The sequence below is a fragment of the Hyphococcus formosus genome, from assembly GCF_046736345.1.
Lineage (GTDB): Bacteria > Pseudomonadota > Alphaproteobacteria > Caulobacterales > Parvularculaceae > Hyphococcus > Hyphococcus formosus.
The window spans coordinates 889036-946706 of the sequence record NZ_CP157210.1; the positions used below are offsets into that span (position 1 = coordinate 889036).

Annotated in this window: 55 protein-coding genes and 1 tRNA gene (1 of these 56 running past the window's edge); 31 read left to right on the forward strand and 25 right to left on the reverse strand. The window is 52.7% G+C overall.

What is annotated here, in order from left to right; translation table 11 throughout:
* Positions 1-55: 55 nt before the first annotated feature.
* The 5 genes from ABFZ83_RS04125 to gltX all read right to left on the reverse strand — a co-directional run bounded on the left by ABFZ83_RS04125 (position 56) and on the right by gltX (position 4979).
* The gene (locus ABFZ83_RS04125) at positions 56-481 is read right to left on the reverse strand and encodes a DUF983 domain-containing protein (RefSeq protein ID WP_411818161.1); all 426 of its coding nucleotides are present in this window, start codon (positions 479-481) and stop codon (positions 56-58) included.
* 149 nt (positions 482-630) lie between these two features.
* Complete coding sequence (purB, locus tag ABFZ83_RS04130; RefSeq protein ID WP_411818162.1) at positions 631-1935, reverse strand: adenylosuccinate lyase; 1305 nt, start codon at positions 1933-1935, stop codon at positions 631-633.
* Complete coding sequence (locus tag ABFZ83_RS04135; protein WP_411818163.1) at positions 1936-2139, reverse strand: hypothetical protein; 204 nt, start codon at positions 2137-2139, stop codon at positions 1936-1938.
* 33 nt (positions 2140-2172) lie between these two features.
* The gene (gltA, locus tag ABFZ83_RS04140) at positions 2173-3477 is read right to left on the reverse strand and encodes a citrate synthase (protein WP_411818164.1); all 1305 of its coding nucleotides are present in this window, start codon (positions 3475-3477) and stop codon (positions 2173-2175) included.
* An 83-nt stretch (positions 3478-3560) separates the two neighbouring features.
* Positions 3561-4979 (reverse strand): glutamate--tRNA ligase, encoded by a 1419-nt coding sequence (gene gltX, locus ABFZ83_RS04145; RefSeq protein WP_411818165.1) that lies wholly within the window; start codon positions 4977-4979, stop codon positions 3561-3563.
* Positions 4980-5091: 112 nt separating this feature from the next.
* On the opposite strand from gltX, the gene ABFZ83_RS04150 reads away from it, so the two are divergent.
* Positions 5092-7260, forward strand: a complete 2169-nt coding sequence (locus ABFZ83_RS04150; protein WP_411818166.1) for a ComEC/Rec2 family competence protein — start codon at positions 5092-5094, stop codon at positions 7258-7260.
* 55 nt (positions 7261-7315) lie between these two features.
* On the opposite strand, the gene lexA is transcribed toward ABFZ83_RS04150, so the two are convergent.
* Positions 7316-8050 carry a transcriptional repressor LexA gene (lexA, locus tag ABFZ83_RS04155; protein ID WP_411818167.1) on the reverse strand — a complete coding sequence of 245 codons (735 nt, stop codon included), beginning with the start codon at positions 8048-8050 and terminating at the stop codon, positions 7316-7318.
* A gap of 198 nt (positions 8051-8248) precedes the next feature.
* Positions 8249-9142, reverse strand: a complete 894-nt coding sequence (locus ABFZ83_RS04160) for a LysR family transcriptional regulator (protein WP_411818168.1) — start codon at positions 9140-9142, stop codon at positions 8249-8251.
* 103 nt (positions 9143-9245) lie between these two features.
* Between ABFZ83_RS04160 and ABFZ83_RS04165 the strand changes: the two genes are divergently transcribed.
* Positions 9246-9743 carry a lactoylglutathione lyase family protein gene (locus ABFZ83_RS04165; protein ID WP_411818169.1) on the forward strand — a complete coding sequence of 166 codons (498 nt, stop codon included), beginning with the start codon at positions 9246-9248 and terminating at the stop codon, positions 9741-9743.
* Positions 9744-9801: 58 nt separating this feature from the next.
* Here ABFZ83_RS04165 and trpC read toward each other — a convergent pair whose 3' ends face one another.
* The 3 genes from trpC to ABFZ83_RS04180 are packed head-to-tail and all read right to left on the reverse strand — an operon-like array spanning position 9802 to position 12193.
* Complete coding sequence (gene trpC / locus ABFZ83_RS04170; protein ID WP_411818170.1) at positions 9802-10599, reverse strand: indole-3-glycerol phosphate synthase TrpC; 798 nt, start codon at positions 10597-10599, stop codon at positions 9802-9804.
* On the reverse strand, positions 10596-11615 hold the full coding sequence (trpD, locus tag ABFZ83_RS04175; RefSeq protein ID WP_411818171.1) for an anthranilate phosphoribosyltransferase: 1020 nt from the start codon (positions 11613-11615) through the stop codon (positions 10596-10598). Before trpD ends, trpC begins: the two co-directional genes overlap by 4 nt.
* Positions 11612-12193: an anthranilate synthase component II gene (locus ABFZ83_RS04180; RefSeq protein ID WP_411818172.1), complete on the reverse strand. Its 582-nt coding sequence runs from the start codon at positions 12191-12193 to the stop codon at positions 11612-11614. Before ABFZ83_RS04180 ends, trpD begins: the two co-directional genes overlap by 4 nt.
* 133 nt (positions 12194-12326) lie before the next feature.
* Between ABFZ83_RS04180 and ABFZ83_RS04185 the strand changes: the two genes are divergently transcribed.
* On the forward strand, positions 12327-13337 hold the full coding sequence (locus tag ABFZ83_RS04185) for a divergent polysaccharide deacetylase family protein (RefSeq protein WP_411818173.1): 1011 nt from the start codon (positions 12327-12329) through the stop codon (positions 13335-13337).
* 6 nt (positions 13338-13343) lie between these two features.
* Here the strand turns inward: ABFZ83_RS04185 and trpE are convergent, their stop codons facing one another.
* Together trpE and ABFZ83_RS04195 are read right to left on the reverse strand one after the other, a co-directional pair.
* The gene (gene trpE, locus ABFZ83_RS04190) at positions 13344-14846 is read right to left on the reverse strand and encodes an anthranilate synthase component I (protein ID WP_411818174.1); all 1503 of its coding nucleotides are present in this window, start codon (positions 14844-14846) and stop codon (positions 13344-13346) included.
* 6 nt (positions 14847-14852) lie between these two features.
* The gene (locus ABFZ83_RS04195; protein ID WP_411818175.1) at positions 14853-16742 is read right to left on the reverse strand and encodes a SurA N-terminal domain-containing protein; all 1890 of its coding nucleotides are present in this window, start codon (positions 16740-16742) and stop codon (positions 14853-14855) included.
* A 226-nt stretch (positions 16743-16968) separates the two neighbouring features.
* On the opposite strand from ABFZ83_RS04195, the gene tpiA reads away from it, so the two are divergent.
* From tpiA to mfd, 4 genes are all read left to right on the forward strand, one after another.
* Positions 16969-17697, forward strand: a complete 729-nt coding sequence (gene tpiA / locus ABFZ83_RS04200) for a triose-phosphate isomerase (RefSeq protein WP_411818176.1) — start codon at positions 16969-16971, stop codon at positions 17695-17697.
* 22 nt (positions 17698-17719) lie between these two features.
* Positions 17720-18655: an alpha/beta fold hydrolase gene (locus tag ABFZ83_RS04205; protein WP_411818177.1), complete on the forward strand. Its 936-nt coding sequence runs from the start codon at positions 17720-17722 to the stop codon at positions 18653-18655.
* An 8-nt stretch (positions 18656-18663) separates the two neighbouring features.
* On the forward strand, positions 18664-18933 hold the full coding sequence (locus ABFZ83_RS04210; protein ID WP_411818178.1) for a succinate dehydrogenase assembly factor 2: 270 nt from the start codon (positions 18664-18666) through the stop codon (positions 18931-18933).
* Between the two features lie 109 nt (positions 18934-19042).
* Positions 19043-22564: a transcription-repair coupling factor gene (gene mfd / locus ABFZ83_RS04215; RefSeq protein WP_411818179.1), complete on the forward strand. Its 3522-nt coding sequence runs from the start codon at positions 19043-19045 to the stop codon at positions 22562-22564.
* On the opposite strand, the gene ABFZ83_RS04220 is transcribed toward mfd, so the two are convergent.
* The gene (locus ABFZ83_RS04220; protein ID WP_411818180.1) at positions 22561-23901 is read right to left on the reverse strand and encodes a diguanylate cyclase domain-containing protein; all 1341 of its coding nucleotides are present in this window, start codon (positions 23899-23901) and stop codon (positions 22561-22563) included. The two genes, mfd and ABFZ83_RS04220, sit on opposite strands and share 4 nt — an antisense overlap.
* A 41-nt stretch (positions 23902-23942) precedes the next feature.
* Positions 23943-25766 (reverse strand): D-alanyl-D-alanine carboxypeptidase family protein, encoded by a 1824-nt coding sequence (locus tag ABFZ83_RS04225; RefSeq protein WP_411818181.1) that lies wholly within the window; start codon positions 25764-25766, stop codon positions 23943-23945.
* A 141-nt stretch (positions 25767-25907) separates the two neighbouring features.
* On the opposite strand from ABFZ83_RS04225, the gene ABFZ83_RS04230 reads away from it, so the two are divergent.
* Both ABFZ83_RS04230 and ABFZ83_RS04235 read left to right on the forward strand, forming a co-directional pair.
* On the forward strand, positions 25908-26651 hold the full coding sequence (locus ABFZ83_RS04230) for a histidine phosphatase family protein (protein ID WP_411818182.1): 744 nt from the start codon (positions 25908-25910) through the stop codon (positions 26649-26651).
* Positions 26652-26745: 94 nt separating this feature from the next.
* Positions 26746-27603, forward strand: a complete 858-nt coding sequence (locus tag ABFZ83_RS04235) for a hypothetical protein (RefSeq protein ID WP_411818183.1) — start codon at positions 26746-26748, stop codon at positions 27601-27603.
* A 36-nt stretch (positions 27604-27639) separates the two neighbouring features.
* On the opposite strand, the gene ABFZ83_RS04240 is transcribed toward ABFZ83_RS04235, so the two are convergent.
* Positions 27640-28299 (reverse strand): Fe2+-dependent dioxygenase, encoded by a 660-nt coding sequence (locus ABFZ83_RS04240; protein ID WP_411818184.1) that lies wholly within the window; start codon positions 28297-28299, stop codon positions 27640-27642.
* Between the two features lie 76 nt (positions 28300-28375).
* On the opposite strand from ABFZ83_RS04240, the gene ABFZ83_RS04245 reads away from it, so the two are divergent.
* On the forward strand, positions 28376-29260 hold the full coding sequence (locus ABFZ83_RS04245; RefSeq protein ID WP_411818185.1) for a hypothetical protein: 885 nt from the start codon (positions 28376-28378) through the stop codon (positions 29258-29260).
* A gap of 27 nt (positions 29261-29287) precedes the next feature.
* On the opposite strand, the gene ABFZ83_RS04250 is transcribed toward ABFZ83_RS04245, so the two are convergent.
* The 4 genes from ABFZ83_RS04250 to ABFZ83_RS04265 form a co-directional block, all read right to left on the reverse strand.
* A complete protein-coding gene (locus ABFZ83_RS04250; RefSeq protein ID WP_411818186.1) occupies positions 29288-30184 on the reverse strand; it encodes a hypothetical protein in 897 nt (298 codons plus the stop codon).
* 26 nt (positions 30185-30210) lie between these two features.
* Complete coding sequence (locus ABFZ83_RS04255; protein WP_411818187.1) at positions 30211-31173, reverse strand: SDH family Clp fold serine proteinase; 963 nt, start codon at positions 31171-31173, stop codon at positions 30211-30213.
* A gap of 74 nt (positions 31174-31247) precedes the next feature.
* Positions 31248-32105 (reverse strand): alpha/beta fold hydrolase, encoded by an 858-nt coding sequence (locus tag ABFZ83_RS04260; RefSeq protein ID WP_411818188.1) that lies wholly within the window; start codon positions 32103-32105, stop codon positions 31248-31250.
* 3 nt (positions 32106-32108) lie between these two features.
* Entirely contained in the window at positions 32109-32954 is an 846-nt protein-coding gene (locus ABFZ83_RS04265) for an AAA family ATPase (protein ID WP_411818189.1), read from the reverse strand.
* A 156-nt stretch (positions 32955-33110) separates the two neighbouring features.
* Between ABFZ83_RS04265 and ABFZ83_RS04270 the strand changes: the two genes are divergently transcribed.
* Positions 33111-35699 carry a zinc-dependent metalloprotease gene (locus tag ABFZ83_RS04270; RefSeq protein WP_411818190.1) on the forward strand — a complete coding sequence of 863 codons (2589 nt, stop codon included), beginning with the start codon at positions 33111-33113 and terminating at the stop codon, positions 35697-35699.
* Positions 35700-35702: 3 nt separating this feature from the next.
* On the opposite strand, the gene ABFZ83_RS04275 is transcribed toward ABFZ83_RS04270, so the two are convergent.
* Positions 35703-36641: an isopenicillin N synthase family dioxygenase gene (locus ABFZ83_RS04275; RefSeq protein ID WP_411818191.1), complete on the reverse strand. Its 939-nt coding sequence runs from the start codon at positions 36639-36641 to the stop codon at positions 35703-35705.
* Between the two features lie 202 nt (positions 36642-36843).
* Between ABFZ83_RS04275 and ABFZ83_RS04280 the strand changes: the two genes are divergently transcribed.
* From ABFZ83_RS04280 to ABFZ83_RS04325, 10 genes are all read left to right on the forward strand, one after another.
* On the forward strand, positions 36844-37587 hold the full coding sequence (locus ABFZ83_RS04280) for a VIT1/CCC1 transporter family protein (protein ID WP_411818192.1): 744 nt from the start codon (positions 36844-36846) through the stop codon (positions 37585-37587).
* A 36-nt stretch (positions 37588-37623) separates the two neighbouring features.
* Entirely contained in the window at positions 37624-38253 is a 630-nt protein-coding gene (locus tag ABFZ83_RS04285; RefSeq protein ID WP_411818193.1) for a hypothetical protein, read from the forward strand.
* Between the two features lie 273 nt (positions 38254-38526).
* Positions 38527-40050, forward strand: coding sequence for a hypothetical protein (locus tag ABFZ83_RS04290; RefSeq protein WP_411818194.1), 1524 nt, complete (start codon positions 38527-38529; stop codon positions 40048-40050).
* Positions 40051-40403: 353 nt separating this feature from the next.
* Positions 40404-41576: a two-component system sensor histidine kinase NtrB gene (locus tag ABFZ83_RS04295; protein ID WP_411818195.1), complete on the forward strand. Its 1173-nt coding sequence runs from the start codon at positions 40404-40406 to the stop codon at positions 41574-41576.
* A 3-nt stretch (positions 41577-41579) separates the two neighbouring features.
* Positions 41580-42197: a response regulator transcription factor gene (locus ABFZ83_RS04300; RefSeq protein WP_411818196.1), complete on the forward strand. Its 618-nt coding sequence runs from the start codon at positions 41580-41582 to the stop codon at positions 42195-42197.
* 115 nt (positions 42198-42312) lie between these two features.
* Entirely contained in the window at positions 42313-42684 is a 372-nt protein-coding gene (locus ABFZ83_RS04305; protein ID WP_411818197.1) for a response regulator transcription factor, read from the forward strand.
* 129 nt (positions 42685-42813) lie between these two features.
* Positions 42814-43119, forward strand: a complete 306-nt coding sequence (locus ABFZ83_RS04310; RefSeq protein ID WP_411818198.1) for a hypothetical protein — start codon at positions 42814-42816, stop codon at positions 43117-43119.
* A 38-nt stretch (positions 43120-43157) separates the two neighbouring features.
* Complete coding sequence (locus ABFZ83_RS04315) at positions 43158-43934, forward strand: cysteine hydrolase (protein WP_411818199.1); 777 nt, start codon at positions 43158-43160, stop codon at positions 43932-43934.
* A gap of 337 nt (positions 43935-44271) precedes the next feature.
* Complete coding sequence (locus ABFZ83_RS04320) at positions 44272-44757, forward strand: YHS domain-containing (seleno)protein (protein ID WP_411818200.1); 486 nt, start codon at positions 44272-44274, stop codon at positions 44755-44757.
* Positions 44758-44847: 90 nt separating this feature from the next.
* Positions 44848-45288: a DoxX family protein gene (locus ABFZ83_RS04325; RefSeq protein ID WP_411818201.1), complete on the forward strand. Its 441-nt coding sequence runs from the start codon at positions 44848-44850 to the stop codon at positions 45286-45288.
* A gap of 104 nt (positions 45289-45392) precedes the next feature.
* On the opposite strand, the gene ABFZ83_RS04330 is transcribed toward ABFZ83_RS04325, so the two are convergent.
* Positions 45393-45482, reverse strand: a tRNA-Ser gene (locus ABFZ83_RS04330).
* A 212-nt stretch (positions 45483-45694) separates the two neighbouring features.
* Here ABFZ83_RS04330 and ABFZ83_RS04335 point away from each other — a divergent pair.
* The 9 genes from ABFZ83_RS04335 (at position 45695) to ABFZ83_RS04375 (ending at position 54343) form a co-directional block, all read left to right on the forward strand.
* On the forward strand, positions 45695-46669 hold the full coding sequence (locus tag ABFZ83_RS04335; RefSeq protein ID WP_411818202.1) for a septal ring lytic transglycosylase RlpA family protein: 975 nt from the start codon (positions 45695-45697) through the stop codon (positions 46667-46669).
* Between the two features lie 65 nt (positions 46670-46734).
* On the forward strand, positions 46735-47913 hold the full coding sequence (locus ABFZ83_RS04340) for a D-alanyl-D-alanine carboxypeptidase family protein (protein WP_411818203.1): 1179 nt from the start codon (positions 46735-46737) through the stop codon (positions 47911-47913).
* A complete protein-coding gene (gene tmk / locus ABFZ83_RS04345; protein ID WP_411818204.1) occupies positions 47913-48560 on the forward strand; it encodes a dTMP kinase in 648 nt (215 codons plus the stop codon). Before ABFZ83_RS04340 ends, tmk begins: the two co-directional genes overlap by 1 nt.
* 42 nt (positions 48561-48602) lie before the next feature.
* Positions 48603-49628 carry a DNA polymerase III subunit delta' gene (locus ABFZ83_RS04350; RefSeq protein WP_411818205.1) on the forward strand — a complete coding sequence of 342 codons (1026 nt, stop codon included), beginning with the start codon at positions 48603-48605 and terminating at the stop codon, positions 49626-49628.
* Positions 49628-50419 (forward strand): TatD family hydrolase, encoded by a 792-nt coding sequence (locus ABFZ83_RS04355; protein ID WP_411818206.1) that lies wholly within the window; start codon positions 49628-49630, stop codon positions 50417-50419. The genes ABFZ83_RS04350 and ABFZ83_RS04355 overlap by 1 nt, the downstream gene beginning before the upstream one ends.
* Positions 50416-51258 carry an MBL fold metallo-hydrolase gene (locus tag ABFZ83_RS04360; protein ID WP_411818207.1) on the forward strand — a complete coding sequence of 281 codons (843 nt, stop codon included), beginning with the start codon at positions 50416-50418 and terminating at the stop codon, positions 51256-51258. Before ABFZ83_RS04355 ends, ABFZ83_RS04360 begins: the two co-directional genes overlap by 4 nt.
* A gap of 168 nt (positions 51259-51426) precedes the next feature.
* Entirely contained in the window at positions 51427-52263 is an 837-nt protein-coding gene (locus ABFZ83_RS04365; RefSeq protein ID WP_411818208.1) for a DUF6597 domain-containing transcriptional factor, read from the forward strand.
* Positions 52264-52697: 434 nt separating this feature from the next.
* Positions 52698-53630 (forward strand): aminotransferase class IV, encoded by a 933-nt coding sequence (locus ABFZ83_RS04370; protein WP_411818209.1) that lies wholly within the window; start codon positions 52698-52700, stop codon positions 53628-53630.
* 2 nt (positions 53631-53632) lie between these two features.
* Complete coding sequence (locus ABFZ83_RS04375; RefSeq protein ID WP_411818210.1) at positions 53633-54343, forward strand: HAD family hydrolase; 711 nt, start codon at positions 53633-53635, stop codon at positions 54341-54343.
* A 2-nt stretch (positions 54344-54345) separates the two neighbouring features.
* On the opposite strand, the gene ABFZ83_RS04380 is transcribed toward ABFZ83_RS04375, so the two are convergent.
* A complete protein-coding gene (locus tag ABFZ83_RS04380) occupies positions 54346-54927 on the reverse strand; it encodes an HD domain-containing protein (RefSeq protein ID WP_411818211.1) in 582 nt (193 codons plus the stop codon).
* Between the two features lie 174 nt (positions 54928-55101).
* On the opposite strand from ABFZ83_RS04380, the gene ABFZ83_RS04385 reads away from it, so the two are divergent.
* Positions 55102-55977, forward strand: a complete 876-nt coding sequence (locus tag ABFZ83_RS04385; RefSeq protein WP_411818212.1) for a glycosyltransferase family 2 protein — start codon at positions 55102-55104, stop codon at positions 55975-55977.
* On the opposite strand, the gene nusG is transcribed toward ABFZ83_RS04385, so the two are convergent.
* From nusG to ABFZ83_RS04400, 3 genes are all read right to left on the reverse strand, one after another.
* Complete coding sequence (gene nusG / locus ABFZ83_RS04390) at positions 55974-56507, reverse strand: transcription termination/antitermination protein NusG (RefSeq protein WP_411818213.1); 534 nt, start codon at positions 56505-56507, stop codon at positions 55974-55976. The two genes, ABFZ83_RS04385 and nusG, sit on opposite strands and share 4 nt — an antisense overlap.
* Positions 56508-56531: 24 nt before the next feature.
* Positions 56532-56813, reverse strand: a complete 282-nt coding sequence (secE, locus tag ABFZ83_RS04395) for a preprotein translocase subunit SecE (RefSeq protein ID WP_411818214.1) — start codon at positions 56811-56813, stop codon at positions 56532-56534.
* A 145-nt stretch (positions 56814-56958) separates the two neighbouring features.
* Positions 56959-57671: the end of a hypothetical protein gene (locus ABFZ83_RS04400; protein ID WP_411818215.1), read on the reverse strand. Its footprint extends 1090 nt past the window's final position; 713 of the gene's 1803 nt are visible here — the last part of the coding sequence; the start codon falls outside the window, past its right edge; the stop codon is at positions 56959-56961.

The following is a 57671-nucleotide window of genomic DNA, read 5'->3' on the forward strand; positions in this document are numbered from 1 at the left end:
TCAAGTCAGAAACCGCGCTTTTAAAGGTCTAGGGGCCTAAAACCGCTCGAAAGCCCTAGGCGTCGGCTTTGGGGTCCGCATCCGGGCCGCCAAAACCATGCATCCGATTCGCCCATTGCAGGCCGATCATCGCGCCTTTGGCGATGGGCAGGGTAAACCAAGATGAAATCAGGAGAATCGGCAGCCATGCCAAAAACTGGACCCACATGGCAGGATCGAACTCCGCCTCAACCCAGAGGGCAACGGGAATGATGATATGGCCAACCAGCATGATGGTCAGATAGGGCGGGGCGTCATCAGCGCGGTGACCGCGGAAATCCTGGCCGCAAACGCCACATTCATCGTGGTTTTTGACATAGCTCTTGAACAGCTTGCCTTCGCCGCATTTCGGGCATTTGCCCATCATGCCGCGTTTCATGGCCTCCCAGACGGGGCGCTTTTCAGTCGCGGTACCACCAAAGGTATTGAGTGCGTTTGTCATGGCTAACCTTTTTCAACGTGGCGCTGTTTATGGGCATGGGGCCATATGGCCTCAATATGCCGAAAGCGCGCAAGGGCAATCTGCCACAGCAAAAGCCGCCCCAAAAGGGCGGCTATTCTTTAGTTGATCAAAAGTGAGCCAGATAAAACCTAGTCTTTAAAGACCCGGTCAAAGATCACATCAACGTTTTTGGTGTGATAACCAAGATCGAACAGAACTTCGATTTCTTCGGCAGATAGCTTGGCCGTGACGTCGCTATCGGCTTTGAGGTTGTCGAGAAACGCGCCTTCACCCCGCCATGCAGGCATCGCATTGCGCTGTACCAGACGATAGGCTTCCTCGCGCGATGCACCGGCCTGGGTGAGGGCGAGCAAGACACGTTGCGAGAAAATAAGGCCGCCAAGACGGTCCATATTTTCCTGCATCCGTTCAGGATAGACCACGAGGTTCTCAACCACATTCGCAAGACGGTGTAGCGCAAAGTCGAGATGTACGGTCGTGTCCGGGCCGATGCCGCGCTCGACCGATGAATGGGAGATATCGCGTTCATGCCAGAGAGCGACATTTTCCATCGCCGGAATAACAGACATCCGCACAAGGCGCGCAAGACCCGTCAGGTTTTCTGTCAGGATCGGATTGCGCTTGTGCGGCATCGCCGACGATCCTTTTTGGCCTTTGGAGAAAAACTCCTCAGCCTCAAGAACTTCACTACGCTGAAGGTGGCGCACTTCAACCGCAAGCCGCTCGATTGACGAGGCGATTAAACCAAGCGCTGCGAAATAAGCCGCATGGCGATCACGGGGAATGACCTGTGTTGAAGCCGGCTCTATCTGAAGGCCCATTTTATCGGCCACATGGGCTTCGACCGATGGATCAATATTGGCGAATGTGCCGACCGCACCGGAGATCGCGCAAACCGCAATTTCTTCGCGCGCGAGTTCAAGCCGGCGTTTGGCGCGCGAAAATTCGGTGTAGAACGTCGCGAGCTTCAGGCCAAATGTTGTCGGCTCGGCGTGAATGCCGTGCGAGCGGCCAACACAGACGGTATCTTTATGTTCGAGTGCGCGTTTTTTTAGCGCTGCGAGAACGCGGTCCATGCCAGCGAGTAGCAGATCCGCCGCGCGGGTCATTTGAACCGACAGGCACGTATCAAGGACGTCAGAAGACGTCATGCCCTGATGCACGAACCGGGCTTCATCGCCGACGATTTCCGCAAGATGCGTCAGGAAGGCGATGACGTCATGTTTGACTTCGCGCTCAATCTCGTCGATCCGCGCGACGTTGAATTCGGCTTTCTCGCCCTTTTCCCAGATAACTTTAGCGGCCTCTTTCGGAATGACGCCAAGCTCGGCCATCCGGTCAGCCGCATGGGCCTCGATTTCAAACCAGATCCGGTATTTCGCTTCATCGGACCAGATCGCGGCCATCTCAGGACGCGTATAACGAGGTATCATTTAACGGCTCCGTTCGTGCGCGGATGGTGTTTCCGCGCTTATGTCATAATCAATATTAAGGGTGCCCATAGGGGCGTCACGTTTTTGAGGCGGGGCGGGCGGACGCGAATTTGCGCGCGTCCCCCAAATCCACCAGCCAATGCCAAGACCAATGGCAAAGGCGGTGAACAATAAAAACCACATATGAACTGCCAGCCAGAGCATTCGAGTTCCTTCCGTGGTTGTAAGCGCTAAATTTTAGCGCTTGTTGATGTCTACATAATCGCGCTGTGCAGCACCGGTGTAAATCTGGCGCGGACGCCCGATTTTCTGGTTCGGATCTTCCACCATTTCCGACCACTGAGCAATCCAGCCCACTGTCCGTGCAAGTGCGAACAGAACGGTGAACATTTCAGTTGGGAAACCAAGCGCACGCAGCGTGATACCCGAATAGAAGTCGATATTCGGATAGAGTTTCTTCTCAACGAAATATGGGTCTTCGAGGGCAATCCGCTCAAGTTCCATCGCAACTTCAAGAAGCGGATCTTCCTGAACGCCAAGCGCATCAAGAACTTCGTGGCAGGCTTTACGCATAACTTTCGCACGCGGATCGTAGTTTTTGTAAACCCGGTGACCAAAGCCCATGAGGCGGAATGGATCGGATTTGTCTTTCGCCCGCGCGATGAATTCCGGAATGTTGTCTACATGACCGATTTCTTCGAGCATGTTGAGCGCCGCTTCGTTTGCGCCACCATGCGCAGGGCCCCAAAGCGAGGCGATACCGGCTGCGATACAGGCAAACGGATTTGCGCCTGATGAACCCGCAAGGCGCACAGTCGATGTTGATGCGTTTTGTTCGTGATCCATGTGAAGGATGAAGATTTTGTCGAGCGCGCTCGAAAGCACCGGATTGACTTCATATTCTTCAGGCTGAACCGCAAAGCACATGCGCATGAAGTTTGATGTGTAATCAAGATCATTGCGCGGGAACACAAATGCCTGACCGATTGAATATTTGTACGCCATGGCCGCAATTGTCGGCATTTTCGCGATCATGCGATGGCTCGCGATCAAACGCTGTTTCGGATCATTGATGTCAGTTGAGTCGTGATAGAACGCTGAAAGCGCACCAACGACACCAACCATGATCGCCATTGGGTGCGCGTCACGACGGAAGCCGTTGTAGAAATTTTTGAGTTGTTCGTGGACCATGGTGTGCATGGTGATGGAACGATCAAAATCGACCAGTTCCTGATCGCTAGGCAGTTCGCCTTTTAGAAGAAGATAGGCAACTTCGATGAAATTTGAGTTTTCCGCCAGTTGGTCGATTGGATAGCCGCGATAGAGGAGAACGCCTTCGTCACCGTCAATATAGGTGATTTTCGATTCGCAGGATGCCGTAGAAGTGAAGCCAGGATCGAAAGTAAAAGCACCGGAATTTTTATAAAGCGCCCGGATATCGACGACGCTGGGGCCGTGTGTCGCTTGGAATACGGGTAGTTCTGTGGTTTTGCCAGAAAGTGTAAATGTAGCTGTATCTGTTTGATTTAAATCACTTTTCATTAATCAGACCTCTTCGTTTGCGGCGCGTCATCGCTTGTTGCGGCGCACACTAGCCAGTTTGTTGCATTGTTTCTAGTACCGGATCACTGGGCCTGATCCGAAAGCCGGGCTAGCGATTCCTCGCGCCCAAGCCCGTATAGCACCTCACCCAAGCCGGGCGAAGGGTGTCCTGCTGTTAAAGCTGCACGTGCAGGCTGGCCAATTGCGCCAAATCCGATGTTTCGGTCTGCGACAAATGTTTGCAGGCGTTCGTCAAGGGCGTCAGATGAAGTCCAAACAGCAGGATCTTCCAATAAAGCGACAATATCCGCCAGTATTTCTCTTGCGCCATCCTTTTTGAGCGGTTTTGCTGCTTTACCCTCGATCGTCAAAGGCCGGTCCAGAAGCAGGAAAGCGGCGGCTTTATTGATTTCGGCCAAGGTCGCGCAACGCGACTTCAAAAAGCTCACCGAACGGCGCAGACGTTCCTTTTTATCCGCATCAAGATGAGTTCCCCCGACCTCCAAGAACGGCGTTACCGCATCGATAAAGGCGTCGTCACTGAGCGCCGCAACATAATGGCTGTTCACATGGATGAGCTTGTCGAGATCAAGCCTTGAGGGTGATTTTCCGACCCCGGATAAATCAAACAGGTCTTTGGCGCGCTTATAGGAGATGATTTCTTCGTCGCCATGACCCCAGCCAAGGCGCAAGAGATAATTCGCCAATCCTTCAGGCAGGATGCCCATATCGCGATAAGCCTCGACCCCGAGGGCACCGTGACGTTTTGAAAGTTTCGCGCCGTCTTGTCCGTGAATAAGCGGAACATGCGCAAAAACCGGAACGTCCCAACCAAGCGCCCGATAGATTTGTGACTGGCGCGCAGCGTTATTTAAGTGGTCGTCACCGCGCACAACATGGGTAATACCCATATCGTGATCGTCGACAACAACCGCGAGATTATAGGTCGGAACCCCATCACTCCGTAGAATGATCAAATCATCGAGCGCCGCATTCGGGAACGTAACGCGGCCCTGAACGGCATCCTCGACAATGGTTTCGCCCTCTTGGGGTGCCTTGAATCGGATCGCATAAGGCGCACCGGCCGGCGCGGTTGCCGGGTCCGCTTCGCGCCATGGGCTTTCAAAGCGGATATTCGTGGCTTTCGCTTTTTCCCGTGCGGCTTCGAGTTCGGCGGGGGAGAGGTAACAGCGATAGGCTTTGCCTTCGGCCAGAAGCTGGTTGGCAATTTCTGCGTGACGCTCTGTGCGGGAATATTGGGAAACGGGCTCTTCGTCCCAATCAAGACCAAGCCAGGTCAGGCCATCAAGGATGGCTTGAACAGCGGCTTCGGTATGGCGCGCGCGATCCGTGTCTTCGATCCGCAACAGGAACTTGCCACCACGGCCACGGGCGTAAAGCCAATTGAAAAGTGCGGTCCGCGCACCGCCGATATGAAGATATCCGGTTGGGGACGGGGCAAAGCGCGTAATGACGGGTTTTGAATTGCTCGATTGCGGCATGACTTACAGGCCGACTCCTATTTGGGTATTGTCTGCGTGAGGGGGATAGCACAGGATTTTTGCCAGTGCCTATGCCATGTTTGGGAACTCAGGGCTAGAAGCGGCAAAAGACATGACGGTAGAAACCGCCCGTCCGCAGATACAACGCCCGATTGTGCGAGCAGTCAGCGGAATATCGGTGGCGCGTTGGCGGTTTTTGATTTCCCAGACCGCGCTTTTATGGGCGCGCACAGAGCTAAGGCGCATTTCAATCTGGTCGCCTGTCGCCATCGCAATCGGGGCGGGGGCGTATTTTGGTCTCAAACAAGAACCGCAAGGGCATATCGCTGTATCCGCGCTCGCGTTGCTGATCTTGGTTGCGGTGTTCGTGACACGGGCGTCCTCCTCCCGGATCGCGTTGTTGAAAATTCCCGTCTTTACGGCGCTGTTGACGGTGCTCGGCTTTGTTGCGGCCGATTGGCGAACGGAAAGGGTGTTTGCGCCGCAACTCAGCCGCGATCTGGGCATCAGGGAGATTTCCGGCCGATTGGAGACGTTGGAGGTGGGCGATAATGGCCGGCGCATTGTTATTGCGCTTGACCATATCGAGGGCATCCCCCCGGCGCAGCAGCCCGCGAAAGCGCGTATCACCTGGCGCGGGAAGGCCTTTGATACGCTGCCGGGCGATCACATCACCTTGCGCGCAGGGCTTTCGCCGCCGCCGCCGCCGGTCACGCCGGGCGGTTTTGATTTTGCGCGCCAGCTTTATTTCTATCGAATTGGTGCCGTGGGCTATGCGGTCACGCCGCCAATGGTAGATGGTGATGCGCCGCGGACGATAGGCCAACATCTGGCGACCAAGATCGAGATCATGCGTGTTGAGATGTTCACCCGGATTGTCACAAAAGCACCGGGCGAGGGCGGCGCGATCATTGCGGCGATTGTAACCGGTAAGCGCGACGCGATTTCAGAGCGTGCCGAGAATGTTTTGCGAGATACGGGACTTGCGCATTTGCTTGCGATATCCGGCCTTCATATGGGGCTGGCTACGGGGCTGGTGTTTTTTGTGGTTCGCGGCGCATTGGCGGGTATCGGGCCGATAGCCCTTCGCTATCCGATCAAGAAATGGGCGGCGGTGACGGCGCTCCTATCCGGTGCGTTTTATCTGGTTTTATCAGGGGGCGGATGGTCCGCACGGCGCGCTTTTATCATGGCGGCGATCATGTTTATCGCAATCCTTGTTGACCGGCGTGCCTTATCGCTGCGCAATGTTTCGGTCGCGGCCGTAATCATTCTTTTAACAACGCCAGAGGCGCTGTTCCATCCGGGGTTTCAAATGTCGTTTGCGGCGGTCACCGGATTGATTGCGACCTATGAATGGCTCGCATCCCATGCGACGCCCGACCAGCGATTTGGTTTTATTGCGCGTTTGCGGCGCTATTTAATCGCGCTTGCTGCGACCGATATTATCGCCGCCATCGCGACCGCGCCCTATGCGCTTTATCATTTCAATCGGGTCGCGCTTTATTCGCTTCCTGCCAATATGGCGGCTATGCCGCTCATGGGGTTCTGGATCGTTCCGACAGCGCTTGTGGCGCTGTTGCTCTCGCCGGTTGGGCTTGATGGTTGGGCATGGCGGCTATCGGCTTGGGGGATGGAAATCGTGCTCGGGATCGCATCGGAAGTTGCGTCATGGCGCGGCGCTGTTTCGGTCACCCCGCAATGGCCGCTCGGGGCGATGTTGGCGCTTACCTTTGGCGGGGTCTGGCTATGCCTTGCGCGTGCGCCATGGCGCTTGGCCGGGCTGCTCGCAATTCCGATTGCGTCGATCATGGTCGGCGTTGCGAAAATTCCGGCGATGTTTATCGCGCCATCCGGGCTGAATGCCGGGATCGTCACGGATGGCGAAATCGCGGTTTATAAAACCCGCAAAGACAGGTTTGCGATTGGCCGATGGAAAGAAGCCGCCGGTTTGGACCCGCTAAGCGCGAAAACCAGCGTCCTCAAGGAACATTATCCGTGTGATGAATGGGGATGCGTGGCCAACTTATCTCCCGACGTCACCGTCGCCTTTGTAACGCACAAGGATTCCTTGCCCGAAGATTGCGCGCGGGCCGATATCGTCGTTGCGTTTTATCCGGTGCGGCACATGGACAAAGAAGGCTGCAAGGCAAGGCTGATTGATCGGCGTGCTGTCTGGCGCAGCGGCGCACACACGATTTTTGTCGATGGAGAAAAGGTCAGACTTAAAACCGCAAATGAAATTCGCGGGCAGCGCCCATGGACCGCCGCAGCACAATGAACGCAGCACAATGACCGCAGCGCATTGACTGGCGCGCAATCGCGCCTGGGTCGATCTAGTGATACCGACGCATAAGCGCCACAAGTTTGCCTTGAACCGCCACGCGATCAGGGCCGTAAATCCGCGTTTCAAAATCAGGGTTCGCCGCTTCGAGCGCGACTGACGCACCTTTCCGGCGCAAGCGTTTCAGGGTTGCTTCCTGATCGTCGACAAGCGCAACGACGATTGCGCCGTTCTCGGCATCGCTGCACCGCTTGATGACCGCATAATCACCATCATTGATGCCCGCTTCGATCATCGACTCGCCCTCGACCTCAAGGATGTAATGCTCGCCGCCACCAAGAAAGGCTTCGGGTGCGGAGAAACGGTCAACCTCATGCTGGATCGCATCAATCGGCGTACCGGCGGCGATTTTACCGAGAACCGGAAGGTCAACACTGCCGGCAGCGGGGTGCGACGGTTGCTGCGTCCGGGCCGATGGACGCGATAATTGCCGCACGGGTTTGAAATTGGAATTGACGATCGCCGGTTTAAACCCGCGTTGTGTTGGCGCGGGCGGGGCGGCCGCCGTCATGTCGTCAGGCATTTTCAAGACTTCGAGCGCCCGGGCACGATGCGGCAATCGCCGGATAAACCCGCGTTCTTCAAGCGCCGTTATCAGACGATGGATCCCTGACTTGGAGCGCAGTTCCAGCGCTTCTTTCATCTCGTCGAAAGAGGGCGACACACCGCTTTCGGTGATCCGGTTGTTGATGAACAGTAACAGCTCATGTTGTTTTTTCGTGAGCATGGTCCGGCCTCGCATTCTTTTGGCCATCGCGCCAACGGGTATGGCAAAGCTCCATACAATTGGCAGCAGTGGCGAATAAGTGTTTGATCTTTCAACGCAAGGCTGTTTACACAGCCGAAACGACAAGAGAACAAAACAACAACGATGTTCTATTGTTGTTCTTTTTCCCCGTCAACTCCTAGTTGGATATGCGGGTCTTTATGAGCTGAGGCCTTTTGAGACCGACCGAATAAGATTGGCGACATTGTCTGCCCGCCGGGGCATCTGTCGGCCCAGCTTTTGAATCAACCACAGATCATGGTGGCAGCTGTGCTCAAGAGGCAGGACCTCTAGCTTATCGCGGTTCGGGAAACTATCGACCCCGCTTCGGGGAAGAAGCGTGTAGCCAATGCCTTCGGCCACCGGCGAAGGAATCTGGCTTATCTGATTGATATAGGCGCGAATGCGAAGCGATTCTGACCCGGCATAGCTGGTTGGAAAATTCTTCGGAAAGAGTTCATCAGCGTAAGTAAACCCATCGGGATGGGCGATAAAACCGAGGCGGTCGAGCGCAGCGAGAGTGATTTTTTCGCGCGCGGTCCCGGCTGGTGCGACCAAGCATAATTCTTCGCGACCGAGAAAATGCCCCTCAATGCGTGGGTTCGAAGGTTCCTGGCTGACAATGCCGAGATCGAAATCACCGCCAATAACCCCTTCGATGATCTTGTTTTGCGGTGTCGCTTCAAGCTTAAGGACCAGATGAGGGGCTTTCTGCATCGCCTTTATCAACGCTGGATAAAGCAGCATCGCAAAGCTACCGGAAGAGGCGATGACGACCTCCCCGGAATGCGGGTCGTCCTCGGTGATCAATTCGAACAGGCCATCTTCTTCTTTGCGGCGCTTCTGGCCAATGGCAAAAACCGCTTCCCCGGCAGGGGTTAGGGTAAAGCTTTTGCCTTGTTTGGTTATTAGTGGCTGGCCGACTTGCTCTTCTAGATTCCGTAGATGCTGGGAAACACCCGGCTGCGTCATGTTCAGTCGGGAGGCCGCGCGGGTGAAATGCGCGGTCTCACAAAGAACCGTAAAGGTTTCCAGCCATTTTGAATTCAACATGGATCATAAGTAGGCGTTATCATAAATAAATCAAATAATAATTTATAATACGCGCTAGCAGGGCCTATTTCAGTGTCTCCAGCAAATTGAAATGGAGACCACGATGCGTCCAACACCACGAAGCTTCTCACATATTGGCCTGTCAGTTCCGGATCTGGATGCTGCAGTTAAGTTCTATACGGATGTTCTAGGGTTTTATACCATCATGGAGCCCACCGAGATTGTCGAAGATGACAGTGCGGTAGGGCAAATGTGTACGGATGTTTTTGGGCCGGGCTGGAAGAAGCTGCGCATTGCGCATCTATCGACCGCAGACCGAATTGGCATTGAGCTTTTCGAGTTTACTGACAATTACGCACCAAAAGAAAACCTGTCGTTCCGTGAACACGGGATGTTTCACTTCGCCGTTCAGGACCCGGATGTCGAAGGGCTGCTTGAAAAAATCATCGCCGCGGGCGGCAAGCAACGTATGCCGATCAGAGAATATTTTCCGGGCGAAAAACCCTACCGCATGGTCTATGTCGAAGATCCGTTCGGCATTGTTTTCGAGCTATACAGCCACAGCTACGAGCTGACCTATTCAGCGGGTGCCTATCAATAAAAGGCATGGCGAAAAGCCGGTAGCGTAGTCCATAGGACTACGCATCTAGCGGCGCTTATCAGGCTGCGCTTATGGGGGCCAAAAGGATTTTGGTCGCCGCTTCGACGTCGTCATGGCGCATCAGGCTCTCACCCACAAGGAAGGCCTTCGCGCCGTGACCGGCCAGGGTCACAAGATCGGCGTGGGTGGAGATTCCGCTTTCACTCACCAAAAGGGCCGTGGGCGGAGCAAGCCGCGCAAGTTCAGCGGTCGTATCGAGCGTCGTGACAAAAGTTGCGAGATTTCGGTTGTTTATACCGATAAGGTCAGCATCCAGCTTGCTGGCGCGTTCCATCTCTTCGGGGTCATGGGTTTCAACCAGAACATCAAGGCCCCATTCTTTGGCGGCGGCCATGAGTTCACTTGCTTGCGCATCCGACAGGCAAGCCATGATTAGCAAGATGCAATCGGCACCCCATGCTCTGGCTTCGATCACCTGATAGGGGTCGATCATAAAATCCTTGCGCAAGATCGGCAGGGATACGGCTTTGCGGGCTTCACGCAGAAAATCAGGCGCACCCTGAAAGCTCGGTTTGTCAGTCAGAACCGAAAGACAGGCGGCACCACCAGCTTCATAGGCTTTGGCAATTTCGGTCGGATTGAAATCGGCACGGATTAGCCCCTTTGATGGGCTTGCCTTTTTGATCTCTGCGATCAGCGCAAAACCATCTGATGCTTTTTTCGCAAGGGCATTTTTGAAACCGCGTGCGGGACCCAAATCTCGCGCAAGGGTCTCAAGAGCGGCACTCGGGATATTCGCCTTGGCCGCTGCGACTTCGTCTTTTTTATAGGCAACAATATCGTCGAGAATGGTCATGATGTTTCGTTTGAAATTCTAACTAGATTTTCGAGCGCTGTCTTTGCGCTACCGCTATCGATGGATTGTTCCGCTAACCTTGCGGCGTCGTTGAGATTGTCCGCTTTGCCCGCAACGATCAGGGCCGCTGCTGCGTTCAACACCGAGATGTCGCGATAGGCAGATTTCTTACCGTCCAGAAGGTCACGCAGCGCAACGGCATTCTCCGCCGGATCGCCGCCAGTCAGGTCCGATGCCTTCGCGCGATCAAGACCCGCATCTTCCGGGGTGACGTCGAACTCGCGCACTTTGCCATTTTCTACGGCGGCCACATGGGTTTTGCCGGTCGTCGTTAACTCGTCGAGCCCGTCTTCGCCGTGAACAACCCATGCATTTGTGACGCCCAACAGCGGCATGACCTCTGCGATTGGCCGAACGAGATCGCGGGCAAAGACACCCATGACCTGACGCTTGGCGCTAGCCGGGTTTGATAGGGGGCCAAGCACATTGAACATCGTACGGACGCCCAAGGTTTTTCGCGCATTGACCACATGCCCGACCGCCTTGTGATGAAGGGCAGCGAACATGAACCCGACATTGGCTTCGGAAATGCAGCGGGTGATCAGCGCCGGCGGAATATCGAGTTTGACACCCACCGCTTCGAGAACCTCAGATGAGCCAGACTTGGACGAGGCGGATTTATTGCCGTGTTTGGCGACGCGCGCGCCCGCACCAGCGACGATCAGTGCAGCGGCCGTTGATATATTATAAGTGCCGGCACCATCGCCGCCGGTTCCGCATGTATCGACGACATCATCGGGCGCATCGACCTTCAGCGCATGGTCGCGCATCGTTTGTGCTGCCGCCGCGATTTCTTCGACCGTTTCGCCGCGTGCCCGAAGCGCGCAAAGGAAGCCCGCAATCTCGATATCATTGGCATTGCCCGAGAAGAGCGCATTCATCGCTTCGCGCATTTCATCAGGCGTCAGCGGCGTCCCCGAGGTGGCGCGCGCCAAATGCGGTGTGAAGCTACTCATTTTGCTCTTACATCCGTCAGAAAATTCGAAAACATTTTGGCCCCATATTCGGTCGCGATGCTTTCCGGATGGAATTGCACACCGACAATCGGCAAGGACCGATGCGCCACGGCCATGATCTCGTTATCATCGTCCGCTTGCGCGGTAATGGTCAGTTCCTTCGAAAGGCTGGCCCGGTCCGCGACCAGCGAATGATAACGAACAGCCGTGAAGGGCGAGGGCATCTCCGCAAAAACACCGCCGCCGTCATGAATGATCTCGCAGGTTTTGCCGTGCATCAGCTTGCCAGCGCGCTTAATGATCCCGCCGAAACTCTGCGTAATAGACTGCATCCCAAGGCAGACCCCGAAAATTGGCGTGCCGGATTCCTTTGCGGCATCCACAAGATCAAGGCAGATCCCGGCTTCGTTGGGGGTGCATGGGCCCGGCGAAAGCACAATCGCCTCAGCGCCCATGGCAATTGCTTCCTGGGCGGTCAGGGCGTCGTTACGAACCACCTTTGTATCTTCGCCCAATTCGCCTATGAGGTGAACAAGGTTAAAGGTGAAGCTGTCATAGTTGTCGATCAATAGGATCATTAGAGCCGAGAATCAGTGATAGTGACCAAAGAATAACGGTTTAACGCCACCACCCGCATGTGCAAGCGCGGAATGGAATTGGTGTCAGTCAAAAAATGAAGATGACGGCGGCGCAAAGATAAGAATGACGCGAATGCGCAAACATAAAAAGCGGGGAAAATCGCCAGACTATGCCGGAAATGCCGGCATTATCGCGACGATTGCCATCGCTTTCGCGGGCGTCATTGTTGGCTCGCTCTCTGCCTATCTGGGGCAGAAAGGCGCAGATGCCGCGGCGAGTGCGAGTACCAATCCGGTCAGGGTTTCGAGCAAAATCGTCGATAAAGCGCAAATTGACCGGGAAAAGCTGATTTCGAGAATTTTAGCGGGCGAGGCACCGCCAGAGCGATTAACCCCGCCGCGGAGTACCAATCTATTGGGGGCGGACACCGAAAAGCCGAAAATCATCCTTATCATCGACGATCTGGGGATTGATCGCCGGGCAAGCCAAAAAGCGATTGACCTTCCGGGGCCGATTACCTTTTCGTTTCTGCCTTATGGAAAACATACGCTCGACCTAACCAATGCCGCCCATCAGCGCGGTGCCGAGATCATGTTGCATTTGCCGATGGAGCCGCAAGGATCTGCGGACCCCGGTCCGAAGGCACTGGTGTCAGGTATGACGGGTGCGGAGTTTTTGAAAAATCTCGAATGGAACCTGTCGCGTTTTGGCGGGTATAGCGGCGTCAATAATCATATGGGGTCAAAGCTGACCACCGATGTCGCCGCGATGAAAACCCTGCTTTCCTATCTCAACCACAAAGAATTGTTCTTCCTCGACTCCGTCACCACCAGCGATACGGCTGTGCGCCGGGCGGCGAGAGAAATCGGCGTCAGCGTCTATTCGCGAGATGTGTTTCTTGATGATGTGGTTGGCGATCCCGAGGAAGTGAAAAAGCAATTGGCCTTGGCAGAGCGGATTGCCCGCGAAACGGGCTATGTTGTCGTGATTGGCCATCCGCGCCGCGAAACACTTGATGTATTAGGCCCGTGGCTGACGACCGCGAGTGCGCGCGGATATGAGCTGGCCTATGCCAGCGCGCTCACCACTATGGGCACGTCGGGACCGGTTCAAATTGCGAGCGCACCAAAGATACGGTTCTGATTTAGCTTAATTGCCTTGGCGGGCGAGGGCAGCTTCGGCCGCGGCCAGGAGCGCTTTGGCTTTGTTCTCGCACTCGCGCTGTTCTGAGGCCGGGTCCGAATCCGCGACGATCCCGGCACCAGCCTGAACATGCATGACGCCATCTTTCACCACGGCGGTTCGCAGCGCGATACAGGTATCGACATTGCCATCGGCGGAGAAATAACCAATTGCGCCCGCATATATGCCGCGCGAATTTTTCTCTAACTCGTCAATGATCTGCATCGCGCGTATTTTCGGCGCGCCTGAAACTGTGCCCGCCGGGAAACCACTGGCCATCGCATCGACCGGATGTTCACCCTCGCGTAATTGCCCGACCACATTCGAAACAATGTGCATCACATGGCTATAGCGTTCGATCGTGAATTGATCGGTCACGCGAACGCTACCGATTGCGGCGGAGCGCCCCACATCATTGCGCCCAAGATCGAGCAGCATCAAATGCTCGGCGCGTTCTTTCGGATCGGCCATTAGATCAAGCTCATGTTGCTTGTCTTCTTGTGGGGTTGCGCCCCGTGGCCTTGTGCCTGCAATTGGGCGAATGGTGATTTCACCATCGCGCACGCGCACCAAAATCTCTGGGCTTGATCCAACAATCGAAAAACCATCGAGATCGAAGTAAAACAGAAATGGTGACGGGTTAGAGCGGCGCAGCGCCCGATAAAGTTCAAATGGCGACGCTGAGAATGGCCGGGAAAAGCGCTGACTTAGAACGACCTGAAAAATGTCACCGGCGCTGATATATTCTTTCGCGCGTTTGACCATACCCTCATATTCCGTGGGCGACGTATTAGAGGTAACGTCCGTGTTTATATCGGTGTCTTGCTTCTCGCGCGGCGGCAAAGGGAGCGGGGCCTCCAGATCGCCGATCGCATCGGACAGGCGCTCACAGGCGCGGGAATAAGCGGCGCGGGCGGAAACTTCGGGGTTTGGACGCACCGGTGAAAATAGCTGAATTTCCTGCCGAATATTATCAAAGACCGCAACAATGGTCGGGCGGATGAAGATTGCATCAGGTGTGTCGATGCCGCCTTGCGGGCGCGCGCCAAGCGTTTCCATCTGGCGCACCATGTCATAGCCGAAATAGCCGAAAACACCGGCGGCCATTGGCGGCGCGTCCGGTGGCGGCGTCAGCTCGGATTCGGCCAATAGGCGCTTTAGGTTTTCGAGCGGTGCCCCGGTCTGGGGTTTGAACGCGGTTACATCAGCGGCCGCGTCTTCGTTGATTTCCGAGCGTTCGCCAAAGCAACGCCAGATCAAATCAGGCTTCATACCGATGATCGAAAACCGGCCTAAATTTTCGCCGCCTTCAACCGATTCAAGCAGGAAAGCATTTTTCTTGTTTCCCGCAAGTTTCAAATAGGCGGAAACCGGCGTTTCAAGATCATTGACCAGCCGCCGACCGACGAGCTGTGTCTCTCCTGCCTTGTAAGCTTGTTCGAACGCGGAGTAATCGGGAGTTACGCTCATTGCGGCTTAGTAACCATCCCGGAACAGTGCTTCGATCTGATCATTATTGACCTTAACGCCCATATCATCGCGAATGCTCAAGACAAAAGCTTCGAGCAATTCCTGATCAAGCTGAAAGCCGAACATCTGCCGGATCTGCTCAACTTCCTGTGGCGCAATTTGATTACGGCCATAGCCGATTGCGCGAATTTCCGCGACGACCTGCGCGCCACTTGAACCCGCGGGCGCAGAAACAAGATCGCCTTTGTTCGCAAAGAAGATCTGTTCGTTAAAGCTTGGCGAGATCACTTCGTTCTGGAAACGGCGATCAATCGTCGTAACGATAGGCGCACGAGAGAATTGATCGGCAACTTCCTCAAAGCTTTTACCGCTTTCGACTTCATTGCGGATGAGGGTAACGGTATTTGAAATCCGCTGCCGGCGTTCGCGATCACGCCAGCGTTGCTCGGCGTCGTCACGAACATAATCAAGCGGTTGAAGCGCAGGCGGCGTTACTTCGCGCAGCGCGACAAAGAAATACCCATCATCTTCGGAAAGGCGGAGGGCTTCGCTCTGTTCGCCTTCTTCGAGATTGAATGCTTCTTCTAAGACCTCACCGGGAATATCACTGATGATCGCGCCGCCCGGGGCGAAGCTCAGGCGGTCAACAGGCCCAACCGAAACGACACTGAAGCCCGCGGCTTCAGCTGCCTCGTCTAGCTCGGCACCGGTATCGCGGACTTCTTCGATCTCGTCGATCGCGTCCTGCATCCGGCGGCGAATATCCTGCGCGAGGTAATCAGCCGCGAGTTCGTCCCGCACTTCCTCAAAGGTCGTGGTTTCCGCGGGTTCGATATTGGCGATCTGAATGACGGTCCAACCAAAAAGACTGCGGATCGGATCGGGCACATCACCCTCATTGAGGCCTTCGGCAAGCGCGGCGCTTGAAACCGACGGATCGACAATCGCGCTTGCATCATCAAGGGTCGCTGCGTCTAGGGTCATGCCGCGCGCTTGCGCAAGGTTTTCAAATGGCTCGCCCTGACGTAGCGAAGCGACAGCGGCATTGGCCTCGGCTTCGTCCTGGAAGGTCAGTTGATAAAGCGAGCGTTTTTCGGGCTTATCGTAAAGGCGTTCCTTACCCAGATCATAAAGCCTGCGCATTTCTTCTTCGGGAACCTCAAGCCCTTCGCGGAAATCGTCATCGCGCAAGACGAGCATGTCGAATGTGCGATATTCGGGCGAGGTGAATACGCTCTCATTTTCATTGTAGAACTGTTCAATATCCGCGGGCGTCGGTTCCGCCGCGACACCGGCCATCTCGTCGGTCACGGTGATATAGGCGATATTGCGGCGCTCGGTTTCGCGCAGCAAAAGCGCTTCGGTAAATGGATCAGGCGCAGGGCCAGATGCGGCAACAGATTCGACCAATTGGCTGCGGGTCAGATCTTCTTTGATAATTTGTTCAAAGCCCGAAACGGTGAGCGAGTTATTTTGCAAGATCGTGTCGAGCATCAAGCGGTCGAACTGACCGGTCGCAGGGTTCTGGAAAGACTCGTTATTTTGCAGATATTCCCGAACCGCCTCGCGCGGGATCGCAAGGTTCATTTTCTCAGCATATTGCGCGATTGCCGATTGCGTCGTGACCATATCGATCACCTGTGTGGGCATGCCGCTGGCAATGGCGTCTTCACGCGAGAGCGCGCCGCCAGATTCGCGGGCCCGGCGCTGATAAAGCTGGTCAAACTCGTTGACGATATATTGCTGAGAAAAGGACTCGTTGCCGACCTTAACCGTTGACCCGCTGGTGAAGTTAGCAAGCTCAGGCACGCCAAAAGCCGCAAAGGCCACAATCAAAAGCCCGACAACTATATAGGCAACCACCCCTTTGAGCGTGTCGCGAACCTGACTAAGCATTTATACCGCCTCGATTTATCGGCCTCTGGGGCCGTTTTTGCTGAAGTGGCGCGTAACCTAGACATGGTGCCCCAATTCGACAAGACCGCTGAGCGAGGGATGTTGTCGCTTTGTATTTCCCGATCGCGAGACGGCACCGGAAAAAGCGCATATACTAGACATAACAGGCGTCATCGCTTACCCCGCCTTGGTGTTAGCCAAGACATAACAAAAAAGGTGGAAACTCATGAAATCCCTGATTGCTGGTAATTGGAAAATGAACGGCATCGGCCAAGCCCGGGTCGAAATCGAATCGCTGATCGAGCGGTTTGGCGGTTCAATGCCCGGCGACCGCGATATCCTGATCTGTCCACCAGCGACGATTTTGCGGGACTTTGCCCGGTCCTACAGCGATGAGGGGATTCAATTTGGCGGGCAGGACTGTCACGCCAAAACGAACGGTGCCCATACAGGCGATATCAGCGCCGAGATGATTGCCGACACCGGGGCCTCACATGTGATTGTGGGTCATTCCGAACGCCGGGCCGATCATGGGGAAAGCGACGAAATCGTCAAAGCAAAAGCCAATGCAGCACTGCGGGCGGGTCTGACCCCGATTATCTGTGTCGGCGAAACCCGCGAACAACGCGAAGCCGGGATTGCCCAATCCGTTGTGGGCACGCAGCTCGAAGGCTCGCTCCCCGATGCGGCGGGCGTTTTCGTTGTGGCTTATGAGCCGGTCTGGGCGATCGGCACGGGGCTAACGCCAACCACACAAGATATCGCCGAGATGCATGATTTCATTCGGGCAAAGACCCCTGAAAGAACGCGACTTCTTTATGGTGGCTCGGTCAAACCGGGAAATGCGCAAGAGATCTTGGCGATTTCCAACGTCAATGGCGCGCTAGTGGGCGGTGCCAGCTTGAAAGCGGATGACTTTTTCCCGATTATCAGCGCAGCACCGGGCCAGATGTAATGACCTTTAAAGAGGAGAATTCATGCGTGTGAGCCTCCTCATTGTTTTTACATTTTTGTTGATCCTCGTTGGCGCATCTGGCTGCGCTACGTGGAGCGCCGAGAAAAAATATCCGCCGATTGGCACCTTCGTCGAGACCAACCCCGCGCGAATGCATGTGGTTGATATCGGCCCGCGCGAGAGCGCTTTGCCGCCGGTCATTCTTATTCATGGTGCCAGTGTTAATCTGCGCGATATGAAAATGGCGCTGGGGGATGAGTTGGCGAAAACCCGCCGCGTGATCATGGTTGATCGGCCGGGCCGGGGATATTCATCACGGCCAGACAATGGGTATGAACTTGCAGCGCAAGCCCGGTTGATAAAATCCGTGGCAGATGATCTCGGGCTGGAGCGCCCGGTCGTCGTAGGGCAGAGTTTTGGCGGGGCCGTCGCGCTGGCCTATAGCCTTCAGTATCAGGACGAAATGCATGGGCTGGTCTTGCTGGCGGCGGTCAGTCATGAATGGCCCGGCGGCATTGCGTGGTATAACAAGGTCTCACAATGGCCGGTTCTCGGCGTCGCGTTTAGACGATTAGTGATCCCGGTCTATGGTCAGCTATCGGCTGAGGACGGGATAAAGGAATCTTTTGCGCCTGATGAGGCCCCGGCAAATTATTTTGATCGGGCGGGTTTGCCGCTTTTGTTCCGCGCATCTGATTTTAAGGCCAATGCGCAGGATCTTGCCAATCTCAAGCGCCAGATCATCGCCCAGCAAAGCCGCTATAGCGAAATCAAACTGCCGGTTGCGATCATCACTGGTGATGCAGATACGACCGTCAGCCCGAAAATCCATTCGCGGCAATTGGCCGAAGACATACAAGGCGCTGATTTGACCATTTTACCTGATACCGGTCATGCGTTACATCATGCCGAAACAGATCGGATCATCGACCTGATCGATGAAATTTCACAGCGTTAGAAGATTGAATGACAGAAGAAACAGACGTCCGGCGCAAGCGCCTTTTATACATTGCGACCTATCGCGGGTTTAAAGAGGCGGATTTGCTGATCGGTGGTTTTGCCAAGGCCAATATCCCATCTATGAGCGAAAACGAGCTTGATCAATTTGAAGCGCTTTTACAACAAAATGACCGCGAGCTATACGCCTGGGCCACCGAAGGCATAAAAGCGCCACCAGAACTCGAAGGCTCTGTCCTTGATGCGCTGCGCGAATTTAAAATTGCGCCGTTTAAGTGATCGCCAATTAGTTGCGCATTCGACGCTAACTCCCTAAATGTTGCGCCCCGACGCGACCGTCAAATCTGGCGGCCGCGCATTTTGTGTTGTGGATAAGGTGTATTTGCTCATGGCTGAGCCATCAAAAACAATGACTTCCGGCGTCGCGCTCATCAATGCGGAAGCGGCTTGGCGCACTGAGGGCCGACTTGATGTTTTTGGTGCGCCGGAAGGCGCGGATGCGCTCGTCATTGCCGAGGCCGCACGAAAGAGCAAAGGGCTTGTCCTTCATATTGCGCGCGATGGCGCTCGCGCCGCGACAATGGTCCAGAGCCTGAAGTTCTTCGCGCCAGACATCCCGGTGATCGAATATCCGGCATGGGATTGCCTTCCTTATGATCGGGTCTCGCCATCGCCTTCTACCGCATCGCGCAGAATGGCGAGCCTCGCAGCGATTTCGACCCGGGCGGAAGGCGCATTCATTGTGGTCGCCTCGGTTAATGCAGCCGTTCAAAAAACACCGCCGAAAGAAATTATCGCCAATGCGGCCTTGTCACTCGCGCCGGGCGCATTGATGCCGCTTGATAAGCTAACACAATATCTGAGCACCAATGGCTATGCGCGTTCATCGACTGTTCGCGAACCCGGCGAATATGCCGTGCGCGGAGGGCTTGTGGATATCTTCCCGCCCGGTGCCGATGAACCGGTCAGGCTCGACTTTTTTGGTGACAGCCTTGAAAGCATCCGCGCCTTTGATGCGGAAACCCAAAGGACGACGAAACAGCTATCCGGCTTTTCCCTTGCGGCGGCCAGCGAGGTCTTGCTTTCCGACGAAACGATTTCGCGCTTTCGTAAAGGCTTTATCGCGGCTTTCGGCCCAGCCGGGGACGATCCGCTCTATGAGGCCATCAGCGCCGGCAGAACCCATGCGGGTGCGGAGCATTGGCTGCCCTTGTTCTATGAGCGTATGGATAGCTTGTTCGATTTTATCGGCGACTCGCTCGTATTTATGGATCACCTTGCCGAAGAAGCGGTTGATGAGCGTTTAGCATCGATCACCGATCATTATGATGCGCGGGCCGAAGACGCAAAAACCACCAAGCCGCGCAATAGCGATTTCGCAGCGCCAGTCTATCGGCCGTTAGAGCCCTCAGCGCTTTACCTTTCCGACGACGAATGGAAAGGCTGGATGTTCAATGTGAATTTGCGGCCGCTCTCGCCATTTGCACCGCCCGAGAACACACGCGGCTATAATTTCGGCGCAAAACTAGGGCGGAGTTTTGCGGCTGAACGCGCAGCGGAAACAATCAACGTCTTTGACGCGGTCAGCGATCATGCAAAATCGCTGATGACGGGCGGCAAGAAAGTTATCATTTCCTGCTGGTCGGATGGATCGGCAGACCGTATGCGGACGGTTTTGAGCGATCATGGTGCTGTATCAAGCCCCAATGATATCCCGCATGCAGAGAACTGGTCTGCGGTAAATAAATCCAAAACCAACTTTATGACGGCAGTCTTAGGTCTTGAAGCCGGTTTTGAAACGCCGGATGCGGCGTTTATTTCAGAGCAGGATATACTCGGGGATCGTCTTGTCCGGCGGGGGCGTAAAAAACGGGCCGAGAATTTTCTCTCTGAAGCATCGAGCCTTAATCTCGGTGATCTCGTTGTGCATGTGGAGCACGGCATTGGGCGCTATCAGGGCCTTCAAACGCTCGAAGTGCAGGGCGCACCTCATGATTGCCTGCATCTAGAATATGCGAGCGGCAAACTGTTTCTGCCGGTTGAGAATATCGAATTGCTATCGCGGTTTGGCTCTGACGATGCGGGCGTACAACTCGACAAACTCGGCGGGGCTGCGTGGCAGGGCCGTAAGGCGAAGATGCGCGAGCGCATCAAAATGCTGGCGGAGCAACTCATTGCGATTGCCGCGAAGCGGACGATGCGCCATGCCGAGGTCGTTACCCCGGCAACAGGCACCTATGACGAATTCTGCGCACGCTTCCCCTATGCGGAGACCGAAGATCAGGAAAATGCGATTGCCGATGTGATCGAAGATTTCGCCAAGGGCCAGCCGATGGACCGGCTGGTTTGCGGCGATGTCGGGTTCGGCAAAACCGAAGTGGCACTGCGCGCGGCCTTTGTGATGGCGATGACCGGGCGACAGGTCGCCGTGATTGCGCCAACGACCTTGCTCGCGCGCCAGCATTACCGGAATTTTGCCGAACGTTTTAAGGGCTTTCCGGTGAATGTCGCCCAGCTCTCTCGTATGGTCAGTGCGAGCGATGCCAAGGCCGCAAAAGAAGGTCTCGCCGATGGCCGGGTCGATATTATCGTTGGCACACATGCGCTTTTGCAAAAGACGATCAAGTTCCGCGATATTGGTCTTGTGATCGTTGATGAAGAACAGCATTTTGGCGTCAAACACAAAGAACGGCTCAAAGAGTTCCGGGCAGACACCCATGTTCTGACCCTTTCGGCGACGCCAATTCCGCGCACGCTGCAACTGGCCATGAGCGGCATTCGTGATCTTTCATTGATTGCGACACCGCCGGTTGACCGTCTCGCCGTACGAACGACCGTCGGGCCGTTTGATGCGGTTGTCGCGCGAGAGACATTATTGCGAGAGCATTATCGGGGCGGCCAGAGTTTTTACGTTGCGCCGCGGATCAAAGATCTCGACGACATTACCGAGTTTTTGAGCACGCAATTGCCGGAGCTTAAATATAAAGTGGCACACGGACAAATGGGCGCGGGCGAACTCGAAGATATCATGACTGCGTTTTATGAAGGCAAGTTTGATGTCTTGGTTTCGACCACAATTATCGAGTCGGGTCTCGATATTCCAACGGCGAATACAATTCTGATTCATCGCGCTGATATGTTTGGCCTTGGTCAGCTTTACCAATTGCGGGGCCGGGTGGGCCGATCGAAACAACGCGCCTATGCTTATATAACAACGCCGGCGCGCGGGAAATTGACACCGGCTGCGGAACGCCGCCTTAAAGTCATGCAGTCGCTCGATACTCTTGGGGCGGGCTTCACGCTTGCGAGCCACGACCTCGATATTCGCGGTGCGGGCAATCTTTTGGGCGAGGAGCAATCGGGCCATGTCAAGGAAGTCGGGGTCGAGCTTTATCAGCACATGCTAGAAGAAGCCGTTGCGGAGCTGCGCGAAGGCGGCTCTGTGGGCGAAGAGGCATGGTCGCCGCAAATCAATCTTGGTACGTCGGTGTTGATCCCCGAAACCTATGTGACCGATCTTGATGTCCGAATGGCGCTCTATCGCCGTCTTGGGGATATGACAACGCAAGACGAGATTGACGGATTTGGTGCCGAACTGGTTGACCGTTTCGGGCCTATGCCGCGCGAGGTCGACCAATTGCTGGAGATTGTCGCGATCAAGGGCATTTGCCGCCGGGCCGGTATCGCGAAAATCGATGCAGGACCAAAGGGCGCGGTGATCAGCTTCCGCAATGATCAATTTGCAAATGTGGCGGGTCTGATTGAATTTGTTTCGACCTCTCCTTTAGACGTCAAACTGCGCCCCGATCAGAAATTCGTATTCCGTCAGGAATGGGCAGACGACAAGGCACGCTTGCGCGGTGCGCGCAAGATTGCCGGGATGATCGCGGAAATCGCCGAAAAAGCCTAACTGCTCTGCACCTGGCCGGATGGATATTCGCGCAAGGTTGCAAGAGCGAAGGCTACGGATTCTTCGATGCAAAGCCCTTGCGGTCGTGTGCAAGCGGCGATGTCCACTTCGATCCCATAGAGAAGTTCGTCATTGGCGCTCCGAAACACGGTGTTTTCGATGACGCCCTGAATACGCAAAGCGGTTTTGGTTGCTTCCCCTTCATTTGTGGCCGGGGCAAGAACAAGAAACGTATCATTGGCAATGCGCGCGACCAGATCTTCAGCGCGCGTGACACGATTGATAAGCCGTGCAGCCTGATGCAGGGCTCTTCGTCCCGGTTCAGGTTCGCCTGAGCCTTTGGCGCTACTGTATAACCGTAGGACAATCATCGAGAGCTGGTGATCGGTTTGATCCGCACGGGCACAAATCCGCGACCCATGTTCGGTTAAAAAGTTCGTGGTGAAGGCACCAGACGCCGCGTCACGCACGCCTTCGCCGACACAGCTATTTAAAAACCGCCGCATTGACTTCAGCAATCGGGTCCGGCGCGTCGCCAATTGTACCTTTGGCGCAAGATCCGCCGCTACGTGATCGGTCAGAATAAAGTCCGATGCACCGCGTTCTACGAAAACGGCCATGTCATCGGGGTCGGGTAGCGGAAAGATAATCGGCATGCTTGCGTGTTTTGGATGGCGACGCAGCGCACGGGCAAGACTCATCAATGGGTCGTTCTCCCGCGTCGGTAGAAAAACCGCACAATCGAATTTTGAATTTTCTATTGCGCGCAGGGCTTGCCCCGCAGAGAAAACGCAAACGCACTGTTCCGATATGGGCTTAAGGGCATTGATGGCCGCAAGGGCAGTTGGCCCCGCCTCGCCAGCGATTAAAACCCTGAGCGGCGTTGATGGCGCAGCAATCGGCGGGAATTCATTTAATCGGCTTAAAGTTGCAAGCGATTTCAATCGTTCGCCCGTTTCCTCAGCGATGTTTCTCAGCCGCAAAATCTGTCGGCACCGTTCAATAAGCCCCTCGGGCTTTGTAAGTATGGTTACCAACTCACCATGCCGACGCAGGGCCTTGCGCGCAGTCGCATCAATATAGGGATCTATCAAGATCAGGATTGAGGAATCCGGCGAGGATTTACGCAATTGACCCGCGACCGCCTGTGCCTTTTTGCTCGAAAGTTGTTTCCCGCGCAGGTCTATCAGGCCGATATCGGCCTTCTGTGCGTCTTCATGTGAGACAAGGGAATATCCTGCATCTGCAAACGCAGATGCCAACGCTTCTAATGCTTCTTTGTCGCCCCCAACATAAGCAATACGCGCGATTGAAAATGCGCTGTTTTTATCTTGCATGTACCCATCCGGCCCGTGGTGCACCAATCCACAATTCTGCTTTAACGCGGTGACGGTGCTGCCGGGAGTTTATTCAAGATACGGGCCGACTTGTCATCCTCTTGAGACATTTCAGCGTCTGGTTGCATAGCGTCTTTTTCAGTCGCCATGGCTGTCCTCTGGGGCTTTGACGAAAGGCAGATATCTTCTTCACCAACATTGGGGAAAATTCCGTTCGCCGCGCGCTCCTGATAGCAGGGAAGGGCAGCCAGAAATTCCTGGGGTTTATGCTGCGGGCCTGCCTCGCGATAAAGCCGTGCGGTGCTGACGCCGACATAGCGCCAGTGCCACGGCTCGTAGGTGTCTTCACCCGGCAGGTAATTATTATTGGGCGGATAGGAGAGAATGAAACCGAACCGATAGGCGTTCTCTTCGAAGCACTGATAGCTGCGATCGCTTTGGCGCATGAAGCGGCCATTGACGTTTATATCTGCTGCGAGACCGGTTTGATGTTCGGACATGCCGGGCGGGGTGACCGTGCCGAGCGAGCCGATGCGTTCATAAAGACCGTATTGGGTTTTATAAGACCGGTAGCCGGAGCGCAGCGACAAACGCTCGCCGGATTCAGAGCGGCAAAGGGAAATAAGTTGCGCAAGCCGCGCCGGCAGGTTGGCCTCGCGCGGATCGGATTCCGGATCCGGTGCCAGACGTAATTTCATCTCGTCTATATTTGGCGATTTCGCCGTTGGTACAGAATATTCCGAAGCGGAGGTCAGGTCCGTCGGCGCATAATCTGCATCAAGAAGAAAATATTGCGACACAGGCCGGTTCATGTCTTCGCGTCGGTCGCGTTCACGATTAGCCGCATAACGCTGTGCGCCGAATGCATCGCGGAACAAATTGCGCATGTGTTCCTGAAGGGCTTGTGCCTCTGTCAGGCGGCCTTGTTGTTCATAGACGCTACTCAGTAGGCGGATATAAAGGCTTAGATCAGGGCTGTTCGCGCCTTTGAGTTGTTCCTGCGCATGGAATGCCTTGAGGTATAATTTTTCGGCGTCATCAAGCCGGCCCATTTTGGCATAGACCGGTCCAAGCATCAGCGTAAGCTGAACCGTGTCTTGATGTTCAATGCCTTGTAGTTTGGAGCGGATGAAATAGGCAGACGACAAAAGGCCGGCAGCGGCGTAATTCCCGTCCTCACGCGTCGCAAAAAAGGCACCGAGCGAGGCCATATTATTGGCGGCAGCAAGTTGCGTTTCGCGGGTGCCGGTCGTCGGTTGATAGGGGTGCGCATGGTTCAATGCGGCGGTGAACAGGGGGGCAGCATTGGCAACGGCTTTGGCGTATTGGGCGCTAATCGATTTTCCGGTTTCAAACCCGCCGCGCGCCGCATCGTCGCCTGCGAGTTCAAGGAAAGAAGCGTAAATGGCGACCGATGCTTCAATATCGCCTGACCATAGCGACGCGCGCGCTAATTTGTCTTCGTAGCGGAGCCGTTCTCGCGCCGTAAAAGATTGCGCAGTTTTGGTGCCCAATGCGTCGCGATATAAAGAGGCGGCGTCTTCAAAGTGCCGCCGCGCGGTCTTCGCATCAGCAACATCGAGCATCAAAGGCGCAAGCTCATCTGATGTATGTCCTTCATTGCGCAGCAATGACAAAGCGCGGACACCATGCCGGGCGGCGCGTGCCTGCGCGCCTTCATTCATCAATTGTTCAAAACGAAACTTAGCAGCGCTGCTGTCTACGCGGACGGCAACGTTGAAATAGATTGAAAATCCAATCGCCAGCAGCAAAAACGCGCCAGCGAGATAAATAGGCGAACGAAACGCCATCGCCACTATCGTCCCCTCAGTTCCCCAGACCTCACTGAGAAGTAACTTTATCACTCGTTTGCCAAACTGGCGAGCCTTTACAGCCAATTTCCACAAACTCAGCTGCCTGGGCGCTTCCGAGGCTGGTGCTTGCAGGAAGTTTTCGCTATGCCCCAAAGGAAATAGAGATCACGCAAATCAAGACAGGGCAGTTTAATGACGAGTACCGGAAGACGACGCATATATTTAATGCGCCACGGTCATGTAGATTATTTCGACTCGGAATTGACGGACCCGCGTATGGTGGACCTGACCGATGAAGGCAGACGCCAGGCCGAAACCGCCCGCGATGCCCTTAAAAATGCGCAATTCGATATTGCCGTTTATTCTGGCCTGCCGCGAACAAAGCAAACCGCCGAGATCGTTCTTTCCGGCATTGAGGACGCGCCTGAACTGATCGCGCATGAGGGTTTGGAAGAGGTCAAAAGCGGTTGGATCAAGGCCAAGTCACGCGATGAATTGGCGGCGCGTTTGGCCTATGGTTTTGATAACGCAGAAGAAGAAAACGCATGTTTTCTACCTGACGGCGAAACTTTTGCGGAAGCGGAAAAGCGGATCACCGCAGCGATCGAAGAGTTGGTCTTCACCAAGGATTGGAAAACGGCACTTATCGTTGCGCATGAAGGGGTAAACCGAATTACCTTAGGCTGGGCCTGTGGTGGCGGGCTGGCAACGATTTCTGCGTTTGAACAGGATCTCGCCTGCATCAATCTTTTGGATGTGGACGTCACGCCGAACGAAAAAGGCGACGGCCTTCAGATCGAGAGAATGTCAATCAAGGCTCTCAATGTAACCGCCTATGACTTTGTAAAGCATGAGCTTTCTCGGACCAGCATCGAACATCTGTTCGGTGTTGATTTTGGCGGATTGCGTCCCGAACGGCCAACAGAGGATCTGTAAAGCGCTTCATTTGAGCGGACTTCACAAATTGCCTTAAACCTTTCGTAATTTTGTGGTTAACTCTGACTTGGGGATTTCGTCAGGGAGAACATTGATGCCGTATGGAGTAAAGCAGGGCGTGAAAGCGCCGGGGGAGTTTGGACTATCGGACATTGCGGGGCTTGCGCTCTCCGGATCTGCGGGGATCATCGCAGCGCTCGTTACTGATTTCCAGCAATCTGGCGAGGCGTCAGCGCTCTACACAATTAACCAATGGGTCGTGCAGCTCGCATCTGCATTTGGTTTTGGCACTATTCCGTTGTGGATGGTGGTTGTCGGTTTGACGGCCGTCGGTGCCGGTTCTGTTTTCTATTTTCAGCCGATCACACGCCAAGGTGCATTTGCACAGGGGTTTGGCCTGCTCGCAGTCTTGATGACCGCGATACCTTCAAACCTCGCAGGCGGTCTGCAGGGCATAAACGACAATCTGCCGGGGCTTGAACCGGCGACCACGACGAGCCGCGAAGCATCTGTCGGCGGCGGACGCATTTACAAAGCCAGCTATTCGCAGGCGACAATCATACCGGTTCAAGACCGTCGGGGCGGTGCGAAATATGATGTGCACCTGACAATAAACTTTCCGGAAGGTTTGCCGGCCGATATCGATTCGATGATCAGGCAAGGTACATTGCGCGGTCGTCTTCATAATGAAGACACGAAGGAAACGTGGAATCTCTTCCGGACCTCTGGCGGTACGGTCCGCCAGCGCGGCAATTCGATTATTATTCATGCAGGGGTTCCAGCACGCTCTGATTCGGGCCGGCTATGGGTCCGGGTCGAAGCAGCGGGTTATGCGATCGAACTTGAATCCTATCAGGCGACAACACGTAGTACCGTGGACTGGACGGTCGATATGCAACCGTCTTCGGTGCCGCTTTTCGTGCAACGCCTACGCAAGAGCTATTGGTTCTAAGGGAGGGAAGCATCGGCCCAATCGGGCTGGCGCTTTTTAATCGCCGAAATGCCGGAGCAAATTGTTCCGCAAGTTTAACAGGCGCGTGTAGATCGGCGCGGGCGCATTGACCGCCCTAAGATCTGCAAGCGCTGTCTCCAATTCAAACAACATCTCTCTTTGCTCGCGCGAGCGAATGCGGCTTTTGACCCAACCTATACAGGCGAGGCGCTTGCCGCTTTTGACCGGTTCCACCCGATGTACGGCGGTTGACGGGTAAAGCAGCAAACTGCCGGCTGGGCCTTTGATCGCGTCATCATGGCCAGCATTCTGAATGACCAGATCGCCGCCTTCATATTCTTCGGGCGCGCTCAGAAAAAGCGTAAAGGACAAATCGGTTCGGGTATCGTGAATGTATGCGGCATCCACATGGTCACCATAGGACATGCCGGTGCCATATTGGTTGAGTGCAATTCTGGCGATTTTTTCTGGCTGGGCTGCGGCCTGAAATGTCTCATTCTCCTTGAGCGCCGCCTCAATCTTGCCGATGACACCTTTAACCGTTGGTTTGCTTAGGTCCCCTTGAAGGTTTTCCTTCACGGCGCGTGCATGCCCTTTGGCCGTATCCCGTCCGTCGCGCCATACGGTTTCGTCCGCTAAAGCATCGCGAATGGCGCGGCATTCATCCGGGGTCAAAACGCCATTTATATGGAGCATAGACTTTGTTCCTAATAATCAATTGCATCAAGGGGCGGTTTCTATATCATGCGCCCATCGAATCTGGAGTGGCAAAATGACTAGACGTCTTAAATTAATGACCGGGCTCTCGACGCTCGCGGCCGTAAGTGCGCTTTCCCTAGCAGGGTGTGGTGGTGAAGGCGACACCGAGGGCGAAGGGGAAGCCGGACATGACAGCACCCACGCAGCGGGCGAAAGCGAAGCCGGCGCGACTGCCGCTGGTGAGAGCGAGGGCGGCGAGAGTGAAGGTGGTGAGAGCGAAGGTGGTGAGAGCGAAGGCGGTGAAAGTGAGGGTGGCGAGAGCGAAGGCGAAGCGCTGACCGGCGATCCTGCTTCGAGTGATATTGCCTATCTTCATCTATTGGGATTGGCCCGCGGCCATCTGATTGCATTCCATGAACTTTACGGATCAGGCAGCATCGATATGGCGCTCATGCATGTCAAACATCCGGAAAGTGAACTCTATGCGTCACTTGCCCCCGCATTCGATGCGCGGAAAAAGCCCGGCATGGCGCAGGAACTAAGAGACCTTGCTGCAGCGGCTGACGCCCGAGGAGAAATTGAGCCCGGTTATGAAGCCGTCGTCCGCGCGCTCGACGCGCACGCGCCCGACACAAGCGTTGCCAATGTACTTTTGGCCGTGTCCAAAATCGTTCGGACGGCAGCAGACGAATATGACATTGGCGTCGAGGATGATGGGCTTATCACGAATGCGCATGAATATCAGGACGCCTACGGATTTTTGATTGCGTCGCGTGAAATCCTTGCTGGTGTCAAAACCAACGATATGAACGCAACTGAGGCGATCAATTTAGCGCAAGAGCAAATCGATGTTGCCTTGACGGCGTTTGATGGGCTGACCGCCGAGAAAACCGAAGGCGCTGCATCGACGCTTTATGGTGCCGCCGCCCGTATCGAAATTGCCGGTCGCGGTCTCTAAATATCGCAATTCTAAAAGGCGTGGATATTAAACATCCACGCCCGGCGCGACGGGATTTTCTAAATTTTTTCCGCGAACATCGAGATGTGACGTCGCGAAATAAAGCGCGGCGATCAGCTCGGAAATTTCGTCATTCAGCCCAAAAGTCGCGCGGACTTTGACGTGCCAATCCAAGGTTTTTACGACCCAAAGTGCTGTTTTAGCATGCGTGCCTGCATCATCTGAAACCTTAAACCCGATAACATGCGGTAATTCCAGGCCCGCAAAAAGTTCAGCGTCTTCTTCCTCATCCGATAAAGTGATTGTTGCGACAAGGACCTCCATTTCCTCAATGACGTTATGGGCATCAAAAATAGCCGACACCGCGCCGATCGCATGTTCTTCTTGGGTGATATCTGGCCAGTGGCTTGCAAAAATATTGAATTGCCCACCGCTCGCATTATCCAGATAAGCGCAGGCCACATTGCGATTGGTTTCGTCGAAATGAACAATCTGCGTTAGGTCATATTGTCGGCTCAGCGATTCAAGCTTGATGACTACCGGACAACGAAGTCCGCTTTCAATATGAAACATCGCGGTTGACTCATCGCGCCAACCGGGCGGTGTCATACTGTTCTGAATTTCAAAAATGGTTCCGTTTTCGTCGGCTTCTTCGTTGTAAATCCGCTTGGATGGTCGCTCAGGATTTTTAAAGTGAGTTTCATGGCCAGAGGGTTTCCACGCCACCGAAACCGCGACGCCATCAAGGTTTGATGATTGCCGCTCAAACGCAAAGCGTTCCGTCATCTCAATTCGAGAAAGGTCAGCCAATTCTTCCGTGTAGCTATGATTTTGCGGGAAGAGGGCAGTTTCGTTACCGGGCGTAGTCGCACAAGCCGTCGCAGCAACAATGCCAGCGAGAGCGATAATTCTAACAGGATACATGCGGCTTCCTTTTTCGTCTGACGGCGTTACTGATCACGACGCCAGAACGGCGAGCGCTTCTCTTCAGGTTTGGCTTTAAGTTCTTTGGGGTTCCACGGCCCATAGCTGTAACTGCGGGCACCGGGTTGGGGCTGTAGGCCGGTCAACGTGACCCGGTTTGGCCCCTGTAATGCGGCATTGGGTTCGTCCTCGATATATTTGACACTTTTGGTGCGCTTAAGGCTATCGGGGAAGAGGGCCATCATCTCCATGATTTCTTTTGGCATGTCGCGCGAGACATTAAGGCCGATTTCTTTCGCTTCGCCATAGGCGATTGGGTAATCATGGGTCCAGCGGCCCGATGACAATTGTTGCGAAATGCTTACGGCCGCGTTCTCCGAGACTGTACCGGTCAAAAGCTCACGCGCTATTTTTTCCAGTTGATTGATCGCCATTGCGCCCACATCCGCAAGCACAAGCGTATAGTCATCCGTGTTCTGAATAGGTTTCTCTGATGCAACGCGAACAACGGATGCGGCAGGAAGCCCGCCGATTTGCGGATCAATCGGGCCTAACACTGCATGTTCACTCAAAACGATTTCGTCTGCGGCGAGCGCGATCAACGTTCCGCCAGACATTGCATAATGCGGGACGAATACAGTTTTCCGACCCGGATGGGCTTTTATCGCCCGCGCAATCTGTACGGCGGGGAGGACAAGCCCGCCCGGCGTGTGCAGGATAAACTCAAGCGGTTTGTTCGGCGGCGTTTTTCGGATCGCATCAAGAACATCTTCGGCATCGTTCAAATCGATATAGCGCAGCATTGGAATGCCGAGCATGCCCATCGGTTCCTGCCGATGGACGATTGCGATAACGCGGCTTTTTCGTTTCTTCTGGATTTTCGTGAATTTCGCGACCAATTCGGCGTGACGCTGTTTATTGCTCCAGTTGCGAGACAAAATAAACAACAAAATCAACAAGATAGGCAGCGCGCCAAAAAATGCATCCATGCCCCGGGACCCCTCCACGCAGTACTGGTTGAAAAGTCTAAGGGCTTTTTGTGGGTGTGGGAAGGGGCGTTTACTTAAGCGTGTAAACGCCAGTGCTCTACCATAATTTTCGCGAGTGCATCCGGCGCGTCATAGGGGATCCAATGGCTCGCATTTTCAATTTTCTCGTAGCGCCATGGTGCGTCCACATATTTGGCGGAATTGATCATCTGCGTTTCCGTCAGGTATTTTTCACCGCTGCTCCAAATCCCAATTGTAGGAATACGGACAATCTCTTCACCACGGCTGTCAGGTTTTGGCGGATTGAGCATGCGGCCAATCGATGCGTTGGCGCGATACCAGTTCAGCCCTGCGGTTAGGCGTCCGGGTCTACTCAAAAGCGATATTGCTTCGTCAATATGGCCATGTGCGGACCAATGTTTCCGCAACAGAGCCCAGTCATTGAACTTGTATGTCGCTTCACATAGGCCACGAAATTGATGATAGACCATATAAAGGCTGCGCCATTTTTGTTCCGCCCCTGCGCTTAGAAATGCGCGCATATGACCAACAGAAAGTGCCGTCAGCGTTTTGAATTTGTCCGGGTGTTGTGCCGCTAACATCCACGCAACAGGCGCGCCAAAATCATGCCCCGCGATATGGGCGGTTGAAATGTTTAGTCTGTCCATCAGCGCGAGAATATCGGGCAGGGCACCTGTCGCGATATCGTAGTCAGCGACCTTTGCGGGCATGTCGGTTCGCCCGAAACCGCGCAAGTCCGGTGCCAGAACACGAAAACCGGCTGAGACGAGAAGCGGCGTCACTTTTTGCCAAACGGCAGAGGAGTCCGGAAACCCATGCAGCAAAATAGCGGCGGGTGCATTTTCCTCGCCGATATCGCGCACAAAATGAGAGAGGCCATTCGCGTCTATTTGATGCGTGACCTCTCGCAAGGGTTAAGCGCCTTCGCGGCGGGCGAGAAAGGCAAGGCGTTCAAATAGGTGAACATCCTGCTCGTTCTTTAACAGCGCCCCATGAAGCGGCGGAATGGCTTTGCGGGTATCGCGGTCGCGCAAGATATCTCCCGGCAGGTCTTCTGCCATCAGGAGTTTCAACCAGTCGAGCAATTCCGAGGTAGACGGCTTTTTCTTGAGGCCCGGTACCTCGCGCATTTCGTAAAAGACTTTCATGGCATCGGCGACAAGACGTTTCTTGATGCCGGGGAAATGGACCTCGACAATATCGGCCATGGTGTCTGCATCGGGGAAGTTGATGTAGTGGAAAAAACACCGGCGCAAAAATGCGTCAGGAAGTTCTTTTTCGTTATTAGAGGTGATGATCACAATCGGGCGCTGTTTGGCGCGGATCGTTTCGTTGGTCTCGTAAACGAAGAATTCCATCCGATCCAGCTCTTGCAGCAAGTCGTTAGGAAACTCGATATCCGCCTTGTCGATTTCGTCGATCAAGAGGACGGGGCGCTCATCCGCGACGAATGCCTCCCATAGCTTGCCGCGCTTGATGTAATTGCGCACGTCGCGGGCGCGCTCTTCCCCGAGCTGGCCATCGCGAAGCCGCGCCACCGCATCATATTCATAGAGGCCCTGATGGGCTTTGGTGGTCGATTTGATGTGCCATTCCAATAGCGGCACACCAAGCGCCTTGGCGACTTCTTCCGCTAGGACGGTTTTACCGGTTCCTGGCTCGCCCTTGATCAATAGGGGGCGTTCCAGCGTCACAGCCGCGTTCACGGCGACTTTGAGGTCTTCGGTGGCGATATAATCCTTGGTACCGGTAAACTTCACTTTCGAAACTCTCTCATCTGCGTTGCACAAGCACCAAATATAGGGCTGCGTGCTGCGACGCAAATGTTGTACGCAGTGCAAAATATCGGACCCGCTTTGATTTTCGGAAAGAAATCCGGCAGCGTGATGCCGAACATTACTTGGAGAATTCAATCAATGCGTCGGTTTTTGGTTCTTTTGTCTGCCACTCTTTTACTCGCCGCTTGCGGTAAAAATACTGCTGATAGTGGGGCGACTCCCGCGCCGGAAACAGAGGCAGCTGCGCCTGCGGCACCTGAAAAGAGCGGCGATTGGACACCCGATGCAGCCAAGAACATGACCCGCCAGGACGGGTTTTTGACGCTATTCACCGACCCCGATGCGGGCCGCGTTTTGGCACAATTCCCAACCGCAGATGACGATGGCGTATCGCTGCGTGCAATCTATGCATCTGGCCTGACCTCTGGCCTTGGGTCCAACCCGATCGGCCTCGACCGCGGGCTTTTTGAGAGCGGCGTGATCGTCGCCTTCCGAAAAGTCGGGGCAAAACTGGTCGTAGAGCAGGAAAATTGGACCTATCGGGCCAGCTCCGAGAACCCACTTGAGCGAAAGGCCGTGCGCGAGTCCTTTGCGCGTTCGTTTTTGTGGGCTGGTAATGTTATCGAGACGGGTCCGAATGGTGAGATGCTTGTCGATATTTCGGGCTTTCTCACGCGCGATGGGTTGGGCGTTCAGGCGGCGTTGAAAGCGCACCCCAAAGGCGGGCACTATACAATTGCTGCGGACCGGACTTTCCCGGATACCGAGAACGTTTTTGCGTTTCCCGACAATGCGGAATTCGACAGCTATATGACGCTGGTCAGTGATGAACCGGGCCGGGAGGTACGCTCGACCGCTGCAGACGCGCGCTCCGTCACCTTGATCGTGCATCATTCGTTGGTTCGGTTGCCCGATGATGGTTATGAACCACGAATTTTTGACCCGCGTTCGGGGGTGATTGATGTTCCGTATTATGATTTTTCGGCACCACTTGATGCGCCAATCATTCAAACTTATGCCCGGCGTTACCGATTAGAAAAAGAGGATCCGAGCGAAGAGACGAGTCCTGCGATAAATCCGATTGTCTTTTATGTAGATCCCGGTGCGCCCCCGCAAATTCGCAATGCTCTAATTGAGGGCGCGTCTTGGTGGAACGAGGCCTTTGAAGCCGCCGGGTTCGAAGATGCATTCCGCGTCGAGCCATTGCCAGAGGGGGCTCACCCACGGGACGCCCGTTACAACGTAATCTCCTGGACCCATCGTCAAACGCGGGGGTGGTCATATGGCGGCGGAATCTCAGATCCGCGCACCGGGGAAATGATTAAAGGCAGCGTAATTCTAGGAAGCCAGCGTGTTCGGCAAGACCGAATGATTTTTGAGGGACTGGTAGGGGCGGCAAATTCCGGCACCGGCGGCGAAAATGATCCGGTAAATATCGCCCTCAAACGCATTCGTCAGCTTTCAGCCCATGAGGTCGGCCATTCACTAGGGTTTGCGCATAATTTTGCGGCGTCAACAAATGATCGTGCGTCCGTCATGGATTATCCCGCACCCTTGGTAACGGTGGGTGATGATGGCTCGCTCGACCTTTCGAGCGCATATGATCAAGGTATTGGCGCGTGGGATAAAGCGGCGGCCACCTGGCTATATGCTCAGTTCCCAGATGAAGCCGACGAACCGGAGGAGCTGAGCAAAATCATCGACGAGACCTATTCGAGCGGGCTTCGCTTTGTCGGTGATAGCGAAGGGCGCAGCGTCGCGACCGCCAACCCCTATGGAAGTGTTTGGGACAATGGTGAAGACGCGGTCAAGGCGCTGCGGGACACAATGGCCGTACGCAGAATCGCGCTCGATCAATTTGGCCCCCACGTCATCAAATCAGGCCGCTCAATGGCGGAACTCCGCGCCGTAATTGTACCGATTTATTTGTATCATCGTTACCAAATTGCAGCCGCCGCGAAGCTGGTCGGTGGGTATGATTTCACCTATAAATCGAACGGGGATGACCTTGAGGCGGCTAAGCCAGTTTCTGATGAGGTGCAGCGTGCGGCGCTGGCAGCACTAAGCGAAACGTTGGACCCATCCGCACTTACTCTTTCTGATGATGTGGTCAATATGATTTCGCCGCCGCTTGGCGGCTTCGGATCGGCCGATAGGACCGAAGCGTTTGCTGGCAATACCGGGCCTGTATTCGATTTGCTTGCCGCAGCCGATAGCGCAGCGACCCTTAGCCTCGGTGCCTTGTTGCATCCTGACCGCGCCGCGCGCCTCGTCGATTACAAAAGCCGGAATCAGGAAAATCTTGGCTTGTTGGAGGTGTTACAAGAAATTGAGCGCACCATATTCGCGTCACAAAATACGGCGAGAAAACAGGCAATCGCCCATCGCGTTCAAACCCGGTATATTTCTACACTGATTAACATGAGTGGCGGAAGCGCTGCGGCCGGTGAAATACAAGCGGCGGCGGTTGGCCTTTCTTCTGGTGGCGGACAAGTCGCAACGCCAGATGTTCAGGCCATCATTGATCTTTATCTCAAAGGCTTGCGTACCAGAATTGCACCCGGCCTGTTAGAAGGACAAACGGTCGAGCGTGCCCATCGGGAGTGGTTGATCGCCAATATAGATAGGCATTTCGAACGACCTGCGCCTGCGCGCTTGCCGGTTGTGAATGCCCCCGAAACGCCGCCCGGTAGTCCGATTGGCGAAACCTGTTGGCATTGCGATTAGGCGTTACGCCAACCCGATTTCGCGAAGGCGCTGTTTGAGGAATTCATCCGCTGTGATGTCTTCGTATTTTGCGCCTTCGCCCTTACAGCTTTCGATGCAGGAAAGAACTGCGTTTGAATGTGGATGCATGAAAAACGGCATCGAATAGCGCGATTCATTGGTACCATCTTGAGGGTTAACAACCCGGTGCGTGGTCGCCGGTATTTTGTCATTGCAAACGCGCGCCAACATATCGCCCGCATCGACGATAAGATTGTCCGGGTCCGTCTCAACCGGTAACCAGTTGCCGTCACGGTCAAGAAGCTCTAGCCCGCTTCCGTTTGCGGCAACAAGAATAGTAATCAGATTAATATCTTCATGGGCGGCAGCGCGAATAGCATTTGGATTTACGCCATCGGGGACGGGCGGATAATGCAACAGGCGCAAAATGCTATTTCCATTTGTCGCCATATCGCGGAAAAAATCACGTGGAACATCAAGCGAGGGTGCCAATGCTTCGAGCATGACCATGCCTGCCTCTTCGAGCGCATCAAAAAGCTCAAGAAAAGTATCACGAAAGCTCTCCGGCTTTTTCGGCCACACATTCGGAGGATAAATTTCTGCAAGCGGGGAGTCCTCAGGGAACTCGCGACCGACATGCCAGAACTCTTTCAGGTCCGGATGTTTTGAATCTTTCGCATGCTCGCGCCCGAATGGCGTATACCCGCGTTGCCCATCCGGCCTGAAAAACGGCATTTTATCGTCTTCGGGCAGAGCAAAGAATTCTGCGCTTTTATCATAAGCGCGCCGTAATAGTTCGTGGCTGACTTTATGGTCTTTCAGGATGATAAAGCCAAAATACTTGAACCCATCATACAAAGCGTCTTCGAATTCCTTGCGGTCGGCAGGGCTGCCGTCCGTATAGGCTTTGAGGCTGAGTTCGGGGACGCGTGTATATTTCATGGTCGGCTCTTTGATATGAGTTCGAGTGGGGAGAGGGGTTTAATCCCCAATTGGCCTAGTGGCAATGGCCCCTATGCTAACATAGGCGCATTGCTGCCCAACAGCCGTTCAGGGCCGTTGTGGCGAATTTTTCTTTGCGAGTGAATATTGTTCGCGCAACCTATTATTGACGGGCTTTCCTGGGGCGCATCATAATTCGCACATGCATGCAGATATTGAACACAGCCACCGGCCCGAAGAAATCGCCAAGCGCCTCGAAGATGGGCCGCAGGCGAACTATCTCAGAGATTGGGTCTTTGGCGGCATTGACGGCGCGGTCACGACCTTTGCCATTGTCGCTGGTGTCGCCGGCGCGGCTCTATCGACAAATGTCATTCTGATCTTGGGGGCGGCAAATCTCTTGGCTGATGGCTTTTCCATGGCCGCGGGAAATTATTCAGGCGTGAAAGCTGAGCAGGATGATTATCACCGCCTGCGTGAGATGGAACTGCGCCATATTGCAATTACGCCAGAGGGTGAACGGGAGGAAGTTCGTCAGATATTCGCGGCGAAAGGTTTTGAAGGAGACGATCTCGAACGCGCGGTAGAAATTATTACGGCGAGCCACGAGCGCTGGGTTAAAGTCATGTTGGAAGAAGAGCACGGTGCACCAAAGGTCGAGCGGTCGCCGAAAATTGCAGGGCTGGTGACGTTTCTTGCATTCTTTGTATGTGGTGCAGTTCCGCTAGTACCGTTTTTATTCTCGGGATTTATAACCCAGCCCCATGCAATGATCGCTGCAACAATTATGACGGGTGCGGTTTTTTTCGGGATTGGAACACTAAAGTCGAAATGGTCGACCGCGCGTTGGTGGGTTTCAGGTCTTGAAACGTTTGCCATCGGAATGGTGGCAGCGGGAACGGCCTATGGTGTTGGTGCACTTTTAAAAAGCTGGGTAGGCGTATAAACTAAAGTTCAGTGGTTCTTCAGGGGAGAGCAACCGTTGAAAAAATATCTCACAGTTTTCGCCATTCTTGTTGGATCGGTGTTATCGTCGGTCAATGCGCAATTACCGGAAATCGAGCCTGAGCGAAAAATACCACCCGGTGGCATTCAGCCAATCAAACCGAAACCAAGCTATGAAAGCGCGACGGAGATGAGCGCGAGCATTGAGACGCCTGCTGACATCACCGCGTCACGGGCATTTGGTCAGCGATTTTGGACGCATCCATTTTATCATGGCGGGCAATCAATTAACGGTATCAATGCCAAATGCCTCAGCGTGGTTAGATTGAACCTCGATAATGTGAGCCGGGAAACACCCGTAACGGCCCGAGTGATGTGTCATGATATGAGCGCGTCTCATCCGATTACCGGCAAGCAAGCGCGATTACGGAGCCGCAATGACACAACTCTTGATGAAACGCTCGACATTCCGGTGCGTTCAGTCGTTAGTTGGCAATTCAGTTCCTTCGAGCCAAATGAAACCACTCAATGCAGTATTGTCACCAGCAAACCGGTGATGGCTTTTCTTGAAACAACACGCCTGCTTGCAGGGCCAGACCTCGACAAAGCTGGTGATCGCTGCGCCGGGACGCAACAAATCACGCCCCTTTACCCGATGGACAAATAAATGCGGAGCTCAAAGCGAAGGAGCGATTATTATTATTATTCAATCTGCTCCTTTGCATCCGGGTTCTGACACCACGGTGCAAACGCATCCATTTGCGCGATAAATGCGCTCAAATAAAGTCGACCTCAAAAAAAAATAAAACGAACAGGGTGCTTGTAATGTATTTATTACATGTACGTAAAAACAATATTGGGGTTTACAATAGGGCAATAATAGACGGACAGTGTACGGCAAAAAGTAGATAATAAATTTTGTTTATTCGGGGGTGGGGCGATGAAACAAAAAATCATCAGCGTTGTAGTTTGTTTGAAATTCGCGCTTGGTGTTGGTTTTACCAGCACAGCAACTGCTGAATGGCATCGGGTCGATAGCAACGTCGCGCAGGTTTATAGCGAGATTGGCGAGAAAAATTCGATCGAAGTCGCTGAGCAATTATCGCGATACGATACTGTCTTACGGACAATGATGGGTTCAAAGGAGGATTTGAATGCGCCTCCAATTAAAGTTTTCGTTGTCAGTAATTATAACGACCTGAAATATGTTGCTCCGAAAGTACCGCGTTCCGCAATCGGGTTTTACCGCGCGACACCAGAGTCTATTGTGACGGTTTTGATCGGATATGATGACCCGAATGTGCGTATATTAGATGCGAAAACTGTTCTTCAGCACGAATATGCTCACCACTTCATGTATAGGAATTTTTCCGGCGTCTATCCGCAATGGTTCGTAGAGGGATTTGCCGAGTATTTTTCTACGATCGATTTTAACGATGAAAAAGCGGTGATAGGCGACCTTTCGATAGCACGATATGCGACATTGCTAAAGCGATCAATGTTAGATGTAGAATTGTTCTTTGTTGACGAGCTGCGCGGTCGCGAAGTCAGCGGATTGTACGCAACCGCGTGGCTAGCGACGCACTATTTTTATTCTTCTACTGAGCGCCAGGCGCAATTGTTTCAGTATATCCGGGATCAACGCGCAGGTAGCGATCCAAGATTGGCGTTTGAAAATGCAATCGGTATGACAATCAAAGACTTCGAAAAACGTCTGCGTACCTATCTAAAAAAGGAAATTGGTGCCTATGTTGTTTCTGTGCCGCGTCAGAATTCAGTAATTACGAAGCCGGTATCCGTTTCAAATAGTAATGCACGGGATCTCATGCTTTACGAACGCGTCGCAGGATCGTCATTAGACCCGGAAGATGAGGACGTCGATGGCGAGGAGATTTTGCGACTGGCGAAAAATAGAGCGAATTCGTCCGGCGCATCACTGACGGCGCAAAAGGCCTGGGTTCTCGCAAATATTAAATTTGGTGACAAATTATTAGCCCTCGATCTCGCCGAATCGTTGGCCATGCAAACGCCTTCGGACACGGATTTGATGTACCTTCACGGATATGCCGCACTTGAGGCATCCGGTCAGGAAGGTGCTGATCGGATCTCCTTTACCGATAATGCCCGTGCAAATTTACAGCAGGTTATGTCGGCAAACCCTTCTGATTACCGAGCCTATTTCAAGTTGGGACAGTCCTATTTTCTTTCCGAAGGCGCAACGTCGAGCGAAGCATTGGAAGCTATGATTAATGCGTATAGGCTCGCGCCGGAAGTTCTTCCACTAACGGTCAATCTCGCAATATTGCTTTGGTCGCAAGGTAGAGATCATGAAGCGCGATTACTGCTAACGCCCTTAGCGAACCATCCCCACGAGACGAAAATTGCGACGGTCGCAGGAGAATTGTTAGACCTGATGGGCGATAATACGGATGCAACGATTAGTCACAAATATTGGCAACAATAACGCGAGTTGAAAGACGCGCAGAATATCCGTCCGCGCAAGAGTCTTTCGGTGCGCATTTTCTTGTTTGCAACTGTCCGAACTGTGTAACGCCAAAGTGATTTAGATTCCCACAAATCTGATTACGCATGCCATTACATGAAGGTGTCAGGAACTGATGTGGGTCTAAGATTTTATTTTCGCATTAATACGCCTCTATGCTTTCACATTATTTTGCGATTGTTTTTATATTCAAGTAAAACGCCAGTGTACGGATGTATCGATCGTTATGATTGTGATCGTCCGTAAATTAACAAGTTGTCAAGTTAGGATATCCGTGCATACTTCCCGTTGCAGTTGTGGGTGCGGGGGAAGAATTGAGCGCGAGCAATGCGACGAACGAAGATGAGGCCTTGCGGCGATATAAGGATCTAATTCTTGCTGCGAGTGGCGACGGGATATATGGTCTGGATACTGAGGGGAACACATTATTCGTCAATCCGGCCGCGCTCCAATTAACCGGTTTTGAAAAAGACGAAGTTATCGGGCGGTCTGTCCATTATCTCATTCACCATTCCCACGCGAATGGATCAAACTATTCCCATCTTGATTGCCCTGTGCACGCGGCGTTCAAAGACGGGAAAGTCCATCACGTCGATGATGAAGTTTTCTGGCGCAAAGACGGCAGTTCTTTTCCCGTAGAATATATTAGCACCCCCATATGGGATGAAGGTGCCCTGGTCGGCGCGGTCGTATCTTTCAGGGACATCACCAAACGTAAAGAATTTGAAGCGGCGTTACATGACAGTGAGCAACGGGCATATGCCCTGCAATCCGAGCTACACCATGTGTCGCGGCTCGGCGCTATGGGTGAGATGGCTTCGAATATTGCGCATGAATTAAACCAGCCACTGGCGGCTGCGATAAATTATACGCAAGCCGCACGAAAGGTGATTCAATCTGACGGTGCATTTGATGAACGCGGTATCGCTGAAATTCTAGATAAGGCTATTCAACAATCAAAACGGGCCGCCGAAATAATCCGTGGCCTACGGAGTTTTGTCAGCAAAGATAGTTCAACCAAGATATTGGTCGATATTAATGAGATCATAGAAGATGCAATCGAGCTCACAATGTACGGAAATTTGGCTGCGAGAAGCCAAGTTCAATATATTCCGGTTGCGCCCGATGTTTCGATTATGGTTGATAAAATCAGAATTCAGCAAGTTATTGTGAATTTGGTTAAAAACAGTCTTGATGCGCTTGGCTCAGTCTCAGATGCAGAGATCATCGTTCAAACGAGGTGCGTAGAGCAAAATTTGGAAATTTCCGTTTCTGATAACGGCCCGGGAATTCCCGAAGAGATCAGAAATTCAGTCTTTCGGCCGTTTGTCACCACCAAAGCCGATGGCATGGGGGTGGGGCTTTCGATTTCGAAGTCGATCATAGAAGAGCATTTCGGCAAATTGACAGTCAGTGACAATCCAGACCGGGGCGTGATGTTCAAAGCAACGCTGCCTCTGTCAGACGATGCAATACCCGCGGAGTGATGAGTGACAGAACCGATCGTATATGTCGTCGATGATGATCCGGATGTGTTGGACTCGCTTAAAGCGCTCTTAGGGGCCGAGGGCTTTGTCGTAGAGAAATTTTCATCTGGCGGGGAGTTGCTCGAACACTTTGCTGAAGCTGAACCAAAAGGCTGTATTTTATGTGATGTTCGGATGCCAGGTATGACGGGCCTTGAGGTGCAACGCGCTCTGAATGAGCTATCTGGATCGCCGCCTATTATATTCATGACCGGGCACAGCGAATTACCGCTAGCTGTCGAGGCGATGAAAGCCGGTGCTTTCGATTTTGTGGAAAAGCCTATAGATGACTCATATCTCGTTGACCGATTGAACAAAGCTCATGAAGTCGGGCTTGAGCGCAGGCAATTCGCTAAAGAAGCGGCAAAGATCACCCAAAATATTAGCCGGCTCACACCGCGAGAGCGAGAGGTTATGGATTTGCTGGTTGAAGGTCATCCGAACAAAATTATCGCCTTTAAGCTCGATATCAGTGCGCGAACCGTTGAGATTCACCGGTCACGAGTCATGGAGAAAATGGGGGCGAACTCGCTGTCCCACCTAGTGCGGATGAGTTTGCAAGTCGAGGCAGCGAAAATATAAGTAATAATGCTTATATTGCCGAAAATGCTCAATATACATAATATGAAGAGCCGAGCGTGTATCAAGCGCTAAGGGGCTTAGATTACCTGCTGCGTATGGTCCCGTGATAAATAAATTGAAACAAATAGATCTTGCGATAATTGACGATGATGACGCCGTTCGCGACTCTTTGAGCGCGTTGTTGACCGTATCGGGATTTAGTTCGCAATCCTTCGATTCAGCAATCGATTTTCTGCGTAGTGACCTTAAGCCCAAAGTCGTTGTTTTGGACTTATATATGCCAGCGATGTCGGGGCTTGAGCTGGTGGACCGGCTGCGAAGCTCGGGAGACATGACGCCGGTTATTTTAATCTCTGGAGAATTTAAAGAGTCGGATTACCGGCAGGCCAAAAGCCTGAACGTAGATAAATTTCTCGAAAAACCGTTCACGGATGAAGATTTGCTAAAAGCGCTTGAAGAGATCGGAACATTTCCGAGTTCCTGTTAAGCGAATATCACGCATTCGTGCATATAAGTAAAAACCGCTAGGCACAATTCCTAATACCGCTTCACAATAGGCTGCCTTACTGTTGGCGATGTCGAGCTTCTTAAGCTCATTCCCGACGAGGAGGCAGCCATGAGCGACCAGACACATTCTCGTATTGTCGTTATCGAACTTCCGCCATTAGAAAAGAACCGCTCTGGAAGCAAAAAATCCGGCAGAAATGGTTGTGCAAAGCGCTACGCGGAAATCCTCGAGCCAATAAAACCCGATGGTGTACGGAGCGACACGAAGCCGCTTTGTTTGGTCAAAATGCTGGCATCGCATTGCAACCGTGATGTGGTCACAGTTCTGGGCGGCACACTCATTAATTTTAATTTAGCGCACTGCCGCAAGGACGGACGCGCTCACTTTTTCGTTCGCCGCGATGTCGCGGACTAATGAAAGACCTCTCTAATCTGGAAAGAAGGAGTATGGCTATGCGTAACGAACAAATAAAGAAAACCGTCAAGCTAAGCGGCCTAATGACGGGTGTCGCTTTATGTCTGTTTTTGTATGTCGGTGATGTCGCCGCCGATGACGGGCTTCCTGACCCCGGCATGAGTATTGAGCCAGGCCGTACAGCACTGGTTGTCACCGATCCACAAAATGACTTCCTGAGCCCTGACGGCGTCACCTGGGGCGTCGTTGGTAAAAACGTCACAGAGAATAAAACAGTCGAAAATATCGATGCACTGTTTGAGACCGCGAAAGATGTCGGCATGCCCGTTTTCATCTCTCCGCATTATTATTATCCACACGATCATCGTTGGAAAATGGAAGGCACTTTAGAGGCTTTGATGCATTCGATCGGCATGTTCGATAGAGAGGATGCTCTTTCGCTCGATGGCTTTGAAGGGTCGGGGGCTGACTGGCTTGAGCAATACAAGCGATATATTGATGATGGCAAAACAGTTGTGACCAGTCCTCACAAAGTTTACGGGCCTGAAAGCAACGATCTTGTTTTACAATTGCGAAAAGCCGGTATCAGCAAAATTGTACTCGCCGGGATGTCGGCCAATCTCTGCACAGAATCCCACATGCGGGAGTTAGTTGAGCAAGGTTTCGAAGTTTATGTCGCTTATGACGCAACAGCTGCCGCTCAACTCCCGAAGTGGGACGGCTTTTCTGCTGCGATGACCAATTACCGGATGATCTCTAATCACGTGGCCCCGACATCCGTCGCAGTGAAGGAAATTCGGAAAGCCTACAAATAAAATTTCGCCCCCGTGCGCAGCCGTCCAGCGCACGTCCCCAGCTGCCCCGTTATCCTCCCAACAACGGGGCAGCATTCTATTTCAACAAATTCTTCAAAATAATTGAGTTTTTGGCGGCGGATACGTGAACTGTTTTCACAAGCATAGTGATCGATAGATCAGCCGCGATCTTAGATACGTATAAATCCATAGGTATAATATCGGACTATCCGAACGGCGTATACGGAATAAAAAGATATCGGGTCGGTCGTCCGCAAGGCGGTGTAAGGAGCGGGTTCGTTCCGCTGTTTTGAAAGTCACGGGTGCCGGTGTTTACCTATAATGAAAGGACAAAGACATGTTACGCATAACAAAAATATCGGCTGCCGCATTTCTTGCTGCGGCTATCGTTCAGTCTCAAGCATTCGCCGCCGATGAATACAATGTCTCCTCGGGGAATACCTTAAGTGGTTCGCCGTTGGGCGTTCATGGCGTTGATACGGTAGTTTTGTCAAAGTTTGGTGCTGTTACGGACGGCAATGCTTCACATGCCGTCGTTTATGATGGTGTTTCCTATTATTTTTCGACGAAGAAAACTGCAAAATTAATTGAGGCCGATCCGCAATCATACCTGCCCCAGTATGGCGGCTTTTGCGCCTTTGCAGTTGCGCTTGGCAAAAAACTAGATGGTGATCCGCGATACGCCGATATCGTCGATGGAAAGCTATATCTTTTTGTCAATGATGAGATCTTCCGTAAATACAAAAAGAACCCCGGGAAAATTATCAAGGATGCCGAGAGAAAGTGGCCGAACATTCGCGGTAAATCAGTAAGCGAACTATGAGGCTCCTGTGCGATTGGAGAAATAATTCTGATCGCACACACGCCACCTAAAGCAAAGTAATTCATCGTGCCGAAAAGGGGAGTTCAGGTCATGTTTAGTTTCGTTTCCTTACGGCGAGACAGCCGTCATATTTTGAGTATATACGGAATTGGATTGTTGTTCGGCCGGATAGCGCTGGCCGGTATTTTTCTTAGATCGGGTATCGAGAAAATATTGTTTTACGCGGAAACCCAATCATATTGGATTGGGCATAATGTTCCGGCAATGATTTTACCGATTGTCATCATGTTCGAATTGGCGTCCGCCATGTCAATCTTGTTGGGATGGAAGACGAGAAGTGCGTGCATTCTCCTCGCGGGATTTTCGCTCGTAACCGCAGTTGTATTTCATTTTGATATCGCGGCAGAGATGGTCTCGCCGTTATTTATAGAAAACCTGGTGATAGCGTGTGGCTTGTTGGTTCTCTGCGTCAGTGGCCCCGGTCTGATGACCATAACGAAATATCCCCACTCGAAGTATGTATTTTCGTAGATTGAGGCATTTGTAGAAAGCGGAGAGGGCGCGCGAGTCAATGATCGGGGAGCGGCTTCGGCCGGCTATAAATTTACCGAATTCCAACCGGTCAGGTAAGGCACTGGCGGAGGGGGTGGGATTCGAACCCACGGAACGCTCACACGCTCAACGGTTTTCAAGACCGCCGCATTCGACCACTCTGCCACCCCTCCGGGCGCGCGCTGAAGCCCGATTGGCCCTGCGCGCTAAATGCGCGGAGGGAGAGATAACGCGCTCGTCAAAAATGACAAGCACTTAGTTGCAGGTTTTTTCTCAGAAATTGGTTAAGCTTTCCCACAGGCGGGGGTTATTGCCGGAATGTGCCGAGTCGCATATGTCTGTTTATCGGCTGGCTGGCCTAATTAACCGAGGCGTCTTCGCGCATATGACCATTTCCCGAAATTGGCTGATAATCTGTGTTTTTGTGCTCTTAGGGGCATGTACCACCGCGCCACAGCGCGGGGCTGGCGGCTCTCCCCACTATAAAGTCGGAAACCCGTATAAAGTGGCGGGCCGTTGGTATCACCCCAAGGAAGACCCAAATTATGACCGCGTGGGGATAGCGTCATGGTATGGTGAGCAATTTCATGGCCGGCTGACCGCAAATGGCGAAATTTTCGATATGAATCTGCTCTCAGCGGCACACACGACGCTTCCGCTGCCATCCATGGTCGAGGTGACGAACCTTGAGAATGGGCGCTCGGTGGTTGTCCGGTTGAACGACCGTGGTCCGTTTGTGGGTGATCGCATCATCGATATGTCTCGAGCGGCCGCAAGAAAGCTCGGGTTCGAGCATCAAGGAACCGCCAAAGTCCGGGTGCGATATGCGGGGAGGGCACCGTTAACCGCCTCTGCACCGCGCCGAAGTGAGCGGGTAGCACGCGCGGCTCCGGTCAGGTCCCAGCCGCGCAACGAAGGCGGCCAGCCAAAACGAACAGAGATTTCCAGCCTTCTGACCGAAATTGAGCAGGCACCGGCCCTGACCCAGGGAGCCGAAGATGTTGCGATAGGATCAGCGGCCGGAGGACAGACCGCCGAAATCCCTGCGGCGGATCTCGGCACGCCCGATCCAGATGACGCAAAATTTGTCCATCCAACGCCAAGCGCTGATACGCCTGTCGAAGCGCTCTATATCATTCGCGTGGCGGCGCTTTCGCGATTGGATAATATTGATGCGCTGCGTGCGCAGTTGGGCGATATTGGCACATTGCGGCTTTCGCGTGTTGAAACCGATGAAGGCAAAGTGTTTTATCGGGTTAATCTTGGGCCGTTTTCATCGATCGAAACGGCCGGCGAAAAGTTGGCTGCGGTTCGCGGTGCAGGCTATAATGATGCCGCGTTGGTCACCATTACGCCTTAGTCGTGCCTGAATAGAATTGTTTTGTCGCTTATGCGGCTGGAGTGAATTTCCAAGGGAGTTGAGCTTTGTTGTTTTCGAAATTCCGTGTTGGTGTTGCGATCTTATTTGCGACGGTTACGGGTGTGGTGCCATCAGCCATGGCACAGGGTGCCATTACGACGCCGGCAGAATATGCGCTGATTATGGATTATCGCACGGGCGAGATCCTTTACGAGAAAAACGCGCGTACACCGACCGCACCGGCATCGATGTCAAAATTGATGACCGTGGCGATTGTTTTCGAGCGGCTAAAAAATGGCTCACTACAGCTGAGTGATGAGTTCGACGTTTCTGAAAAAGCATGGCGCGAGCGCGAGGGCTCCTCAATGTGGGTGCGCGTAAATACGAGCATTCCGGTGCTCGATCTCTTGCGCGGTATTATTGTTCAATCCGGTAATGATGCCTGTATCGTTGTCGCGGAAAACATTTCTGGCTCGGAAGAGGCCTTTGCGGAACTCATGAACAGAAAGGCTCATGAGTGGGGATTGAACGATTCCACTTTTGCAAATCCTCACGGAATGCCGCATCCCAATCAGAAAATGAGCATGCGGGATCTCGCCATTCTGACCCGTAAAATTATTTCGGAATATGGCGAATATTATGCGCTATTCGCCGAACGCGAATTCACTTGGGAAAAAATTCGTCAATCAAACCGGAATCCAATTCTTGGGATGGTTGATGGCGCGGACGGGTTAAAAACGGGACATACAGAAGAATCGGGTTACGGCCTTGTGGGATCGGCTGTACAGAACAACGAGCGCCGGATCGTTGTTGTCAATGGCTTAGATTCAGAGCGCCAGCGCGCCACGGAGTCTGCCCGTTTGATGCGCGTTGCGTTCAATGATTTTTCCAGCAAGAAGATTTTCGAAGCCGGTTCAGTCGTCGGCGATGCGCAGGTCTTTAAAGGCAAGGACAAGACTGTACCTTTGATCACGCATGAGCCCGTCAAGCTAATGCTGCATCGGTCAATGCTGGACGACGTCAAAGCGAAAATCATCTATGAGGGCCCGGTCTCTGCGCCGATTTCGGAGAACCAGCAAATTGGCACATTGCGCGTTGAAGCAGAAAATGGTCCGGCGCGCGAATACGCTCTCTATGCCGGAAAGGCCGTTAAAGAAGCGAGCGTTTGGGGCAAAATTGGCCTCGCGGCAATGAAGCTTTTGGCAAAACCAGAGTCCACTGATACCGCGATAGCTGGCGAATAATGTCGGGCAAGAAAGGCAAACCCGGTGTTTTCATCAGCTTCGAAGGTGGTGATGGGGCCGGAAAGTCAACGCAGATAAAACGGCTAGCCGATGCTGTTCGTGCGACCGGACGAGAGGTTGTTTTAACGCGAGAGCCAGGTGGTTCGGATGGCGCTGAAGCCATTCGTAAATTGCTTCTTGAAGGGGCTGCGGATCGTTGGTCCCCAATGACCGAAGCATTGATGATGTACGCTGCTCGAGCCGATCATCTGGAGCGTGTGATCCTCCCGGCGTTAGAGCGTGGAGCCGTAGTCATCTCTGATCGCTTTTCCGACTCGACGATGGCCTATCAGGGGCTTGCAGGCGCGCTTGGCGAAAAACGGGTAGGAGCGCTGCAAGAGCTCGTGGTCGGTTCGAACGAGCCGGACCTCACGATTATACTCGATCTGCCTGTAAAAGACGGCCTCGCCCGCGCGGGAGCCAGATCCGGGAATGAACAACGCTTTGAGTCCAAAGGGACGGCATTTCAAGAGAATGTCAGAAATGCATTTCTTGAAATCGCCAAGCGTAACCCGGTAAGATGTGCCGTCATTGATGCGACGGGCGATATCGATATGGTCACGGCGAGAGTTCTATCGGAAGTTAAGGCACGTCTTTCCCTTTTGTGAGTGTGCCTTTTAATCCAGCGGTAAAGTGATTAGAAAATCCGAATGGAAAATGAGCTAATTCATCCCAATAGTCGCGCAAATCAGTTCGGCCGCACTGAGCTGGAAAGAAAATTGCGCGCCACAATGGATGAGGGTGTTTTCAGCCATGGATGGATCATTGCCGGGCCAGAGGGATCGGGCAAGGCAACGCTTGCCTATCGAATTGCACGGGCCGCATTAGACCCAGATGCACTCGTTAGTGCCGACAGTTTTGACATGCCAGAAACATCGCGAACATTCCGTCAGATTAGCGCACATGCGCATCCGGATTTGTTTGTGGCCGAGCGATTGTGGGATGAGAAAAAAGCAAAATTTCAGTCGGAGATTACCGTTGAAACGGTTCGCAAGCTGACTTCATTTTTGGGCCGTACGGCATCGGGTGGCGGCGCGCGCGTAGCTATTGTCGATACAGCTGATGATCTGAACCGTAATGCCGCGAATGCCTTGTTGAAAGTTCTTGAAGAACCACCCCGCGATACTTTGTTGCTATTATTATCCTCGGCACCCGGACGGTTATTGCCGACTATTCGGTCACGCTGCCGCCGCGTAGAATTGCCAGAGATGCCAGACGACGCGGTTAAAGACTTTCTGATTTCAGAAGGGGTCGATGATACGACAGCGAGCAGTGTTGCGTCTTTTGCTCATGGGCGGCCGGGATACGCGCTCACATTGACCGCTGGAGATGGTGTCGATGCCATCGGTCTCGCGAATGCATTTTTGAAAGCAACACAGTCGAACAGCGATATCTCGAAAATCATTTCAGGTGTTACCGGTAAAGCGGGCGAGGGGCGCTGGCCGGTATTTCGCGACACTGTTTTGTCGACCATTAGCGATGGTGCTCGATCGGCCGCCCTCGGTATGCCGCATAAAATGTTTCCGAAAAATATTAGTGCAGGGGCATTGCTTGAGGGCTGGGAAAACCTTTCGCGCCTTGTGGTTCGCGGAGAAGCGGTCAATCTTGATCGCGGTCAGTTAATCATGGCAATGGCCCATGATCTTCGTTCCTCAATGCGCGGGAGCCGAGTTTAGTGTTTGTAGATAGTCACGTAAATCTCCATTCAGATAAATACGAAGATGATCTGGATGAGGTGCTTGAGCGCGCGCGTGAGGCTGGCGTAAGCGCTATGCTGACAATTTCGGATCAGCTTTCTTCGACCGAAGCTATTAAAAAGATTGCTCAAGCAAACCCGCTGATATGGCGCAGTGTTGGGGTGCATCCTCATTACGCGAAAGATGACCCCGATTTAAAAGCGCTGACATTGATCGATCTGTCGCGTGATGACGACGTAGTAGGCATAGGTGAGTGCGGACTAGATTATTATTACGAATATTCAGACCGCGATATTCAGGCGAAAATATTTAAAGCTCATATCGACGCCGCGCGTGAAACGAAGTTGCCGTTGATTATTCACACTCGTGATGCCGATGTTGAGACAAAGAATATACTCACTGAAAGTCAGAAAGCAGGGCGCTTTATTCCGCTACTGCATTGTTACACTGGCGGTCCAGCGCTAGCTGATGCCGTCCTTAATATGGATGGGTTTATATCTTTTTCTGGCATCATAACCTTCAAGAACGCGAATGATATTCGCGAAATTGCTCGAACAACGCCGCTTGACCGAATTCTCATCGAAACTGATTGCCCATATCTCGCGCCAGTGCCGATGCGCGGTCGCAGAAACGAACCCGCATTTGTGACGCATGTCGCAGAAAAATTGGCAGAGATTAAAGAGGTTTCGATAGACGAAATTGAAAAAGCGACGACTGATAATTTCTTTCGCTGCTTTTCACGCGCATATAATCCGATGTCTGAGCAATGACAAAAAATATTCGAATTATTGTACTCGGATCCGGTTCATCTGGTGGCGTGCCCAGATTTGGCGGTACCGACGGCTCGGGAGACTGGGGCCATTGTGACCCGACCGAGCCGAAAAATAGACGTACACGATGCTCCATATTGGTGCAGAGAGAGCATCCCGAATTCGGCTATCAGCCGGACAAGGTGACCAGCGTTTTAGTTGATACGTCCCCAGATATGCGTGCGCAACTTTTGGCGGCACGATGTGCCCGATTGGATGCGGTTTTGTTCACACATGACCACGCTGATCAGTGTCACGGAATAGACGATCTCCGTGTTTTTGCAATTCAGATGAAAAAGCGAATTCCGGTTTACATAGATCAATCGACATCAGGCAATCTTTTAAATCGATTTGATTATTGCTTCGAACAGGCCCCGGGAAGTCCGTACCCGCCTATATTAGACAAAATCGATATGCCGATTTGTGGCGACAAAGTATCAATTGATGGCCCGAGCGGTCGATTGGAATTCATTCCGTTTCTACAATTTCATGGAAGCGTGAATTCGCTTGGCTTTCGAGTTGGCGACGTGGCGTATTCAAGCGACGTTGTCGGCCTTCCGGAAGAAAGTTTCTCGATCCTCGACGGCGTGAATTGCTGGATTGTCGATGCGCTTCAGCGCACCCCCCACAAAACCCATGCCCATCTTGATCTGACGCTGGATTGGCTGAAACGGGTAGGGCCAAAATCCGGGGTGCTTACAAACCTCCATGTAACAATGGATTATCGGTCATTGCTCGATGAATTGCCGCCAGGAATTGAACCAGCATTCGATGGCATGGTGTTGCACGGCACTTTATGAACAAGTTATATCTTGTTGTTTTTATTGTAATATTACTTGTTAAACCCGAAGCGAAATCTCGCTTCAGTTATGGGCTTTGACTGACGTTATATAGTCGTGTTCTTTTACACAAAACCGCGCAAAATCTGTTATGGTGTGCGATCAGTTTTGAGGAAGAATAGGTCGTAAATGGAACTACGTTATTACATGCCACGCAGCGATTTGCGTGATTATGTGCGTGCGTATTATTTCTATTCTGTTGATATTGCATCATCTGAAACTCTTTGTGCGGAGCTTGGCAATATTCGGGTTATTCTACGCGGTGGCGGAATGCTGCAAATGCCGGGCGGACAATTGGAACCAAGCATGTCGGCATTTTTACTCGGTCCGACATTGGGTTCGTACAACCTGATGATTGAGCCAAAAACGGCGGTATTTGGCGTCGGAATACGCCCCGAAGGCTGGCACGCTTTATTTGGGGTTAGCGCTGAAGAACTCGCTGACAAAGTCATTGATTTAACCGCGTTTTCCGGCGGGATTTTGATGTCGTCAATCGAGGAAATTCGCAATGCTGAAACCCTCGCTGAAATGAGTGCTGCCGCTGATCGGTATTTCGTTGACCAATTAAATAAGCGCGAGGCACACATCCGGCAGCGATATCCCGTTGAATTAGCCAATTGGCTGCTTGATCCGAATGACCTAGGGCTCGATGCCTTGATGGAAGCGATGGATGTCTCGCGCCGCCAGACAGACCGACTTGCAAAATTATACTTTGGCGCGTCGCCAAAATTCCTACAGAGGAAATATCGGGCGCTAAGAGCTGCGGATAGAATACGTGCTGGCGAAACAGCCTGGATGAATGCTGCTGGGTCCAAATTTTATGACCAATCTCATTTCATCAAAGAGTTCAAAACGTTTATTGGCGTAACGCCCAAACAGTTCATCGATAACCAAGCCAGATTGATCGCCCAGATCCAACAAATGCGTGTGCAAAGTGCGCTTCAAATACCGTTGGCAAGTTTTTGAGCCTTTATGGCCAAAATTTCCTATAGTCAGCGAATTGGCCGTTCTAGCCTCAACCCGGGAGAATACCGGCCCAAATGGTGATTGCTGGAGGGAGAGCCAGCGGGGGAACCTTTGGGAATACAGTGAGAGCGCGCGTGAAATCTGATCCGCAAGGGGTTTCTCGCGCGCTCTTTACCCTCCACATTAGCAACATATAATTTGCGACAATATAAATTGTGCGAATAATGTGCTGTCTCATAATTCAAATGAAAAATGATCATTTTCCGTTCTCGGTTATTGAAAACGGACTACCTCGGCCAAATCCCTTTTCTCTGCAATCCCCGACCAACCCTCTACCTACATGCGGCGAATTTTTCTCAGCTATAACAATGGCGCTAATGCCTAAATGGCCCTAATTTCCAACATTCTTCAGACATAACAGCCGTGAGAAATTCATGACACATTCAACCCACGCCTTCGAAGCAGATCCGCGGAACAATGATATTTTGATCGATATCAACGGCAAATTGACGCCGCGCGCCGAAGCGACAATTTCAGTTTTCGATTCAGGGTTTGTGCTTGGTGATGGTGTTTGGGAAGGATTGCGGGTTCATTCGGGTCCAGATGGTAAAGGTGTAATTGCTTTCCTCGATAAGCATCTGCGCCGCCTGTATGACGGTGCCAAGACGCTTGATTTCGATATGAATGTGTCGAAAGCGGAACTTAAAGAACGACTTTATAAGTGCCTTGATGCAAACGAAGCCCATGACGGCGCGCACATACGTTTGATGGTTACCCGTGGCATCAAAGCGACGCCCTATCAGGACCCTCGCGCTACGATTACCCCGCCTACAATTGTGATTATTCCGGAATTCAAAAAGCCTGTTGCATCAACAGCCACACAAGGCGCGCGGCTATTCACTGTGCATGTTCGGCGCGGTTATCCTGATGGTCAGGATCAGAAATTAAATTCGCATTCCAAATTGAATTGCATCACAGCTTGCATTCAAGCCGCGAAGGCAAATGCGGATGAGGCACTCATGCTTGACCCGCATGGCTTTGTCGCGACTTGTAATTCGACACATTTCTTTATTGTCCGCGATGGAGAAATTTGGACCTCCACCGGTGATTACTGCCTCGGCGGAATAACCCGTAGCATCGTTCTTGAGCTTGCTCGTGCCAATGGAATTACTGCACGAGAAAAGAATTTCTCTTTACACGATGTTTATGGTGCAGATGAAGCGTTCATAACCGGAACCTTCGCAGGCGTTTCGCCAGTTCGCGAAGTTGATGGCCGGGCCATTTCAACGGAACGGGGGCCGATGGTTGATCGCCTACAATCACTTTATCAGCAGCGAATAAAAGACGATGCAGCAAAAGGCCGTTAATTATGGGTGCTGCAAACAATCGTATTACGATGCTCTCCGGTCCGCGGAATATATCGACGACCATGATGCGGAGTTTTGAAAGTCGTCCAGACACAAAGGTCGTCGATGAACCCTTTTATGCGGCGTATTTAAGAAGCAGCGGTGCCGATCATCCGATGCGCGATGAGATTTTGCGCGATCAATCAAATGATTGGACGATCGTAATGGAGGAACTACAAAAAAACACGACGCAATATGTTTTTGAAAAACATATTGCCTTTCATTTTACGTACGCGCCCTCTCTCGATTGGTTAGATGGGACCCGGATGTTTCACCTTATTAGAGACCCGGTCTCTATGGTTGCGTCATATAAAAATAAACTGGACGATGTTGCGCCAATTATCGAAAGCTATCGAATCCAGCGTGAAATTTATGAACGCTCCCCTGCTCCAATTGTTGACGCGACCGACATTCTAAAACAGCCTGATGGCATGTTGCCAAAATTATGCAATGCATTGGAGATCGAATATTTCGACTCGATGCTTAGCTGGCCCTTAGGCGCTCGGGAAACGGATGGTATATGGGGCGCGCATTGGTATGATGCGGTAAATGCCTCGACGAGTTTCCTACCCTTCACGGAAAAAGATATTGTTCTTTCTCCTGACCTTGCAAAATTCGCCCAGGCTTGCATGGAAGATTATAACTTCTTCCGTGAACGACGAATTTTACCATAAACCTATTCCACGGAATAAACCGTGTTCTTTGGCGTTTCGAATAGTTTCATAATCATGGGTTCAAAGGCCTCTAGGGGCATAGACTCGTAATCAGGGTCGAATGCCGCTTGGTCGTATTTTTCGCAAAACTCTTGCGTGCGCTCAAAATGTTCATGACCGCGAAATTCTTCACGCATGTCACGGTTCAGACCCAGATAGTGAAAGAAGTAGTACCCTTGAAATATGCCATGTTTCTCAACCATCCAGTGATTGGCTTCAGACACAAATGGTTTCACAATGGCGGCCGCAATATCTGGGTGGTTGAAGGCTCCTAATGTGTCACCGATGTCATGCAATAGCGCACACACCACATACTCGTCGTCTTTCCCATCTTTGAATGCTCTCGTTGCCGTTTGAAGACTATGTTCCAGACGATCGACAGGGAACCCGCCATAGTCGCCTTCTAAAATGCGCAAATGATCGATAATTCGCTTTCCGCCTTGCATTGCAAACGGCATAAATTGGCCGGCAATGATGCCCCAATCTTCTGGAGTTCCCTCCGTCATGGCACGAAATTTTGCCCTAGGGGCATCTTTATCGCTCATGGAACCTCCCTTATTCACAATGCGCAGATCATAATAATCGGAATCGTGTCCGCTCAAGCTAAATTAGCAGGTGGCAAAAGAATTGCAGAATTTCTGGCAATCCGCAAAACGGCTAAGTTTAGTTTTCAGACACTTTTGCTAGAACGGCGATAAGAAACAGAATATTCGAATTATATGCGCATCTCGGTCTGTATATTTGCCAGAAACGAAGAACGGCTATTGCCGGTTTGCGTCAATGCCCTGCCCGCCGCGGGATTGGGAGCAAAAGATCGTATCCATATTCTGGTTAATGGTTGCTCAGACAACACCGCTGAGGTCGCCAATGCCCTTGCTTCAGCAAAGGCAGAGATATTAGTCCATGAATTGCCGGTGGGCGACAAGGCGAATGCTTGGAACGAATATGTTCACCGCATTGCAGATACCGATGCAGATGCCCACATTTTTCTGGATGGCGACATCAAACCAAGCATAGGGGCAATTTCTGCACTTGCTAAAGCGTTAGCTGATAATCCTGAGCATTATGCCGCCGGTGCACTGCCCGTTACTGGCAGGAGCCGCCGAAAATGGGCGAGGACATTGCTCGTCCACAACTATATCAGCGGCAATCTATACGCGATGTCGAAAGGCGCAGTCCGGCGTTTCCGAGAGTTACAATTGCACCTCCCCTTCGGTGCCAAGGGTGAGGACGGATTGATTTCCTATTTGCTCCTGACCGATTTGAAGGGCGGTGAGGACGATAGTTATACAGACCGCATCGTTGCAACGGCCAATGCGACGTTCGAATTTGAGTCGTTGGGCCTTAATCTGCGTGATCTTGCGCTCTATCGGCGTCGATTACGAAGATATTCGGAACGCCATTTCCAAAAACAAATATTGTACCGCCTACTAAAGAAAGGCGGAATTGCGACTATGCCAGAGAACATCAAGGACATCTATACGCCTAATGCCATCGCCGCTCTAAAGCCGCGATGGGACCCGGTGAACCTTTGGTTTGACCTTGCGACCCTCGGTCGATTGCGCAACGGATCGCAAGAAAAGGTCGAGACCTAGGTGGTCTTTTCGATTTGTGTGAATTCGAGCTCTACAGGCGTCGCACGGCCAAAAATCGAAACCGCGACTTTAACGCGCTCAGCGTCTTCATCGACCTCTTCGACAATTCCGGAGAATGACGCAAATGGGCCATCGATAACCCGAACATTTTCGCCGACATCGAAGGTGATGGTCGAACGTGGACGAGATTCACCTTCTTCGATCACACCGCGGATCCGGTCGACCTCTTTTTGCGGAACTGGCATTGGTTTATTACCAGACCCTAAAAACCCGGTCACTTTCGGCGTATCTTTGATCAGGTGATAAGTGTCGTCGTTCATCACCATTTTTACGAGCACATAGCCAGGAAAGAAGCGACGCTCTGTGTTGATTTTCCGGCCTCGGCGGACTTCCGTCACTTCTTCGGTCGGTACAAAAAGCTCTTCGATAAAGTGGGAAAGCCCTTTATCCTGCGCTGAAAGCAGGATCGACTCGGCAACTTTTTTCTCAAAGTTCGAGTATGCGTGAACGATATACCAGTTGCTCGCCATGACTATTTGTCCGTTTCTTAGCGGTTAATTGCCCACGCCAACACAATCGATCGGCAGGATGTTGCAGACTGCGAATCTTAGGCCCTGGTCGACGCCGAAAAAGAAAAGCGACATGATGGCGACCATAATCAACACCATAATCGTCGAAACCAAAGTTTCGTTACGGGTCGTCCACGTAACCTTTGCAGCCTCATTCCGAACCTGTTGAATGAACTCTAACGGGCTGGTCTTTTTCTTCTTTTTGACTTCCGCTGCTTTTCCTTCGAGCACCGGGGCGTCACCGCCTGATTTCTTCTTTTTCGCCATTGTGAACAGCCCTCATGCTGGAAGACACAGTTTCGCTAACGCCGTTCCGACGTTATCAAATCTCCAGAGGATTTCGGAAGATGTGCACTAGGTAAACTTTTTCTGCGGATCGTCAAGCAGAATCCTCGATTTCGCAGGGCCAGGCTCACTCTTCCGGGCTAGTTTTTCGTAAAAATGGTTCCCAGCTTTTTGCATAGCTATTGTCTGCGCCGAGGGGGCCTTCGAAATAGGCATCAGATTTCGCGCCAGCCAATACGTAATTTGACAGAATCACCCCCGGGAATTCGGCCGCCAGAGCCTCATTTACGGCTCGATTTATCCGTCCGGCGTAACCACCCTTGCCCCACATGAATTCGGTGTATCGGTCTTTATCCATGTCCTTCGGCCGATTGAAGTGAGATCCACCCTCATAGGCTCCGATAAACGGGACGCCAAACTTCTTGGCCTCGTCTGCGTGTGTCCGGAAATACTTTATGACCGCCTTTAGGGTTGCAAGATGGTTATCCGGCCCGCCAACTAGCCATTCCTCGATGGATTGAAGGTCATTGGCGTCGATGCGAAATTTCGTAAATTCGTGAGATCCCCAATAGGACGCAACCGAGACCCCAAACGAGCCGGCGTGATCCGACCAATTTTCGCCTCTGTGCTCCATATATGCTTTTGCAGCATTAAGCGCATCGTAGGTTGTTGCAGGATTCACGGCCTGCCCTTCGATCACATAAATCACCTTTTGATCGCGGCCCGCTTTTTTAAGCGCTTTGTCGAGAGCGAGCTTCCAATGCGCGGACGCAACGCCATACCCGGTTCGGTTATATCCACCCGGTATCCCCAGTTTCGGGCCGAAACCTTCGCCTAGCC

Bases quoted from the DNA above. Each gene is read 5' to 3' on its own strand.
- ABFZ83_RS04125 (WP_411818161.1), bottom strand. From the start codon at position 481: ATGACAAACGCACTCAATACCTTTGGTGGTACCGCGACTGAAAAGCGC.
- purB (WP_411818162.1), bottom strand. From the start codon at position 1,935: ATGATACCTCGTTATACGCGTCCTGAGATGGCCGCGATCTGGTCCGAT.
- ABFZ83_RS04135 (WP_411818163.1), bottom strand. From the start codon at position 2,139: ATGCTCTGGCTGGCAGTTCATATGTGGTTTTTATTGTTCACCGCCTTT.
- gltA (WP_411818164.1), bottom strand. From the start codon at position 3,477: ATGAAAAGTGATTTAAATCAAACAGATACAGCTACATTTACACTTTCT.
- gltX (WP_411818165.1), bottom strand. From the start codon at position 4,979: ATGCCGCAATCGAGCAATTCAAAACCCGTCATTACGCGCTTTGCCCCG.
- ABFZ83_RS04150 (WP_411818166.1), top strand. From the start codon at position 5,092: ATGACGGTAGAAACCGCCCGTCCGCAGATACAACGCCCGATTGTGCGA.
- lexA (WP_411818167.1), bottom strand. From the start codon at position 8,050: ATGCTCACGAAAAAACAACATGAGCTGTTACTGTTCATCAACAACCGG.
- ABFZ83_RS04160 (WP_411818168.1), bottom strand. From the start codon at position 9,142: ATGTTGAATTCAAAATGGCTGGAAACCTTTACGGTTCTTTGTGAGACC.
- ABFZ83_RS04165 (WP_411818169.1), top strand. From the start codon at position 9,246: ATGCGTCCAACACCACGAAGCTTCTCACATATTGGCCTGTCAGTTCCG.
- trpC (WP_411818170.1), bottom strand. From the start codon at position 10,599: ATGACCATTCTCGACGATATTGTTGCCTATAAAAAAGACGAAGTCGCA.
- trpD (WP_411818171.1), bottom strand. From the start codon at position 11,615: ATGAGTAGCTTCACACCGCATTTGGCGCGCGCCACCTCGGGGACGCCG.
- ABFZ83_RS04180 (WP_411818172.1), bottom strand. From the start codon at position 12,193: ATGATCCTATTGATCGACAACTATGACAGCTTCACCTTTAACCTTGTT.
- ABFZ83_RS04185 (WP_411818173.1), top strand. From the start codon at position 12,327: ATGCGCAAACATAAAAAGCGGGGAAAATCGCCAGACTATGCCGGAAAT.
- trpE (WP_411818174.1), bottom strand. From the start codon at position 14,846: ATGAGCGTAACTCCCGATTACTCCGCGTTCGAACAAGCTTACAAGGCA.
- ABFZ83_RS04195 (WP_411818175.1), bottom strand. From the start codon at position 16,742: ATGCTTAGTCAGGTTCGCGACACGCTCAAAGGGGTGGTTGCCTATATA.
- tpiA (WP_411818176.1), top strand. From the start codon at position 16,969: ATGAAATCCCTGATTGCTGGTAATTGGAAAATGAACGGCATCGGCCAA.
- ABFZ83_RS04205 (WP_411818177.1), top strand. From the start codon at position 17,720: ATGCGTGTGAGCCTCCTCATTGTTTTTACATTTTTGTTGATCCTCGTT.
- ABFZ83_RS04210 (WP_411818178.1), top strand. From the start codon at position 18,664: ATGACAGAAGAAACAGACGTCCGGCGCAAGCGCCTTTTATACATTGCG.
- mfd (WP_411818179.1), top strand. From the start codon at position 19,043: ATGGCTGAGCCATCAAAAACAATGACTTCCGGCGTCGCGCTCATCAAT.
- ABFZ83_RS04220 (WP_411818180.1), bottom strand. From the start codon at position 23,901: ATGCAAGATAAAAACAGCGCATTTTCAATCGCGCGTATTGCTTATGTT.
- ABFZ83_RS04230 (WP_411818182.1), top strand. From the start codon at position 25,908: ATGACGAGTACCGGAAGACGACGCATATATTTAATGCGCCACGGTCAT.
- ABFZ83_RS04235 (WP_411818183.1), top strand. From the start codon at position 26,746: ATGCCGTATGGAGTAAAGCAGGGCGTGAAAGCGCCGGGGGAGTTTGGA.
- ABFZ83_RS04240 (WP_411818184.1), bottom strand. From the start codon at position 28,299: ATGCTCCATATAAATGGCGTTTTGACCCCGGATGAATGCCGCGCCATT.
- ABFZ83_RS04245 (WP_411818185.1), top strand. From the start codon at position 28,376: ATGACTAGACGTCTTAAATTAATGACCGGGCTCTCGACGCTCGCGGCC.
- ABFZ83_RS04250 (WP_411818186.1), bottom strand. From the start codon at position 30,184: ATGTATCCTGTTAGAATTATCGCTCTCGCTGGCATTGTTGCTGCGACG.
- ABFZ83_RS04255 (WP_411818187.1), bottom strand. From the start codon at position 31,173: ATGGATGCATTTTTTGGCGCGCTGCCTATCTTGTTGATTTTGTTGTTT.
- ABFZ83_RS04270 (WP_411818190.1), top strand. From the start codon at position 33,111: ATGCGTCGGTTTTTGGTTCTTTTGTCTGCCACTCTTTTACTCGCCGCT.
- ABFZ83_RS04275 (WP_411818191.1), bottom strand. From the start codon at position 36,641: ATGAAATATACACGCGTCCCCGAACTCAGCCTCAAAGCCTATACGGAC.
- ABFZ83_RS04280 (WP_411818192.1), top strand. From the start codon at position 36,844: ATGCATGCAGATATTGAACACAGCCACCGGCCCGAAGAAATCGCCAAG.
- ABFZ83_RS04290 (WP_411818194.1), top strand. From the start codon at position 38,527: ATGAAACAAAAAATCATCAGCGTTGTAGTTTGTTTGAAATTCGCGCTT.
- ABFZ83_RS04310 (WP_411818198.1), top strand. From the start codon at position 42,814: ATGAGCGACCAGACACATTCTCGTATTGTCGTTATCGAACTTCCGCCA.
- ABFZ83_RS04315 (WP_411818199.1), top strand. From the start codon at position 43,158: ATGCGTAACGAACAAATAAAGAAAACCGTCAAGCTAAGCGGCCTAATG.
- ABFZ83_RS04320 (WP_411818200.1), top strand. From the start codon at position 44,272: ATGTTACGCATAACAAAAATATCGGCTGCCGCATTTCTTGCTGCGGCT.
- ABFZ83_RS04325 (WP_411818201.1), top strand. From the start codon at position 44,848: ATGTTTAGTTTCGTTTCCTTACGGCGAGACAGCCGTCATATTTTGAGT.
- ABFZ83_RS04335 (WP_411818202.1), top strand. From the start codon at position 45,695: ATGACCATTTCCCGAAATTGGCTGATAATCTGTGTTTTTGTGCTCTTA.
- tmk (WP_411818204.1), top strand. From the start codon at position 47,913: ATGTCGGGCAAGAAAGGCAAACCCGGTGTTTTCATCAGCTTCGAAGGT.
- ABFZ83_RS04350 (WP_411818205.1), top strand. From the start codon at position 48,603: ATGGAAAATGAGCTAATTCATCCCAATAGTCGCGCAAATCAGTTCGGC.
- ABFZ83_RS04360 (WP_411818207.1), top strand. From the start codon at position 50,416: ATGACAAAAAATATTCGAATTATTGTACTCGGATCCGGTTCATCTGGT.
- ABFZ83_RS04365 (WP_411818208.1), top strand. From the start codon at position 51,427: ATGGAACTACGTTATTACATGCCACGCAGCGATTTGCGTGATTATGTG.
- ABFZ83_RS04370 (WP_411818209.1), top strand. From the start codon at position 52,698: ATGACACATTCAACCCACGCCTTCGAAGCAGATCCGCGGAACAATGAT.
- ABFZ83_RS04375 (WP_411818210.1), top strand. From the start codon at position 53,633: ATGGGTGCTGCAAACAATCGTATTACGATGCTCTCCGGTCCGCGGAAT.
- ABFZ83_RS04380 (WP_411818211.1), bottom strand. From the start codon at position 54,927: ATGAGCGATAAAGATGCCCCTAGGGCAAAATTTCGTGCCATGACGGAG.
- ABFZ83_RS04385 (WP_411818212.1), top strand. From the start codon at position 55,102: ATGCGCATCTCGGTCTGTATATTTGCCAGAAACGAAGAACGGCTATTG.
- nusG (WP_411818213.1), bottom strand. From the start codon at position 56,507: ATGGCGAGCAACTGGTATATCGTTCACGCATACTCGAACTTTGAGAAA.
- secE (WP_411818214.1), bottom strand. From the start codon at position 56,813: ATGGCGAAAAAGAAGAAATCAGGCGGTGACGCCCCGGTGCTCGAAGGA.